At 67.9% G+C, this 55,639-nt stretch carries 48 protein-coding genes and 1 riboswitch (2 of these 49 running past the window's edge); of the genes, 34 read left to right on the top strand and 14 right to left on the bottom strand.

Annotation, left to right across the window (positions count from 1 at the left end; all coding sequences use genetic code 11):
* Together uvrA and L0C60_RS02020 are read left to right on the top strand one after the other, a co-directional pair.
* Positions 1-2,545: the 3' portion of an excinuclease ABC subunit UvrA gene (gene uvrA, locus L0C60_RS02025; RefSeq protein WP_234504563.1), read on the top strand. The gene continues 314 nt to the left of window position 1, outside the view; the window shows 2,545 of its 2,859 coding nt (coding positions 315-2,859); its start codon lies beyond the left edge, outside the window; it ends in the stop codon at positions 2,543-2,545.
* A gap of 66 nt (positions 2,546-2,611) precedes the next feature.
* Positions 2,612-3,544, top strand: a complete 933-nt coding sequence (locus L0C60_RS02020) for an NAD-dependent epimerase/dehydratase family protein (RefSeq protein WP_243092432.1) — start codon at positions 2,612-2,614, stop codon at positions 3,542-3,544.
* Between the two features lie 196 nt (positions 3,545-3,740).
* Here L0C60_RS02020 and L0C60_RS02015 read toward each other — a convergent pair whose 3' ends face one another.
* Positions 3,741-5,177 (bottom strand): lyase family protein, encoded by a 1,437-nt coding sequence (locus L0C60_RS02015; RefSeq protein WP_234504560.1) that lies wholly within the window; start codon positions 5,175-5,177, stop codon positions 3,741-3,743.
* 86 nt (positions 5,178-5,263) lie between these two features.
* Between L0C60_RS02015 and L0C60_RS02010 the strand changes: the two genes are divergently transcribed.
* The 8 genes from L0C60_RS02010 to truD are packed head-to-tail and all read left to right on the top strand — an operon-like array spanning position 5,264 to position 14,632.
* Positions 5,264-6,448 (top strand): ABC transporter substrate-binding protein, encoded by a 1,185-nt coding sequence (locus L0C60_RS02010; protein ID WP_234504557.1) that lies wholly within the window; start codon positions 5,264-5,266, stop codon positions 6,446-6,448.
* Positions 6,449-6,484: 36 nt separating this feature from the next.
* Positions 6,485-7,360, top strand: coding sequence for a branched-chain amino acid ABC transporter permease (locus L0C60_RS02005; RefSeq protein ID WP_234504556.1), 876 nt, complete (start codon positions 6,485-6,487; stop codon positions 7,358-7,360).
* A complete protein-coding gene (locus L0C60_RS02000) occupies positions 7,360-8,136 on the top strand; it encodes an ABC transporter ATP-binding protein (RefSeq protein ID WP_234504554.1) in 777 nt (258 codons plus the stop codon). Before L0C60_RS02005 ends, L0C60_RS02000 begins: the two co-directional genes overlap by 1 nt.
* Positions 8,136-8,885: an ABC transporter ATP-binding protein gene (locus L0C60_RS01995; protein ID WP_234505158.1), complete on the top strand. Its 750-nt coding sequence runs from the start codon at positions 8,136-8,138 to the stop codon at positions 8,883-8,885. Before L0C60_RS02000 ends, L0C60_RS01995 begins: the two co-directional genes overlap by 1 nt.
* A 3-nt stretch (positions 8,886-8,888) precedes the next feature.
* Positions 8,889-10,742 carry an AMP-binding protein gene (locus tag L0C60_RS01990; RefSeq protein ID WP_234504552.1) on the top strand — a complete coding sequence of 618 codons (1,854 nt, stop codon included), beginning with the start codon at positions 8,889-8,891 and terminating at the stop codon, positions 10,740-10,742.
* Position 10,743: 1 nt separating this feature from the next.
* On the top strand, positions 10,744-11,811 hold the full coding sequence (locus L0C60_RS01985; protein ID WP_234504550.1) for a branched-chain amino acid ABC transporter permease: 1,068 nt from the start codon (positions 10,744-10,746) through the stop codon (positions 11,809-11,811).
* 17 nt (positions 11,812-11,828) lie between these two features.
* Positions 11,829-13,541, top strand: a complete 1,713-nt coding sequence (locus L0C60_RS01980; protein ID WP_234504547.1) for a M3 family oligoendopeptidase — start codon at positions 11,829-11,831, stop codon at positions 13,539-13,541.
* A gap of 14 nt (positions 13,542-13,555) precedes the next feature.
* A complete protein-coding gene (gene truD / locus L0C60_RS01975) occupies positions 13,556-14,632 on the top strand; it encodes a tRNA pseudouridine(13) synthase TruD (protein WP_234504544.1) in 1,077 nt (358 codons plus the stop codon).
* On the opposite strand, the gene L0C60_RS01970 is transcribed toward truD, so the two are convergent.
* From L0C60_RS01970 to L0C60_RS01960, 3 genes are read right to left on the bottom strand one after another with little or no spacing between them, the layout of a single operon-like run.
* Positions 14,629-15,045: a hypothetical protein gene (locus tag L0C60_RS01970; protein ID WP_234505154.1), complete on the bottom strand. Its 417-nt coding sequence runs from the start codon at positions 15,043-15,045 to the stop codon at positions 14,629-14,631. The genes truD and L0C60_RS01970 overlap by 4 nt on opposite strands.
* 1 nt (position 15,046) lies before the next feature.
* The gene (locus tag L0C60_RS01965; protein WP_234504541.1) at positions 15,047-15,412 is read right to left on the bottom strand and encodes an alpha/beta fold hydrolase; all 366 of its coding nucleotides are present in this window, start codon (positions 15,410-15,412) and stop codon (positions 15,047-15,049) included.
* Positions 15,409-16,035, bottom strand: coding sequence for an alpha/beta fold hydrolase (locus L0C60_RS01960; RefSeq protein ID WP_234504538.1), 627 nt, complete (start codon positions 16,033-16,035; stop codon positions 15,409-15,411). Before L0C60_RS01960 ends, L0C60_RS01965 begins: the two co-directional genes overlap by 4 nt.
* A 21-nt stretch (positions 16,036-16,056) precedes the next feature.
* On the opposite strand from L0C60_RS01960, the gene L0C60_RS01955 reads away from it, so the two are divergent.
* Positions 16,057-16,461: a PaaI family thioesterase gene (locus tag L0C60_RS01955; RefSeq protein ID WP_234504535.1), complete on the top strand. Its 405-nt coding sequence runs from the start codon at positions 16,057-16,059 to the stop codon at positions 16,459-16,461.
* On the opposite strand, the gene L0C60_RS01950 is transcribed toward L0C60_RS01955, so the two are convergent.
* Positions 16,444-17,406, bottom strand: coding sequence for a dipeptidase (locus tag L0C60_RS01950; RefSeq protein WP_234504532.1), 963 nt, complete (start codon positions 17,404-17,406; stop codon positions 16,444-16,446). The genes L0C60_RS01955 and L0C60_RS01950 overlap by 18 nt on opposite strands.
* A gap of 14 nt (positions 17,407-17,420) precedes the next feature.
* Between L0C60_RS01950 and uvrC the strand changes: the two genes are divergently transcribed.
* From uvrC to L0C60_RS01920, 6 genes are all read left to right on the top strand, one after another.
* Positions 17,421-19,208 (top strand): excinuclease ABC subunit UvrC, encoded by a 1,788-nt coding sequence (uvrC, locus tag L0C60_RS01945; protein WP_234504529.1) that lies wholly within the window; start codon positions 17,421-17,423, stop codon positions 19,206-19,208.
* A gap of 64 nt (positions 19,209-19,272) precedes the next feature.
* Complete coding sequence (locus L0C60_RS01940) at positions 19,273-21,051, top strand: arginine--tRNA ligase (protein ID WP_234504526.1); 1,779 nt, start codon at positions 19,273-19,275, stop codon at positions 21,049-21,051.
* A gap of 4 nt (positions 21,052-21,055) precedes the next feature.
* Positions 21,056-22,099: a S1C family serine protease gene (locus L0C60_RS01935; protein ID WP_234504524.1), complete on the top strand. Its 1,044-nt coding sequence runs from the start codon at positions 21,056-21,058 to the stop codon at positions 22,097-22,099.
* A 3-nt stretch (positions 22,100-22,102) separates the two neighbouring features.
* The gene (locus L0C60_RS01930; protein WP_234504523.1) at positions 22,103-22,702 is read left to right on the top strand and encodes a deoxynucleoside kinase; all 600 of its coding nucleotides are present in this window, start codon (positions 22,103-22,105) and stop codon (positions 22,700-22,702) included.
* Between the two features lies 1 nt (position 22,703).
* On the top strand, positions 22,704-23,312 hold the full coding sequence (locus L0C60_RS01925) for a deoxynucleoside kinase (protein ID WP_234504520.1): 609 nt from the start codon (positions 22,704-22,706) through the stop codon (positions 23,310-23,312).
* Entirely contained in the window at positions 23,309-24,751 is a 1,443-nt protein-coding gene (locus tag L0C60_RS01920) for a Mur ligase family protein (protein ID WP_234504518.1), read from the top strand. Before L0C60_RS01925 ends, L0C60_RS01920 begins: the two co-directional genes overlap by 4 nt.
* Here the strand turns inward: L0C60_RS01920 and trmFO are convergent.
* Positions 24,732-26,060 carry a methylenetetrahydrofolate--tRNA-(uracil(54)-C(5))-methyltransferase (FADH(2)-oxidizing) TrmFO gene (gene trmFO, locus L0C60_RS01915; protein ID WP_234504517.1) on the bottom strand — a complete coding sequence of 443 codons (1,329 nt, stop codon included), beginning with the start codon at positions 26,058-26,060 and terminating at the stop codon, positions 24,732-24,734. The two genes, L0C60_RS01920 and trmFO, sit on opposite strands and share 20 nt — an antisense overlap.
* Before the next feature lie 55 nt (positions 26,061-26,115).
* Here trmFO and hisF point away from each other — a divergent pair, with 55 nt between their 5' ends.
* Genes hisF through L0C60_RS01890 form a run of 5 tightly spaced genes read left to right on the top strand, consistent with a single transcriptional unit; the run spans position 26,116 to position 30,933 of the window.
* Positions 26,116-26,874, top strand: a complete 759-nt coding sequence (hisF, locus tag L0C60_RS01910; protein WP_234504511.1) for an imidazole glycerol phosphate synthase subunit HisF — start codon at positions 26,116-26,118, stop codon at positions 26,872-26,874.
* 4 nt (positions 26,875-26,878) lie between these two features.
* The gene (hisIE, locus tag L0C60_RS01905) at positions 26,879-27,505 is read left to right on the top strand and encodes a bifunctional phosphoribosyl-AMP cyclohydrolase/phosphoribosyl-ATP diphosphatase HisIE (RefSeq protein ID WP_234504507.1); all 627 of its coding nucleotides are present in this window, start codon (positions 26,879-26,881) and stop codon (positions 27,503-27,505) included.
* Between the two features lie 18 nt (positions 27,506-27,523).
* Positions 27,524-28,492 (top strand): class II fructose-bisphosphatase, encoded by a 969-nt coding sequence (gene glpX / locus L0C60_RS01900; protein ID WP_267962558.1) that lies wholly within the window; start codon positions 27,524-27,526, stop codon positions 28,490-28,492.
* 9 nt (positions 28,493-28,501) lie between these two features.
* Entirely contained in the window at positions 28,502-30,262 is a 1,761-nt protein-coding gene (locus tag L0C60_RS01895) for an adenosylcobalamin-dependent ribonucleoside-diphosphate reductase (RefSeq protein ID WP_234504504.1), read from the top strand.
* Entirely contained in the window at positions 30,259-30,933 is a 675-nt protein-coding gene (locus tag L0C60_RS01890) for a DUF58 domain-containing protein (protein ID WP_234504501.1), read from the top strand. The genes L0C60_RS01895 and L0C60_RS01890 overlap by 4 nt, the downstream gene beginning before the upstream one ends.
* On the opposite strand, the gene L0C60_RS01885 is transcribed toward L0C60_RS01890, so the two are convergent.
* From L0C60_RS01885 to L0C60_RS01870, 4 genes are read right to left on the bottom strand one after another with little or no spacing between them, the layout of a single operon-like run.
* Positions 30,904-32,766, bottom strand: coding sequence for an aldehyde ferredoxin oxidoreductase family protein (locus L0C60_RS01885; RefSeq protein ID WP_234504498.1), 1,863 nt, complete (start codon positions 32,764-32,766; stop codon positions 30,904-30,906). The two genes, L0C60_RS01890 and L0C60_RS01885, sit on opposite strands and share 30 nt — an antisense overlap.
* 52 nt (positions 32,767-32,818) lie before the next feature.
* Positions 32,819-34,069 (bottom strand): ABC transporter substrate-binding protein, encoded by a 1,251-nt coding sequence (locus tag L0C60_RS01880; RefSeq protein WP_234504496.1) that lies wholly within the window; start codon positions 34,067-34,069, stop codon positions 32,819-32,821.
* A 53-nt stretch (positions 34,070-34,122) separates the two neighbouring features.
* Positions 34,123-35,256: a carbohydrate ABC transporter permease gene (locus tag L0C60_RS01875; RefSeq protein WP_234505148.1), complete on the bottom strand. Its 1,134-nt coding sequence runs from the start codon at positions 35,254-35,256 to the stop codon at positions 34,123-34,125.
* A gap of 49 nt (positions 35,257-35,305) precedes the next feature.
* Entirely contained in the window at positions 35,306-36,499 is a 1,194-nt protein-coding gene (locus tag L0C60_RS01870; protein WP_243092431.1) for a carbohydrate ABC transporter permease, read from the bottom strand.
* A 31-nt stretch (positions 36,500-36,530) separates the two neighbouring features.
* On the opposite strand from L0C60_RS01870, the gene tsaB reads away from it, so the two are divergent.
* Positions 36,531-37,079, top strand: coding sequence for a tRNA (adenosine(37)-N6)-threonylcarbamoyltransferase complex dimerization subunit type 1 TsaB (tsaB, locus tag L0C60_RS01865; RefSeq protein WP_234504491.1), 549 nt, complete (start codon positions 36,531-36,533; stop codon positions 37,077-37,079).
* Here tsaB and L0C60_RS01860 read toward each other — a convergent pair.
* Positions 37,076-37,729, bottom strand: a complete 654-nt coding sequence (locus L0C60_RS01860) for a flavodoxin family protein (RefSeq protein WP_243092430.1) — start codon at positions 37,727-37,729, stop codon at positions 37,076-37,078. The two genes, tsaB and L0C60_RS01860, sit on opposite strands and share 4 nt — an antisense overlap.
* A 45-nt stretch (positions 37,730-37,774) precedes the next feature.
* A complete protein-coding gene (locus tag L0C60_RS01855) occupies positions 37,775-38,761 on the bottom strand; it encodes a lipocalin family protein (protein WP_234504487.1) in 987 nt (328 codons plus the stop codon).
* A gap of 78 nt (positions 38,762-38,839) precedes the next feature.
* Between L0C60_RS01855 and L0C60_RS01850 the strand changes: the two genes are divergently transcribed.
* The 11 genes from L0C60_RS01850 to L0C60_RS01800 all read left to right on the top strand — a co-directional run bounded on the left by L0C60_RS01850 (position 38,840) and on the right by L0C60_RS01800 (position 55,025).
* Complete coding sequence (locus L0C60_RS01850) at positions 38,840-39,592, top strand: TatD family hydrolase (protein WP_234504485.1); 753 nt, start codon at positions 38,840-38,842, stop codon at positions 39,590-39,592.
* Positions 39,577-40,893 carry a phospholipase D-like domain-containing protein gene (locus L0C60_RS01845; RefSeq protein WP_243092429.1) on the top strand — a complete coding sequence of 439 codons (1,317 nt, stop codon included), beginning with the start codon at positions 39,577-39,579 and terminating at the stop codon, positions 40,891-40,893. Before L0C60_RS01850 ends, L0C60_RS01845 begins: the two co-directional genes overlap by 16 nt.
* On the top strand, positions 40,880-41,179 hold the full coding sequence (locus tag L0C60_RS01840; protein ID WP_234504479.1) for a hypothetical protein: 300 nt from the start codon (positions 40,880-40,882) through the stop codon (positions 41,177-41,179). The genes L0C60_RS01845 and L0C60_RS01840 overlap by 14 nt, the downstream gene beginning before the upstream one ends.
* 111 nt (positions 41,180-41,290) lie before the next feature.
* Positions 41,291-42,559 (top strand): aspartate--tRNA(Asn) ligase, encoded by a 1,269-nt coding sequence (gene aspS, locus L0C60_RS01835; protein WP_234504475.1) that lies wholly within the window; start codon positions 41,291-41,293, stop codon positions 42,557-42,559.
* 192 nt (positions 42,560-42,751) lie between these two features.
* Positions 42,752-46,108: a DNA-directed RNA polymerase subunit beta gene (gene rpoB, locus L0C60_RS01830; RefSeq protein WP_234504472.1), complete on the top strand. Its 3,357-nt coding sequence runs from the start codon at positions 42,752-42,754 to the stop codon at positions 46,106-46,108.
* Between the two features lie 11 nt (positions 46,109-46,119).
* Positions 46,120-50,694, top strand: coding sequence for a DNA-directed RNA polymerase subunit beta' (gene rpoC, locus L0C60_RS01825; RefSeq protein WP_234504470.1), 4,575 nt, complete (start codon positions 46,120-46,122; stop codon positions 50,692-50,694).
* 57 nt (positions 50,695-50,751) lie between these two features.
* Positions 50,752-51,330, top strand: coding sequence for a fuculose-1-phosphate aldolase (locus tag L0C60_RS01820; protein WP_234504467.1), 579 nt, complete (start codon positions 50,752-50,754; stop codon positions 51,328-51,330).
* Positions 51,327-51,566 carry a hypothetical protein gene (locus tag L0C60_RS01815; protein ID WP_234504464.1) on the top strand — a complete coding sequence of 80 codons (240 nt, stop codon included), beginning with the start codon at positions 51,327-51,329 and terminating at the stop codon, positions 51,564-51,566. The genes L0C60_RS01820 and L0C60_RS01815 overlap by 4 nt, the downstream gene beginning before the upstream one ends.
* Positions 51,536-52,384: an alpha/beta fold hydrolase gene (locus L0C60_RS01810; RefSeq protein ID WP_234504462.1), complete on the top strand. Its 849-nt coding sequence runs from the start codon at positions 51,536-51,538 to the stop codon at positions 52,382-52,384. Before L0C60_RS01815 ends, L0C60_RS01810 begins: the two co-directional genes overlap by 31 nt.
* Positions 52,385-52,389: 5 nt before the next feature.
* Positions 52,390-52,483: riboswitch (TPP riboswitch) on the top strand.
* A 19-nt stretch (positions 52,484-52,502) separates the two neighbouring features.
* Entirely contained in the window at positions 52,503-53,537 is a 1,035-nt protein-coding gene (locus L0C60_RS01805; protein ID WP_234504460.1) for a thiamine ABC transporter substrate-binding protein, read from the top strand.
* Between the two features lie 3 nt (positions 53,538-53,540).
* On the top strand, positions 53,541-55,025 hold the full coding sequence (locus L0C60_RS01800; protein WP_234504457.1) for an ABC transporter permease: 1,485 nt from the start codon (positions 53,541-53,543) through the stop codon (positions 55,023-55,025).
* Here L0C60_RS01800 and L0C60_RS01795 read toward each other — a convergent pair.
* Positions 55,022-55,540, bottom strand: coding sequence for a hypothetical protein (locus L0C60_RS01795; protein ID WP_234504455.1), 519 nt, complete (start codon positions 55,538-55,540; stop codon positions 55,022-55,024). The genes L0C60_RS01800 and L0C60_RS01795 overlap by 4 nt on opposite strands.
* Positions 55,527-55,639: the 3' end of an SIR2 family NAD-dependent protein deacylase gene (locus L0C60_RS01790; protein WP_234504452.1), read on the bottom strand. The gene runs 625 nt beyond the window's last position; the window shows 113 of its 738 coding nt (coding positions 626-738); its start codon lies beyond the right edge, outside the window; the stop codon is at positions 55,527-55,529. The genes L0C60_RS01795 and L0C60_RS01790 overlap by 14 nt, the downstream gene beginning before the upstream one ends.

The raw sequence follows: 55,639 nt of genomic DNA, 5'->3' as shown, positions 1-55,639 counted from the left end.
CGACTACCTCCGCCTCCTCTTCGCCCGGGTGGGCCAGGCCTACTGCCCCACCTGCGGCCGCCCCATTGAGAAGCAGTCCGCCAGTGAGATCACCGACCGCCTCCTGCAAAAGCCCCAGGGCACCCGGGCCGTCCTCATGGCCCCCCTGGTGCGGGGGAGAAAGGGGGAGTACCGGAAACTCTTCCAGCAACTCCTGAAGGAGGGGTACGCCCGGGTGCGGGTGGACGGGGTGATCTACCTCCTGGAGGAGGCACAGGGCCTCAACCTGGAGAAGTACGAGAAGCACGACATTGACCTGGTGGTGGACCGGGTGGTCCTCAAGGAGGAGGAACGCCCCCGCATCGCCGAGGCGGTGGAGCTCGCCCTCCTCCGGGGCGAAGGGCTTCTGCGCGTCCTCTACCCCGATCTGGGGGAGGAGGAGCTTTACTCGGAGAAGTTCGCCTGCCCCGAGCACGGAAGCGTCCTGGAGGAACTGGAACCCCGCATCTTCTCCTTCAACGCCCCTTACGGGGCCTGCCCCGCCTGCTCGGGCCTGGGGTACAAGCAGGAGTTTGACCCCGAACTGGTCATAAACCCCGAGCTTTCCCTTGCGGAAGGGGCCATCCTGCCCTGGGCCCGGGGCCGGGACACGGGGCGGAGCTACCTCTGGGACCGCCTCCGGGCCCTTTCCGAGTACCTGGGCTTTGACCTCAAAACCCCCTTCAAGGACCTGCCCGAGGCGGTGCAGCGGGCGGTGCTCTACGGCCTGCCCGAGCCCTTTGAGGTGGTCTTCCGCCGGGGAGGGAAGGAAACCTTCCGGGTGGAGGTGCACTACGAAGGGGTCATCCCCTGGTTGGAAAAGCGCTACCAGGAGGCGGAGTCCGAGGGGGTGCGGGAGGCCCTGGAAAGCTTCATGTCCCTGAAGCCTTGCCCGGCCTGCGGGGGTACCCGGTACAAGAAGGAGGTGCTCTCGGTAAAGGTGGCGGGCAAGAACATCGCCGAGGTCTCCGCCTTGCCCGTGCGGGAGGCTTTGGCCTTCTTCCAGGGGCTTGAGGAGCGCCTATCCCCCTTCCAGGCCCAGATCGCCCGGCCCATCCTCCGGGAGATCGTGGAGCGGCTTGGCTTCCTGGTGGGGGTGGGCCTGGACTACCTGACCCTGGACCGGGCGGCCAACACCCTCTCCGGGGGCGAGGCGCAACGCATCCGCCTGGCCACCCAGGTGGGGAGCGGCCTCACGGGGGTCCTCTACGTCCTGGACGAGCCCTCCATCGGCCTCCACCCCCGGGACAACCAGCGCCTCATCGCCACCCTGAAGCGCCTGCAGGCCCTGGGCAACACCCTCATCGTGGTGGAGCACGACGAGGAAACCATGCGGGCCGCCGACTGGATCGTGGACATGGGCCCAGGGGCGGGCATCCACGGGGGGGAGGTGGTGGCCCAGGGGCCCTTGGAGGAAATCCTAAGAAATCCCCGGAGCCTCACCGGGGCGTACCTGAGGGGCGAAAGGAAGATCCCCGTGCCCAAGGAAAGGCGCAAGGGGAACGGCAAGTGGCTCGTCCTAAGGGGCGCCCGGGAGCACAACCTGAAAAACGTCACCCTCCGGATCCCCTTGGGCCGCTTCGTGGCCGTGACGGGGCCTTCGGGAAGCGGCAAGAGCACCCTGATCCACGACGTCCTCTACGCCGCCCTGGCGCAAAGGCTCATGCGGGCCAAGACCACCCCGGGGGCCTACGAGGCCTTGGAGGGCATAGAGCACCTGGACAAGGTCATTGAGATTGACCAGTCCCCCATCGGCCGCACCCCCCGCTCCAACCCCGCCACCTACACGGGCATCTTTGACGAGATCCGCGACCTCTTCGCCAAGACCCCGGAGGCCAGGAAGCGGGGCTACGGCCCTGGCCGCTTCTCCTTCAACGTCAAGGGCGGGCGGTGCGAGGCCTGCGGGGGGGACGGCACGGTGAGGATTGAGATGCTCTTCCTGCCGGACCTCTACGTGCCCTGCGAGGTGTGCAAGGGGAAGCGGTACAACAAGGAAACCCTCGAGGTCAAGCTAAGGGGCAAGAGCATCGCCGATGTTCTGGACATGACCGCCGAGGAGGCCCTGGAGTTTTTCCAAAACGTTCCCACCATCGCCCGTAAGCTCCAGCTCATGGTGGACGTGGGGCTCGGCTACATGCGGCTTGGCCAACCTTCCCCCACCCTCTCCGGCGGGGAGGCGCAGCGGATCAAGCTGGCCACGGAGCTCGGGCGCAAGGCCACGGGCCGCACCCTGTACATCCTGGACGAGCCCACCACGGGCCTGCACTTTGAGGACGTGGCCAAGCTTTTGGACGTGCTCCACCGCCTGGTGGACGCCGGCAACACCGTGGTGGTCATTGAGCACAACCTGGACGTGGTGAAGACGGCGGACTGGGTCATTGACCTGGGCCCCGAGGGCGGGGACCGGGGTGGGGAGATCGTGGCCGAGGGGACCCCGGAGGAGGTGGCCCTTTCGGGAAGCCCCACCGGGGTCTTCCTGGCCCGCATCCCCGAGATCGCCGAAAGGATTGAGGTGGGAGCCCGGTAAGCCCTTGCCTTGGGGAACCCCCCTCGGTAAAGTAGCCTGGATTAGGGCTTAGGCCCGGGAGGAAGCATGCGGGTACTGGTAACAGGCGGTGCCGGCTTCATCGGCAGCCACATCGTGGAAAGCCTATGGAAAGAAGGGGTGGAGGTGGCGGTCCTGGACAACCTGGCCACGGGCAAGCGGGAAAACGTCCCCCAGGGGATTTATTTCTACAAGGTGGACCTACGGGATAGGGAGGGGCTTGAGCGGGTTTTCCGCGGGTTCCGCCCCACCCACGTGTCCCACCAGGCCGCCCAGGCCTCGGTGAAGGTGAGCGTGGAAAACCCCCTTTTGGACTTTGAGGTGAACCTCATGGGGGGGCTAAACCTCCTCGAGGCCTGCCGCAAGTGGGGGGTGGAGAAGCTGGTCTTCGCCTCCACGGGTGGGGCCATCTACGGGGAGGTGCCGGAAGGGGAAAGCGCCGAGGAAACCTGGCCCCCCAGGCCCAAAAGCCCTTACGCCGCCAGCAAGGCCAGCTTTGAGCACTACCTCTCCGCCTATGGCCAGAACTACGGCCTCAAATGGGTGGCCCTGCGCTACGCCAACGTCTACGGGCCCCGCCAAGACCCCCACGGGGAGGCGGGGGTGGTGGCCATCTTCGCCGAAAGGGTCCTGAAGGGAGAACCCGTCACCCTCTACGCCCGCAAGAACCCAGGGGACGAAGGGTGCGTGCGGGACTACATCTACGTGGAGGATGTGGTGCGGGCCCACAACCTGGCCCTAAAGGGCCTAGAAGGGGTCTACAACGTGGGGACCGGGGAAGGCCACACCACCAAGGAGGTGCTGGAGGCCGTGGCCGAGGCGGCGGGGAAGACGCCCGAGGTAAACCCCGCCCCTCCCCGCCCAGGGGACTTGGAGCGGAGCGTGCTTTCGCCCCTAAAGCTCATGGCCCACGGCTGGCGTCCCGAGGTGGGCTTCAAGGAGGGCATCCGGCGCACGGTGGCGTATTTCCAAGGGCGTTGACATACCCCCCTCCCCCATCCAAAGAGGGGGTATGAGCGTACGGTTCCTCCGCCCGGGATGGTTCGCTGCGGTCCTGGGGGGAGGCCGGGTAGCTTTGGCCCTGGCCCGGTTGGGGGCGCAGGGGCTAGGGGGCCTGGTTTACGTCCTCACGGCCGTTCTCTTCGCCTTAAGCCTGGCCTTCTTCTTGCCCAAGCTTTTAGGGCTTGGACTCCTCCTCCTGGCCTTTTACCTCGCCCCCTTCCCCAAGACCCTCCACGCCTTCCTGACCCTCCGGGTCCTCCGTGAGGAGGCGCCTGCGGGCCAACCGCACCCTAGCCCGCAGGGCGGCTAGGGCCTTCCGGTCCTCCCGGAGGCGCTTCTTGGCCCCGCTTAGCGCCTTCCTTCTGGCCTCCGGCCCCACGCCCCCCAGGACCTCCCGCCGGGCGAAGAAGGCCTCGAGGCTCATCCAGGCCACCAGCTCCTCCCGGTCCACCCCCAAAAGCTCGGGCCGCACCCCCGGCAAAGCCCCCCGCACCCGGCGGTAAGCCTCGGGGAGGGGAACCCCTTTGCGCACCAGCAAGTCCACCGCCTCCGAGGCCAAGACCTCCGGGGAAAGGGCCTCCAGGAGAAGGGCCGGCTCAAAGCGGCTTTCCTCCAGGGCTACCCGGGTGAGCTCTAGGGCTGCCTCCGCCTCGGCCAAAAGGTTGGCCAAGGGCTCCAAAACACCCGTGGAGTGGTCGTTGAGGTCGGTGAAGGGGGTATTGTGGTTGAGGTAGGGCAAAACCCCCGCCCCGCCCAAAAGGTTCCCCGCCCGGATGCGGGCGTGCTCCAGCACCACCGGGTTTCGCTTTTGCGGCATGAAGCTGGACCCTTGGGCGAGGCTTTCCCCCACCACAAAGGCCCCCCGGGCCGCCCAGGCCAGGAGGTCGGTGAGGAGGCGGGAAAGGCTTGTCCCCAACCCCGCCAGGGCGAAGGCGAGCTCTAGGGCGTAATCCCCAGCGGCCACGGCATCCAAGGTGTGCTCTATGGGCCCCTGGAAGCCCAAGAGGTGGGCGAGGCGCACCCGGTCCACGGGGTAGGGGCTGCCCGCCAGGGCGCTTGCCCCCAGGGGCGAGCGGTCCAGGGTGGCAAGGGCATGGACAAGCCTCCGGTAGTCCCGCTCTAGAAGGGCCTCCACCCCAAGGAGGTAGTGGTCCAAGGTGGAGGGCTGGGCCGGCTGGTGGTGGGTAGCGAGGACGAGGGGCACGCCGAACTGGGCCTCCGCCAGGCGCAAGAGGGCACGCCGCAAGCGCAGAAAATCCCCGAGAAGGGCAAGGACCTGGTCCTTCAAGTAGGCGCGGAAGACGGTGAGGTCCAGATCGTTCCGGGAAAGGCCCCGGCGCACGGCCCCCGCCACCTCCTCCCCCCAGTGCTCGGAAAGCTGGAGCTGGATGGAGAAGAAGACGTCCTCCACCTCCCCGGTGAAGCTGGGAAGGGGCAGGGTGCGAAGCTCCCTCAGGGCGAACACCGCCTCCTTGGCCTTGGGGAGGCCCAGGCGGGCAAGCTCTAGGGCATAGGCGGTGAGGGCGTCAAAGAAGTGGGGCACCAGGCGCTCCCGGGCGAAGCGGTAGTGGGGGGCAAGCACGTGCCGACGGTAGACCCCATGCCAGCGCATGCTCCCATCCTAGTCCGCAAGGCCCGTTGACGGGGGAAAAGCCCCCGTGTTATGTTGGCCGCAAGCAAAGCGGGAAGGAGGCAAACATGAAGCGCAGGGAGTTTTTGCGGAAAGTGGGCGTGGGTTCCTTGGCGGCCTTGGGCGTGCCGTACATCGGCTTGGCCCAGGCCAGGCCGGTGAAGCTCGCCACCCTCCTGCCCCTCACGGGGCCCTTCGCCTTCGCCGGGAACGCCGGGCGGGAAGGCTTCGTGGACGGGGTGGACTACGTGAACGAGGTCCTAGGCGGCATCGGCGGCCGTAGGCTTGAGCTCATCGTGGAGGACACGGGCTACGACGTGGCCAAGGGCACCGCCGCCTTCAACCGGGTCCTTTCCCGCGAAAGGCCAGACGAGCTCCTTTTCGTCTACGGGGACTCCACGGGGCTTTCCAAGGCCCTGGCCCCCGAGATCGCCCGCCTGGGCCTCCCCTACTCCGCCACCAGCTTCGCCAACGAGCTCGCCGACCCCAAGACCTACCCCACCATCTTCGTCTTCGGCCCCACCTACAACGACATGATGGAGGCCCTCCTGCGCCAGATCCGCTTGGAGAAGGCCCGGGCCCGCATCGCCCTGGTTTACTCCAACACGGAGTTCGGCCGCGACCCCATCCCCTACGTGAAGGAACGGGCCAAGGCCCTGGGCATGGAGGTGGTGCACGAGGAGGTAACCCCTGCCGCCTTCACCGACGCCACCCCCGTGGTGCTGAACCTCCGTCGGGCCAACCCCGATTACGTGATCCTCCAAGGCTACGCCCTCTCCGCGGAGCCCCTCATCCTCCGCACCGCCCGGGAGCAGGGCTTGCAGGCCCGGTTCATGGGCACGTACTACTCGGCGGAGCTCGCCCTCATCCAGCGGGCGGGCCCGGCGGCGGAGGGCTTCACCGTCACCTACCACAACGCCTACTGGTACGACACCCTGGTGCCCGCCGTGGACGAGATGCGCAGGTTCCGCCAGCGCAAGGGCCGGGACACCTCCTACCGCCCCACCTACTACATGGGTAGCCTGGCCGTGGCCCTGGCCGTGGCCGAGGCCATGCGCCGGGCGGCGGCGGCGGGGAAGCTCACCCGGGCCGGGTTGGTGGAGCACCTGGAAAAGCTCGGGGACTACAACGGCCTGGGCCTGCAACGGAGCTACCAGTTCGTCAATCACCGCCTGCCCTACACCAAGCTCTACCGGGCGAGCGTGCGGGACGGGCGCTTCAACGCCATCACCGACTGGATCAAGCTGGCCTAAAGGCCTCCCCTTTCGGCCTACCCCCTTGGAGGATCCGTGTCCGACCTCCTGCCCTACCTCGTGGGCGGCCTAGCCAACGGAGCCCTTTACGGACTCCTGGCGTTAGGTTTCGTCCTGGTCTACCGGGCCACCAGCGTGGTGAACTTCGCCATCGGGGAGTTCTTGCTGGTGGGGGCCTACCTCACCTACACCTTCGCCCTCTTCCTGCCCCTCCCCTTGGCCATCCTGGGCGCCTTGCCCCTGGCCTTCCTCTTCGGCGTCTTGGTGGAACGGGGTTTCGTAAGGCCCCTATTGGGCCGGAACGTGGTGGCGGTCATCATGGCCACCATCGGCCTGGCGGCGGCCCTGGACGGGGGGGTCCAGCTCCTTTGGGGGCCGGACCTCAAGTATCTGGCAGGAAGCCTGCCGGACCTGGGGTTCCAGGCAGGGGGCGTGTTTGTGTCCTCCCGGGCGGTGTGGAACCTGCTTTTGGCCCTCCCTCTAGGGCTTGGCCTTCTATGGCTTCTAAGGCGGAGCAAATACGGCATCCTGGTACGGGCCATTTCCGAGCGGGAGGTGGCCGCCTTGGCCCTGGGCATCCCCACCGCCCGCATCCTGGCCGGGGTCTGGGGGGTTTCCGCCCTCCTCGCCACCTTGGCGGGGGCGCTTTTGGCGGTGGCGAGCGGGGTGGGGCACAACCTGGTCTTCTTCGGCATGAAGGTCTTCCCCGTGGCCATCCTGGGGGGTTTGGACTCCGTGGGCGGGGCGCTTCTCGCCGGGTTCTTGCTGGGCGTCTTGGAGGCCCTTTCCCAACGCTACCTGGAACCCATTCTCCCGGGCTTCACCGAGGCCTTGCCCTTCTTGGTGGTCCTTCTGGTGCTCTTGGTGAGGCCTTACGGGCTTTTGGGCGAACGGCAGATTGAGAGGGTGTGATGCTTTCCGTGGAGAACCTCAAGGTGGTCTACCGCGGGGTGATCCTGGCCCTGGACGGGGTTTCCCTGGAGGTGGGGGACGGGGAGGCGGTGGCGCTTTTGGGCCCCAACGGGGCGGGGAAAAGCTCTCTGGTGAGGGCCGTGGCCGGGCTTCTTTCCAAGTTTGAGGGGCGGGTTCTGGACGGGCACATCCGCTTCCTCGGCCAGGACACCACCCACCTGGACCCCGTGCGCCTCTCCAGGATGGGCCTCACGGCGGTGTTGGAGGGCAGGCCCCTCTTCCGCTACCTCACGCCCCTAGAGAACCTGGTGGCGGCGGGCCACCGCCTAAGCCCCAGGGAGCTCAAGGAGGGGATAGAGGAGGTCTTCGCCCGCTTCCCCCGCCTCTACGAGCGCCGCCACGAGCAGGCGGGCTACCTCTCGGGAGGGGAGCAGCAGATGCTCCTTTTGGGCATGGCCCTCCTCACCCGCCCTAGGCTTCTCGTGGTGGACGAGCCCTCCTTGGGCCTCGCCCCGAAGCTGGTGGAGGAGGTGATGCGGACCCTGGACGCCCTCCGGCGGGAAAAAGGGCTAAGCCTCCTCCTGGTGGAGCAAAACGCCCGGGCTGCCCTGGCCATCGTGGATCGGGTCTATGTTTTGGAGCGGGGCCGGGTGGTCTTTGAGGGGGACAAAGCGGCTGCCAGAGAGGACCAGGACGTGATGGAGTTTTACCTGGGCAAGGAGGAGGTGGGCTTCCGGCAGGCCCGCCGTTACCGCAGGCGGAAGAGGTGGGTGTGATGGGGGTGATCCTCGAGGCCCAAAACCTGCACCTTTCCTTCAAGGGGGTCAAGGCCCTGGCCGGGGTGGCCTTCGCCGTGACCGAGGGGGAGTTCTTCGCCGTCATCGGACCCAACGGGGCGGGCAAGACCACCCTCCTCAACGTCCTTTCCGGGGTGTACGAGCCGGAAAAGGGAGAGGTGGTCTTCCTGGGGCAAAGCCTCAAGGGGAAAAGCCCCCAGGAAAGGGCCCGCATGGGCCTTGGCCGCACCTTCCAGGGCTTAGAGATCTTCCGGGGCATGAGCGTGTTGGACAACGTGAAGCTGGGAGCGGAGCTCGCCCTCCCCAGCTACCCCTTGGGCCTCCCCAAGGCGGAAAGGGAGTGGCGGCTTAGGGCCTGGGCCGAGGAGGTGCTGGACTACCTCCACCTCTCCCCCTACCGCCACGCCCCGGCAGGAATGCTCCCCTATGGCCTGCAAAAACGGGTGGAGGTGGCCCGGGCCCTGGCGGGCCGCCCCAAACTCCTCCTCCTGGACGAGCCCATGGCGGGCCTCGCCCTAGAGGAGAAGCAGGACCTGGCCCGCTTCCTCCTGGACGCCCGGGAGGAATGGGGGGTCACCCTCCTTTGGGTGGAGCACGACCTAAGGGCCGTGCTGGAGCTTTCCGACAGGGTCCTGGTCCTCTCCTATGGGGAGGTGCTTTACTACGGGCCCCCGGAAGGGGTACGAAAGGATCCCAAGGTGGTGGAAGCCTACCTGGGCCATGCCTAAGCCATGAAAGGGACCCTCTTAGAACACCTTTACCGCCACGCCAAGGAGGCCCCAGAGGCCCCGGCTCTCAGGGTGAAGCGGCTTGGGGTTTGGCAGAAGACCTCCTGGCGGGAGCTTTGGGAGAAGGTCTTGCGCCTGGCGGGAGGGCTAGAGGCCCTGGGCCTGAAGGAAGGCGAGGTCCTCGCCATCCTGGGGCACAACGCCCCCGAGTGGGTGGAGGCGGAGCTCGCCGCCCAGGCCCTGGGCGCCCTCCCCATGGGCATCTACGCCGACGCCATGCCCGAGGAGGTGGGCTACTTCCTGGAGTTCACGGGGGCCAGGGGCATCGTGGTGGCCGACGAGGAACAGCTGGACAAGGTCTACCCCCACCTCCACCTGGTGGATTTCGTCCTGGTCTGGGAGGAGGCGGGGATGAGCCGCCACTTCCGGGGCAAGGTGCGGCGGTTCAGCCAGGCTTTTGGCGATGCGCGCTTGGGGGAAGAGGCGGTGCGAAGGCGCCACCCGGAGGAGGTGGCTCTCCTCGCCCCCACCTCGGGCACCACGGGGCGGAGCAAGCTGGCCATGCTCTCCCACCAAAACCTCCTGGCCGGCCACGAGGCCTTGCGCCAAGCTTTGGGCTTCCAGAAGGGGGCCTGGGTCTTTAGCTACCTTCCCTTGCCCTGGATCGGCGAGCAGATGCTCACCGTGGTTCAAAGCCTCGTGGAAGGCTCCACGGTCCACTTCCCCGAGGACCCCACCACCTTGCGGGAGGACCTCAAGGAGGTGCAGCCCGACTTCTTCCTGGCCCCCCCGAGGCTTTGGGAGGACATGGCGAGCCTCATCCAAAGCCGCATGCAGGACGCCGACTTCCTCAAGGCCTTCGTTTACCGGGTGGGGATGGGCGCCCTCCTGGAAGGGGCAAGCCGGGAGTTCAGGGGCGAGCCCGTGGGGCTTTGGCTAAACCTCAAGCGGGCCCTCTTCTACCCCCTGGTGGCCAGGCCCCTAAGGGCCAGGCTAGGCCTCGCTGCCTGCCGCATCGCCGTCACCGGGGGGGCGCCTTTGGGGAACGAGGTCTTCACCTTCTTCCGCGCCCTCGGCCTGGACATCCGGCAGGTCTACGGCCAATCGGAAACCGCCGCCGCCACCACCGCCCACGCCACCGGGGACGCCCCACCCGAAACCGTGGGGCCTCCTTTGCCGGGGACGGAGGTGCGCATAAGCCCGGAGGGCGAGATCCAGGTAAAGGGCCCCCAGGTCTTCCTGGGCTACTTCCAGCAGGAGGAGGCCACCCGGGAAAGCTTCACGGAGGACGGCTACTTCCGCACCGGGGATGCGGGCTTCTTTGACGAGCGGGGGCACCTGGTGATCCTGGGCCGGGTGAAGGAGGTGGGGGCGTTGGCGGACGGCACCCGCTTCGCCCCGCAGTTTTTGGAAAACCGCCTGAAGTACTCCCCTTACATCCGGGAAGCCGTGGTCCTGGGCCACGGGAAGCCCTTCGTGACCGCCTTGGTGGAGCTAGACCCCGAGAACGTGCAGAACTGGGCCCGAAGGCGGGGCATCCCCTTCACCACCTACCTCTCCCTCACGGAGCGCCCCGAGGTGCGGGCCTTGATCGCCGAGGAGATCCGCATGGTGAATCGGACCCTGCCGGAAAAGCTCCGCATCCAGCGCTTCGCCATCCTGCCCAAGGAACTCCACCCCGACGACGAGGAGATCACCCGCACCCGCAAGGTGCGCCGCCAGGTGGTGGAGCACCGCTACGCCCCCGTGATCCAGGCCCTTTACGGGGAGGGGGGCCGGGTAGAGGTGAGCCTGCCCATCCGCTACCTCGAGGGGGAAGGGCGGCTGGAAGCGGTCCTCGAGGTCCAGGAGGTGTAAGGTGTACGCCCTTTCTAAAAGCCTCACCGACGCCTTTAGCCGCCGCTTCGCCCGGGCGGTGCGGGAAACCTACCGGGAGGACGAGGCCTACGCCTCCACCCCCTTGGGGCGGCTCGCCCTCTGGGTTTTTCTCCTTCTCCTCCTTCTTCTCCCCTTCCTCCTTGGGCCCTACCCCATGTACGTGGCCACCCTGGTGGCCATCGGCGCCCTCTCCGCCCTGGGGCTCCACCTCCTGGTGGGCGGAGCGGGGCAGATCTCCTTGGGCCACGCCGCCTTCATGGGCGTGGGGGCCTATGCGGCAAGCCACCTCTTCGGGCCCCTCGCCCCCTTGGGCATCCTCCTGGGCGGGGGCATCGCCGCCCTTTTGGGCCTGGTGCTCGCCCTCCCCTCCCTGCGCATTAAAGGGGTTTACCTCGCCATCGCCACCTTGGCCTTCCAGTTCCTGGCGGACTACGTCTTCAAGAACTGGGAGGCGGTGACGGGGGGGATCAGGGGGCGCACCCTGCCCCCGGCGGAGCTCTTGGGCGTCAAGCTGGACACGCCGGAAAGGCTTTGGTACCTGGTCCTCCTCTTCGCCCTGCCCCTCTTCTTCTACGGCAAGCGCCTCCTCATGACCCGGGCCGGGCGGGCCTTCAACGCCGTGCGGGACAACGACCTCTCCGCCCGGGTGGCAGGGGTAGACCTGACCCGGGTGAAGCTTTTCGCCTTCGCCCTTTCCGCCTTCTACGCCGGGGTGGCAGGGGGGCTTTTGGCCCAGCTCTACAAGGCGGTGACCCCGGAGTACTTCCCCTTGAGCGTGAGCATCCAGTACCTGGCCATGGTCATCGTGGGCGGGGCGGGGACGGTCCTGGGGGCGGTCTTGGGGGCTTTTTTCGTCCTCCTCATCCCGGAGGTCTTGAATAGCTTCGTGGGGGCCTTAGGCCCCGAGTACGCCGCCACCCTGGCCGCCTGGCGCAACGTGGCCTTCGGCCTTCTTATCCTCCTCTTCCTCATCCTGGAGCCCTTGGGCCTCGTGGGCCTCTGGGGCAGGATACGGAATTACTTCCGCACCTGGCCCTTGCCCTACTAAGGGCTATACTGGCTCCCGTGGAATGGGACCTTTCCGACCTCTATAGCGGCCCCGAGGATCCGGGGATCATGGCGGACCTCGAGGCCGCCCTCGCCCTGGCGGCAGGCCTAAACCCCGAGGACCTCTCCTTTCCCGAAAAGGCCCCAAGCCTCTTCCGCCGCTACGAGGAGGCCCTGGAGAAGGCCTACAAGCCCCTCAACTTCGCTAGCCTCTACTTCGCCACCCGGACCCAGGACCCCGCGGCCAAGGCCCTCCTGGACCGGGTGCGGAACCGCTTCACCGAGGTGCGAAACCGCCTCGTGCCCCTGGAGGTGGCCCTGAGGCGGCTTCCGGAGGAGGCCTTTGAGGCCCTGCTAGACCACCCAGGGCTCGCCGACCTCCGCCACTTCCTCCTGAGGCAGCGGGCCTACGCCCCCCACACCCTTTCGGAGAGGGAGGAGGAGCTTTTGAACCTGAAGGCCCTGGTGGGCAGGAGCGCCTGGAGCCAGTTCTACACGGAGTACACGGGCCGCTTCCGCTTCTCCCTAAGGGGCAAGGAGCTCACGGAGATGGAGGTGCGCGCCCTCCGCCGCGACCCCGACCCCGAGGTGCGGCGGGAGGCCCACCGGGCGCTTTACGGGAAGCTCTTGGCCGAGGCCCCCACCCTGAGCGCCGTCTTTAACGCGGTTTATCTGGACTATCTCCAGGAGCTAAGGCTAAGGGGCTACCGCCACCCCTTGGAGCCCGTGGCCCTAAGGGACGAGGTGGAGGTTAAGGACATTGAGGCCCTCCTCGCCGCCACGGAGGCTCACTACCCCTTGGTGGAGGCCTACTACCGCTTCAAGGCCAAAAGGCTCGGCCTGGAGAGGACGCCAAGCCAAGACCTCCTCGCCCCCCTGGGGGAGAAGCCCAAGGTGCCCTTCGGGGAGGCGAAGGAGCTGGTCCTCGAGGCCTTCCGCCGCTTCTCCCCGGAGATGGAGGCCATCGCCCGGGAGTTCTTTGAAAAGCGCTGGATTGACGTCTACCCCAGGCCCGGCAAGCGGGGCGGGGCCTTCTGCTCCGGGGGGCTTCCCTCCACCCACCCCTACGTCCTCCTCAACCACACGGACGACCTGGATAGCGCCCACACCCTAGCCCACGAGCTCGGGCACGGGGTGCACTTCTACCTGGCCCGGGGGCAACGCCTCCTCAACTTCGGGGCCTCCACCCCCCTGGCGGAAACCGCCAGCGTCTTCGCCGAGCTCCTCCTGGACGACCTCCTCATGGAAAGGCTTTCCGGGGAGGAAAAAACCCTCCTCCTGGCCGAGCGGCTGGAGGACGCCATCAACACCCTCTTCCGCCAGGTGATGTACACCTTCTTTGAAAGGAAGAGCCTCGAGGCCCGCCAAGAAGCCGCCCTCTCCCCGGAGGCCTTCCACGAGGTCTGGCAACGGGAGCAGGAAAGGCTTTACGGGGACGCCGTGGCCTGGACGGAGCTGGACCGGGCGGCCTGGGCGGGCATCCCCCACTTCGTCCACTACCGCTTCTACACCTACAGCTACGCCCTCGGGTACCTGGTGGTCCTCGCCCTGTACGGGCGCTACCTGGAGGAGGGGAAGGCCTTCGTGCCCAAGTACCTGGAGGTCCTCAAGGCCGGGGAGAGCCAAAGCCCCAAGGAGATCCTCCGGCAAGCGGGGGTAGAGCTCGCCTCGGAGGAGTTCTTCCGCTACGGCTTCGGGGTCCTGGAGGCTTGGCTAAAGGCCCTCTCCTAGGCGAGAATGGGGGGATGGACCTCGTTTATCGGCCCGAGCGCTACCCTTTCCTCACCCAGGACCTCCCCGGGGTAGGGGGGGCCATCCGGGTGGAGCCCCAGGACTTCCAGGTGGAGGAGGTGCCCGCCTACCTGCCCCAAGGGGAAGGGGAGCACCTCTACCTCTTTCTGGAAAAGGAAGGCCGCACCACCCGGGAGGTCTTGGAGTTTCTGCGGGACGAGGTGGGGGTGCCAGAGAAGGAGATCGGGGTGGCGGGGCTAAAGGACAAGCGCGCCCGCACCCGGCAGTGGTTCTCCATCCCCAGGAAGTACGAGGACGCCCTCTGCCTCCTGGAAAACCTCGAGGGGGTGAGGCTCCTCGCCGCCGACCTCCACACCAACAAGCTCCGCACGGGCCACCTCAAGGGCAACCGCTTCCGGATCCTCATCCGGGGGGCCAAGGAGCGGGAAAGGGCCGAGGCCATCCTGCGCCTCTTGGAGGAAAAGGGGGTCCCCAACTACTACGGGCCCCAGCGCTTCGGCCTCGGCGGGCTTAATCCGGTGAGGGGCTACGAGCTCGTGAAAAAGGGCAAGGGGCGGGGAAGCCCCTGGCTTAAGCGCTTCCTCATCGGCAGCCTGCAAAGCCTCCTCTTCAACGAGTGGGTGGCCCTGAGGATGGAGCGGGGGCTTTACGACCGGGTCATCCCCGGGGACTGGGCCAAGAAGCACGCCACGGGGGGGGAGTTTTTGGTGGAAAGGCCGGAGGAGGCGGAAAGGGCCCTGAGGCTAGAGATCAGCGCCACGGGGCCCCTCTTCGGCAAGAAGTACCCGGAGGCCCAAGGGGAAGCCCGGGCCTTGGAGGACGAGATCCTGGCCCGCTTTGACCTGAGGCGGGAGGAGTTCAGGGCCCGCCGGGGGGCCAGGCGGCCCATCCGGGTACCCCTTGCGGACTGGCGCCTCGAGGAAAGCCCGGAAGGCCTTTGGCTCGCCTTCTTCCTCCCCAAGGGGAGCTACGCCACAAGCCTCCTAAGGGAGGTGATGAAGGTGGAGGTGGACGCCCCAGAAGAGAACGAGGGGGAGGAACTCCCTCCCCCTCAGGACCTTCCCGCCTAGAAGCGGTAGCCGAGCTTCATCTGGGCGGCCAAGACCCCGCCGGCAAGCCCCACGTCCCCGCCCAGGAAGAGGGGAGCCCCCAGGGCCGCCTTCAGGTCGTACTCGGCGTCGGCGCGGAAGTAGAACTTGGCTTCGCTAAACCCGGGAAAGACCGCCCCCAGGCCCACGCCAGCCTTGAGCCCCTCCGCCACGGGGTAAAGGTAGCGGAAGAGGAGAGCGCCGTTCCAGGCACCGCCCACGGTATACGCCACGTCCAGGGCGAGCCGGACCTCCCCCACCGGGGGCTGGAAGAGGAGGCAGTGCCAGGAAAGCTCCGCCCCAAAGCCCTGGGTACCGCCCACAAGGGCCAAGGAGGGCTTTCGGTTCTCCAAGGAAAACTGGACCGAGGCCAAGCCCAGGGCCACCGCCAAAATCCTACAAAACGCTAAACGCTTTTGACAAGGTTGTTGTGAGATTACCCCCAGGGAACACCCGATAGCCCCGCTCGGCGAGCACCCTCCCCACCGCCTCCCCCAAGCCCCGGGTGAGGATGGGGGGCGAGCCCAGGTTGAGCATGACCAGGAAGCCCACCACGTACTCGGCGAGCTCCTCCGGAGCCATGGGGGGGCCTCCCGTGCGCCCGTGGCCCGGGAGGTCCAGGAGGTAGAAGGTGTACCCCTCGGGGAGGTCCTCGGGCCAGCGGGAGGCCTCCTCGGCGAGGAGGAGGACGGGCGGACCCTTCCCCACCCGCTCAAAGACCAGGGGAAGCCCGTAAAGGTGCAGGTAGCCCCTCCGCCTCATAGGGCAAGCCCCCCGGGAAGCCGGAAGCTTTCCCCAAGGAGGAAGTCCGCCACCAAGGAGCGCACCTCCTCCAGGGCCTCCCAAGGCACCAGGTGGCCCGCTTCCTCCACGCTGAAGCGCAAAGCCTCCCCCTTGGCGAAGTCCGCCACCTCCTGGCCGTGGTGGGGCGGGGTGAAGGCGTCCAGGGCGCCTTGGACCACCAGGACCCGGGCCTTCGTGCCCCTGAGCCAGCGCCTTTCGTCCCCAAGGCCCTCCAGCCGCTCCAGCCAGGCCCGCACCCCCTCCTCGCTCAGGCCCTCCCGCCACACCTGGAAGACCTCCTCGCTTCCCGCCGCCAGGGGGCCAAAGAAAAGAGCCCGCCCGATGGTGGCAAACCCCTCCACCCCGCCCCTTTCCAGGCCGAAGCGAAGGGCCTTCAGCTTGGCGGTGAGAAGGGCATCCCGCCGGAGGATGGGGGAAAGGAGCACGAGGCTCTTGGCCTCCTCCTGGAAGGCCACCCGCAAGGCCTCGAGGGCCCCCTCCCCGAAGGCCACCAGGTGAAGCCCCTCCTCCGCCGGAAGCCTGAGGAAGTCCAGCCCCGCCGGGGGGGAGAGAAGGCCGGGAAAGAGCCGCACCTCGCCCACCCCCCCTTTATACTCCAGGCCATGGAGCTTCCCGCCTTCTTGCAGAGGGAAACCCTGGACCAAACCCTCGGGGTGCGCTACCTGAAGCTCACCCCCGAGGAGGTGGTGGCGGAGCTGGCGGTGACCCCCAAGGTCCACCAGCCCTTTGGCTTCCTCCACGGGGGAGCCACGGTGGCCCTGGCGGAAAGCGTGGCCAGCGTGGGGGGGTTCCTCAACTGCCCCCCAGGGCACGCCGCCTTCGGCCTGGAGATCAACTGCAACCACATCCGCAAGAAGCAAAGCGGGGTGATCCGGGCCGTGGGCCGGCCCCTGCACGTGGGCCGCACCACCCAGGTCTGGGAGGTGAAGGTTTACGACGAGGAGGAGCGCTTAGTCGCCGCAAGCCGGTGCACCCTGGCGGTGGTGCCCCTAGAACCAGGTAGCTAGCCAGGCCAGCCAGTTCCCGCCCAAGAAGCCCGCATCCCCTAAGGCCCTGAGGTCCCGGTGGCGCTCCAGGCCGAGGGGGGTGGCCTGAAGGCCAAACCCTCCGTCCCAGTCCGTGCCGAGGCCCACGCCCTTGGGCCCGAGGAGGCTTTCCGCATGGGCCTTGTGGCGGAGGAAGGCCTCCAGGGGAAGCCTTGCCATCCCCCGCCGCCAGCCCGGGTCCAGGAAGGCGTTGAAGGGCACGAGGCCCAAGACCCCGCCCCTTTCCCCTAAGGCCCGAAGAAGGGCATCGGAGAGGTGCCGGGGGCTTGGGCAGAGGGCGCGGCAGTTGGCGTGGGTGGCGCAGACCGGCCCCCCATAGGCCCCAAGGGCCTCCCAGGCCGCCTCCTCCGCCAGGTGGGAGAGGTCCAGGGCCACCCCAAGCCGCTCCATCTCCCGGAGGAGGGCCCTCCCCTGCTCCGTGAGGGGCCCCTCCTCGGCGTTCCCCCCGGCGTAGGGGTTCTGCGTGGCCCAGGTGAGGGAAAGGAGCCTTAGGCCCCTTTCCCTAAGGGGAAGGAGGTCCTCGGGGGTTTCCAGGGCGTGGGCTCCCTCCAGGAGGAGGACGAGCCCCAGGACGCCGTCTTCCGGGTAGCGGGCGAGGTGAAGGGCGAGGTCTTTCCCCTCCCGCAGGAGGCGCACCAGGCCCCGCTCCTCCCAAGCCTCGTAGAGGGCGAGCTGGGCGTAGACCTCTTCCAGCCAGTCCTCCCTTCCCCCTTCCCGAGGGTCAGTGAAGAGGGTGGCAAAGGCCACCGCCACCCCCGCTTCCTTCAGGCTCGGGAGGGTGACCAGGGGGGTGTCGGGGTGGGGGTCTTCCGCCCGAAGGGCCTCGAGGGGAAGGGTCAGGTCCCGGCCCAGGGCCCGAACGTTGTAGGCCAGGTCCAGGTGGGCGTCCACCATGACGGGCTCCATGGGGAAACTCTACAATGGGATTTGTGCGGCCCGAGGAACTTCCCCCCCTTCCCGAAGCCCCCGGGGTCTACCTCTGGAAGCGGGGGGACGAGGTGCTCTATGTGGGCAAGGCCAAGAGCTTGAGGGGCCGGGTCAGAAGCTACTTCCACGCCGAGGGCAAGGCCCAGCGCATCGCCCAGGAGGCCACGGCCCTGGAGTTCATCGCCACCCGGGACGAGGTGGAGGCCCTTCTCCTCGAGGCCAACCTCATCAAGGCCCACCGCCCCCCCTACAACGTCCTCCTCAAGGACGACAAGCACTACCCCTTCCTCAAGCTCACCCGCGAGCCCTTCCCCACCCTCCTGGTGGTGCGGCGGGTGGAGGAGGACGGGGCCAAGTACTTTGGGCCCTTCCCCGAGGCGGGGGCCCTAAGGCGCATCAAGACCCTCATTGACCGCCTCTTCCCCTTGCGCAAGAACTCGGGCTACCCCATGCGGCGGAGGCGCTACCCCTGCTTGAACCACAGCATGGGGCGTTGCCTCGCCCCTTGCGTGGGCAAGGCGGACCTCGAGGCCTACCGGGAGGTGGTGCGCCAGGTGGAGGCGGTTTTAGAGGGGAAGGTGGACTGGCTTTTGGCCCGCCTCGAGGCCCAGATGCGGGAGGCGGCCCAAAAGCTAGAGTTTGAGCGGGCGGCGGAGATCCGGGACCAGATAGAGGCCCTAAGGGCCTTCTTCGCCACGAGCCAGCAGGCCTTTGACCCGGAGCTTGGGGATTTGGACTTCCTGGGCCTGGCCCGGGCGGGGGCCCTGGCCGTGGTACAGCTTTTCCAGGTGAGGGGGGGGAGGGTCTTGGGCCGCATCAGCCGGGTGGTGGAGAAGGAGGAGGCCACGGACGAGGAGATCCTCTGGGCCTTCCTCCGGGACCACTACCTCACCGCTTCCCCCCTCCCCCCCCTCGTCCTCCTCCCCTTTCCCTTGGAGGACCTCTCCGGGCTGGAAGCCCTCCTCCGCCGCCGGGCCGGCCGGAAGGTGGAGGTCCGGGTGCCCCAGCGGGGGGAGAAGGCGAGGCTGTTGGAGTTCGCCGAAAGGAACGCCCGCCTCACCCTGGAAACCGAGCTCAAGGCCCGGGAGCGCCGGGGAGACCACCCCGCCCTGAAGGCCCTCCAGGACCTCCTCGCCCTGCCCACCCGCCCCTTCCGCATAGAGGCCTACGACGTGAGCCACCTCCAGGGCCAGGCCCGCATCTTCTCCCTGGCGGTCTTTGAAGGGGGCAAGCCCAAGCGCCAGGAGTACCGCCGCATGCGCCTAAGGGCGGGGAACGACGACTACCAGGCCATGGAGGAAGGCGTCTACCGCCGCTACACGGGAAGCCTGAAGGAGATGCCCCTCCCCGACCTCCTCCTCATAGACGGGGGCCTGGGCCAGGTGCGGGCGGCAGAGCGGGCCTTGGAAAGGGCGGGGCTCAGCCTCCCCCTGGTGGGGCTTGCCAAGAGGGAGGAGGTCCTCGTGACCCCTGAAGGGCGGGAGATCCGCCTCCCCCTCACCCACCCCGCCCTCAGGCTCCTCATCCACCTACGGGACGAGGCCCACCAAAACGGCCTTAAGCAGCACCAGAAGGAGCGGAGCCGGGAGCTTCTTAGGGTGCTGGAGGGGATCCCCGGCATCGGGGAGGCGAGGCGGCGGGCGCTCTTGGAGCGCTACGGGGGGCTTAGGGCCCTACGGGAAGCCCCCCTAGAGGAGCTCGCCCGCCTGCCGGGGATGAACCGGAAGGCGGCGGAGGCCCTCAAGGCCGCCCTAGGGGAAGCGCACCCGGACCGGGCGTAGCCGCCCCCTTCTCGTTGGCCCCAAAGGCCCCACCCCGGGGAGAAACCCTTATGATGGGGCCCTGATGGTGCGCCGCGCCCTGGAAGAGGCCATTCACGAAGCCCTGAAGGAGATGGGCCTGGACCTGAGGCTCAAGGTGGCCCGGGCCCCCAAGGACAAGCCCGGGGACTACGGGGTCCCCCTCTTCGCCCTGGCCAAGGAGCTCAAGAAGCCCCCCCAGGCCATCGCCGAGGAGCTCCAAGGACGCCTGAAGCTTCCCCCCTTCGTGGAGGAGGCCATCCCCGTGGGGGGGTACCTGAACTTCCGCCTGCGCACGGAGGACCTCCTGAAGGAAGCCCTAAAGGAGAAACGGCCCTTCCCCAAGAGGGAGGGCCTGGTGCTCATTGAGCACACCTCCGTGAACCCCAACAAGGAGCTCCACGTGGGCCACCTGAGGAACATCGCCCTAGGGGACGCCTTGGCCCGCATCCTGGCCTTCGCCGGGCGGGAGGTCCTGGTCCTCAACTACATTGACGACACCGGGCGCCAAGCGGCGGAAACCCTCTTCGCCCTCAGGCACTACGGCCTCACCTGGGACGGGAAGGAGAAGTACGACCACTTCGCCGGCAGGGCCTACGTGCGCCTCCACCAAGACCCCGAGTACGAAAAGCTCCAGCCCGGCATAGAAGAGGTCCTCCACGCCCTGGAGCGGGGGGAACTGAGGGAAGAGGTGAACCGCATCCTCCTGGCCCAGCTCGCCACCATGCGCGCCCTGAACGCCCACTACGACCTCCTGGTCTGGGAGTCGGACATCGTGCGGGCGGGGCTTTTGGGCAAGGCCTTGGCCCTTTTGGAAGGGAGCCCTTACGTTTTCCGCCCCCAGGAGGGGAAGTACGCCGGGGCCCTGGTCATGGACGCCAGCCCCTTCATCCCGGGCCTCGAGGACCCCTACTTCGTCCTGGTGCGCTCCGGGGGCGCCGCCACCTACTACGCCAAGGACATCGCCTTCCAGTTTTGGAAGATGGGGCTTCTGGAGGGCCTTCGCTTCCGCCCCTACGAGAACCCCTTCTACCCCGGCCTGAGGACGAGCGCCCCCGAGGGGGAGGCCTACACCCCCAGGGCCCGGGAGACCATCAACGTCATTGACGTCCGCCAAAGCCACCCCCAGGCCCTGGTGCGGGCCGCCTTGGCCCTGGTGGGCCACCCCGAGCTCGCCCAAGGGGCTTTCCACCTGGCGTATGAAACGGTGCTCCTGGAGGGCAAGCAGATGTCGGGAAGGAAGGGCGTGGCGGTGAGCGTGGACGAGGTGCTGGAGGAGGCGAAGCGCAGGGCCTTAGCCATCATTGAGGAGAAAAACCCCGAGCACCCCGCCAAGGAGGAGGCGGCGGGAATGGTGGCCCTCGGGGCCATCCGCTTCGCCATGGTGAAGACGGAGCCCAAGAAGCAGATTGACTTCCGCTACAGCGAAGCCCTCTCCTTTGACGGGGACACGGGGCCCTACATCCAGTACGCCCACGCCCGGGCCCACAGCATCCTGCGCAAGGCGGAGGCGTGGGGCGAGCCGGACCTCGCCCAGGCCACCCCCTACGAACGGGCCCTGGCCCTAAGCCTTTTGGACTTTGAGGAGGCGGTCTTGGAGGCGGCGGAGGAGAAGACCCCCCACGTCCTCGCCCAGTACCTCCTGGACCTCTCGGCGGCCTGGAACGCCTACTACAACGCCAAGGAAGGGGGCAAGGCCGCCACCCCCGTCCTCACCGCCCCCAAGGGCCTGAGGGAGCTCCGCCTCGGCCTGGTCCTCCGCCTCCAGGAAACCCTAAGGGCGGGCCTGGGCCTCCTCGGCATCCCCGCCCCCGAGGTAATGTAAGGCCATGCGCCTCGCCCTCCTGGCCCTCCTCCTCTTCACCGCCTTCGGCCAACGCCTCACCTCCCCCGAGGAGGTGGCGCGAAGCCAGGTGATCAAGAAGGCCCTGCCGGCCGTGGTCCGCATCCAGGGCACCCCCACCGCCCCCGGGGAGGACCAGGTGGTGGGCACGGGCTTCTTCGTGAGCCCCTTCCGGGTGGTGACCAACTACCACGTGGTCCAGGACCTCCAAGACCTCACCGTGCGCCTCACGGACGGGCGCACCTTCCCGGCGGAGCGCTTCGCCGTGGACCCGGGGATTGACCTGGCCCTCCTCACGGTGAAAGGGGTCCAGGCCCCAGGGGTCCTCTCCTTTAGCAAAACGCCCACGGCGAGCCTTCCCTTGGGGATGGGGGTGGTGTTGGTGGGCTTCCCCTATGGCCAGGGGCCCCTGGCCTCCTACGGGATCCTCTCGGGAATTGGCCCCCTCGAGGTCCCCACCCCCGACCCGAGCCTCGGGGCCGAGGTGGGGGAGTACCTCTTCACGGACGCCCCCCTCACCGTGGGCAACTCGGGAAGCCCCCTTCTGAACCTCCAGGGGGAGGTGGTGGGGGTGGTGGCGGACGTGGTGGGGGGGCCATCCGGGGTGGGGGGGATCGGGGTGGCCATCCCGGCGGAGCTCGCCGCCCAGAGCGTCCAGGACCTGGAGCGCTTCGGCATCCCGCAAAGGGGGTGGCTCGGGGCGAGCCTGGTGAGCCTGGACGAGCTTCCCCCCGTGCTCCTTAGGGCGGTGGGCCTCACCACCACCCAAGGGGCCATGGTGGACCGGGTGGAGCCGGGAAGCCCCGCCGCCCGGGCGGGCCTCCGGGGAGCCCAGCGGGACGCCCAAGGAAGGCTTTTGGCCCTGGGGGACGTGATCCTGGCGGTGAACGGCAAGGCGGTGAAGGACAAGGCGGAGGTGGTGCGGCTCATCGCCCGCTTCCGCCCCGGGGACCGGGTGCGCCTCACCCTTTGGCGGGAGGGGCGGCGCCTCGAGGCCACCCTCACCATGGTGGCCCGGCCCAGGAGGTGAAGCGTGTACGTGGCCATTGAGGGCCCCATCGGGGTGGGCAAGACCACCCTGGCCCGCCTCCTCGCCGAGGCCCTGGGGGCGGAGCCTCTTTTGGAGGTGGTGGAGGAAAACCCCTTCCTGCCCCTCTTCTACCAGGACAGGAAGCGCTACGCCTTTAAAGCGCAGGTCTTCTTCCTCCTCTCCCGCTACCGGCAGCTTTCCCGCCTGAGGGAAAGGCCCCTCTTCGGCGGGGTGGTGGCGGACTACCTCTTTGACAAGGACGCCATCTTCGCCAGCCTCACCCTGGAAGGCCCCGAGTGGGACCTCTACCTGGAGCTTTACCGGGAGCTTTCCCCCAGGCTTCCCGCCCCCGACCTGACCCTCTACCTAAGGGCCCCGGTTCCCGTGCTCCTGGAGCGCATCCGCAAGCGGGGAAGGCCCTTTGAGGCGGACATGGACCCCGCCTACCTGGAGGCCCTGTCCGAGGCCTACGAGCGCCACTTCGCCCGCTATCCCCATCCCCTCCTGGTCCTCGAGGCGGACCAATGGGACTATTCCCAGGAAGGCCCCGACCGGGAGCGGGTGGTGGCCCTGGTGAAGGCCCATCTTTCCCTTGGGGTATAGCATGTACGTGGCCATCGCCGGCAACATCGGAAGCGGCAAGAGCTCCCTCACCGCCCTCCTCGCCGAAACCTTCGGGCTCAAGCCCGTGTACGAGGCGGTGAGCGAAAACCCCTACCTGGAGGACTTCTACCGGGACATGGGGGCCTACGCCTTCCCCTCCCAGGTCTTCTTCCTGGCGAGAAGGGTGCGGCAACACCTCCTGGAGGTGAACGGAAGCCCCCGCGTGGTCCAGGACCGCACCCTCTACGAGGACGCCTTCGTCTTCGCCCAAAACCTCTACCGGGAGGGGTACCTCTCCGAGCGGGACTGGCGGACCTACCTGGAGCTCTTCCACAGCGTGGCCCCCGCCCTGCGCAAGCCCGACCTCCTCATCTACCTCCGGGCAAGCCTCCCCACCCTAAGAAGGCGCATTGCGAAGCGGGGCCGCCCCTATGAGCGGGGCATCCCCGATGCCTACCTCCTCGCCCTGAACCGGCTATACGAGGACCTTTTGGCCTCCTGGGAGCTCTCCCCCGTCCACGTGGTGGACGGGGACCAGGTGGACTTCGTGGAGGACGAAAGGGCCAAGGAGGCCCTCCTGGACGCCCTCCGCCCCCTCTTGAGGCCATGACCCTAAAGGAGCTCTTCGCCCCCTTCGGCCTAGAGGCCCCGCCCCAGACGGTGCGGGGGATCACCCTGGACTCGAGGCGGGTGGCCCCCGGCTTCGTCTTCGTGGCCGTCCCCGGGGTACCCCTTCCCCACCGCAAGCCCCTGGACGGGCACGCCTTCATCCCCGAGGCCCTGGCCCGGGGGGCCATCGCCGTGGTGGGGGAAAAGGACCTCTCCCTGCCCGTGCCCTACCTCAAGGTGGAGGACGCCCGCCTGGCCCTCGCCCGCCTCGCCCGCCGCTTCTATGGGGCGCCCGACCAGGCCCTCACCCTCCTCGGGGTCACGGGCTCCAAGGGGAAGAGCACCACGGCAAGCCTCCTCCACCACCTCCTCCAGACGGGGGGCGTGGAGGCCGCCCTCCTCTCCACCGTGGGCCTGAAGCTTGGGGGCGAGGCGAGGCCCCCCGTGGGCCACTTCACCACCCCCGAGGCCCCCGAGGTCTACGCCTTCCTGCGGGAGGCCGCCGACCTGGGCCTGAAAGCGGCGGTCCTGGAGGTTTCCAGCCACGCCCTGGCCCTGAAGCGGGTGGAGGGGCTTTTCTACCGGGTAGGGCTTTTCGTGAGCTTTTACCCCGACGACCACCTGGACCTCCACGGCACGGCGGAGAACTACTTCCGGGCCAAGGCCCTCCTGGTGGAGCGCTCGGAGGTGGCGGTACTCCACACCGCCCTCCCCCACCTGGAAGCCCTGAAGAAGCGGCCCCACCTCCTGGTGGGGCCCGGGGGGGAGGTGCGGGCGGAAGGGGTAAGGGAGGAGGAGGAAGGCCTCCGCTTCCGCCTCCAAAGCCCCTGGGGGAAAGGGGAGGCCTTCCTGCCCCTCCTCGGGGCCTACAACGTGGAAAACGCCCTCATGGCGGCGGGAGGAGCCCTTCTTTTGGGGCTTCCCCTGGAAGCGGTCCTCTCGGGGCTTGCCACCTTCCCCGGGGTGCCGGGGCGGATGGAGGTGGTGCGGGCACACCCTTTTCGGGTGGTGATTGACTTCGCCCACACCGGGAAAAGCCTGGAGGAGGCGCTAAAGACCCTGCGGCGCACCACCCGGGGAAGGCTTCTCCTGGTGGTGGGGGCGGCGGGGGAGCGGGACAGGCAAAGGCGGGAGGACATCGGCCGGGTGGCGGCCCGCCTCGCCGACCTCACCTTCTTCACCGAGGAGGACCACCGCACGGAGCCCCTGGAGGAGATCCTAGGGGCCCTGGCGGAGGCGGCCCGGCGGGAAGGGGGGAGGTTCCTCTTGGTGCCAGACCGAAAGGAGGCCATCTTCCAGGCGGTCCTCGAGGCCCAGGAAGGGGACACGGTCCTCCTCGCCGGCAAAGGGCACGAGCGCACCCTGGAAAGGGGCCTAGAGGCCCTCCCCTGGAACGAGCGGGAGGTGGCGGAGGAGGCCCTTAGGGCGCGGGGGCTTTAGCGGGCAAAGGGGGGTTTAGGGCGGCGAGCCAGTCCTCAAAGGCCTTGAGGCCCCGCCGGAACATGGCCTCCCGCTTTTCCTTCTTCCCCATGCGGCCCTCGAGGGGAGGCACCAGGCCCCAGTTGGCGTACATGGGCTGGAAGCCCTCGGGGTTGGCCGTGGCCAGGTAGCGGACCAACCCCCCGAGCAGGCTCTCCTCGGGCGGGGCCACGGGGGATAGGCCCAGGGCGCGCCTTGCGGCGTTGAGCCCCGCCAAAAAGCCCGTGGCGGCGCTCTCCAGGTACCCTTCCACCCCGGCGAGCACCCCGGCGGCGAAAAGCCCCTCCGCCCCCTTGAACTCCAGGGTCTCCTTGAGAAGCCGCGGGGCGTTCAGGTAGGTGTTGCGGTGCATCACCCCGTAGCGGACGATCTCGGCGTTCTCCAGGCCCGGAATCATCTGGATGAGGCGCTTCTGCTCGGGCCACTTGAGCCCCGTCTGGAAGCCCACCAGGCTCCAAAGCCGCCCCGCCTTGTCCTCCTGGCGGAGTTGCACCACGGCGAAAGGCTCCTTCCCCGTGCGGGGGTCCTTGAGCCCCACGGGCTTCATGGGCCCAAAGAGCAGGGTCTGGTAGCCCCTCCGGGCGAGCTCCTCCACGGGCACGCAGGCCTCAAAGAACTGGAGGTTTTCCCAGTCGTGGGGCTGGTGCTTCTCCGCCGCCACCAGGGCCTCGTAGAAGCGGCGGTACTCCTCCTCCGTCATGGGGCAATTGAGGTAGTCGGCGCTCTGCCCATAGCGCCCGGCGCGGAAGCACTTGCTGAGGTCAATGCTCTCGTAAAGCACCACGGGGCTTGCGGCGTCGTAGTAGGAGAGGAAGTGGTCGCCGAAGCGGCGCTTTAGCGCCTCGGCCAAAGGCTCGGCGGTGAGGGGCCCCGTGGCCAAGACGGTGAGGCCCTCTGGGATCTCTACCACCTCCTCCCGCACGAGCTCCAACAAGGGGTGGCGGGAAAGCCTTTCCGTGATGAAGCCGCCAAACTCCTCCCGGTCCACGGCCAAGGCCCCCCCGGCGGGGACCCGGGCCCTTTCCGCCGCCTCCATGACGAGGCTTCCCGCAAGGCGCATCTCCGCCTGCAAAAGCCCCTTGGCGTTGGCCATGCCCTCCCCGCCCAGGGAGTTGGAGCAGACGAGCTCGGCGAGAAGCCCCGTGCTGTGGGCCGGGGTCATGCGCTTCGGGCGCATCTCAAAAAGCCGCACGGGGATCCCTAAGCGCAAAAGGGTCCAGGCGGCCTCGCTTCCCGCAAGGCCCCCGCCCACCACGTTCACCCGTTCCATCCTTTAGATGCTACCATCCAGGCGAGGAAGGGAAAAGTGGCCTATACTGGCCCCGATGGGCCTCGCCAAGCGCATCGTCCCCTGCCTGGACGTCCACGCCGGCCGGGTGGTCAAAGGGGTGAACTTCGTGAACCTGAAGGACGCCGGAGACCCCCTGGAGGCGGCCCAGGCCTACGACCAGGCGGGGGCGGACGAACTCGTCTTTTTGGACATCTCCGCCACCCACGAGGAGCGGGCCATCCTCCTGGACGTGGTGGCCCAGGTGGCGGAAAGGGTCTTCATCCCCCTCACCGTGGGCGGGGGGGTGCGTTCCTTGGAGGACGCCCGGAGGCTTCTCCTGGCCGGGGCGGACAAGGTGAGCGTGAACTCCGCCGCCGTGAAGCGGCCCGAGCTCATCCAGGAGCTCGCCGACCACTTCGGCGCCCAGGCGGTGGTCCTGGCCATTGACGCCCGGTGGCGGGGGGATTTCCCCGAGGTCTACATCGCGGGGGGGAGGGTGCCCACGGGCCTCCACGCCGTGGAGTGGGCGGTGCGGGGGGCCGAGCTGGGGGCCGGGGAGATCCTCCTCACCAGCATGGACCGGGACGGGACCAAGGAGGGGTACGACCTAAGGCTCACCCGCCAGGTGGCGGAGGCGGTGAACGTGCCCGTGATTGCGAGCGGGGGGGCGGGGAAGGAGGAGCACTTCCTCGAGGCCTTCCAGGCGGGGGCGGAGGCCGCTTTAGCCGCCAGCGTCTTCCACTTCGGCGAGATCCAAATCCCCGAGCTCAAACGCTTCCTGGCGGAAAGGGGCGTGCGGGTGCGGCTAGACTAGGGGCATGGACCTGGAGGCGGTGCGCTTTGACGAAAGGGGCCTGGTCCCGGTGGTGGTCCAGGACGCCCGCACGGGGGAGGTCCTCACCCTGGCCTACGCCAACCGGGAAGCCCTGGAGGAAACCCTAAGGACCAGGCGGAGCACCTTCTATAGCCGAAGCCGCCAAGCCCTCTGGCGCAAGGGGGAGACCTCGGGGCATTACCAGGAGGTGGTGGAGGTCCTCTTGGACTGCGACGGGGACGCCGTGGTCTACAAGGTCCTCCCCCAGGGCCCCGCCTGCCACACGGGGGAAAGGAGTTGCTTCCACCGCCCTCTCCTCCGGGAAAGCGCCGCCCCCGGCCTCGGGGAGGTGCTGGAAAGGGTCTACGCCACCATAGAGGAAAGGCTAAGGACGCTTCCCGAGGGGAGTTACGTGGCGAGGCTCCACCGGGCGGGCCTAGACCGCATCCTGAAGAAGATCGGGGAGGAGGCGGGAGAGGTGATCCTGGCCGCCAAGAACCACGACAAGGAGGAACTGCGCCACGAGGCGGCGGACCTCCTTTTCCACCTCCTCCTCACCCTGGCGGAGGAGGGGGTGGGGTTAGAGGACCTGGCGGAAACCCTCTGGGCCCGGCACCGGCCCCAGGGCTAGGCCCTTTATGATGGAACCATGGAAATTGAGCGCAGGCTCGTCCTGGAAGTGGTGCGGGTGACGGAACAGGCGGCCTTGGCGGCAAGCCGCTTCGCCGGCAAGGGGGACAAGGAGGCGGTGGACGAAGCGGGCACCGAGGCCATGCGCCGGGTGCTCAACGAGCTCCCCATCCGGGGCACCGTGGTCATCGGCGAGGGGGAGATGGACGAGGCCCCCATGCTCTACATCGGGGAGGTCCTGGGGCAGGGGGGTTTGGAGGTGGACATCGCCGTGGACCCCGTGGAGGGCACCACCACCGCCGCCAAGGGCCTGCCCAACGCCGTGACCGTCATCGCCCTAAGCGAAAAGGGGGGGCTTTTCCACGCCCCGGATATGTACATGGAAAAGCTCATCGTTCCCCCGCCCGCCGCCGGGCTCGTGGACCTCACCTGGCCCGTTTCCGCCAACCTGAAGGCCTTGGCCCTGGCCCTGCAACGCTCAGTGGAGGACCTGGTCATCGTGGTCCTGGACCGGCCCCGGCACGAAAGGCTCATCCGGGAGATCCGGGAAGCGGGGGCCCGGGTCAAGCTCATCTCCGACGGGGACGTGATCGCCGCCCTGGCCGCCGCCATCCGGGGCACGGGGGTCCACGCCGTCATGGGCATCGGCGGGGCCCCGGAAGGGGTCCTGGCCGCCGCCGCCCTCAAGTGCTTAGGCGGGGAGATCCAGGCCCGCTTCGTGCCCCAGAACGAGGAGGAGCGGGCGCGGCTTAGGGCCATGGGCGGGGACGAGCACCGGGTTTACCGCACGGAGGACCTGGCCCCGGGCAAGGAGATCGTCTTCGCCGCCACGGGCATCACCGACGGGGACATCCTGGAAGGGGTGCGCTTCTTCGGCGGGGGGGCCAGGACCCACTCCATCGTCATGGGCCACGCCACCCGGGTGGTGCGCTTTATTGACTCCATCCACCTCTTTGAAACCGGGGCCCGGGTCACCATCAGGGTCTAAACTAAGGGCGTGCCCAAGCCCTACCGGGAAGAGGAAGCCTACCGGCTCGCCCTGGAGTTCTTTGAAGGGGACGACCTTCGGGCGAGCGTCTTCCTCAAGCGCTACGCCCTGAGGGACAGGGAGGGGCGGCCCCTCGAGGCCACCCCCCCGGAGCTATGGCGCCGCCTCGCCCGCCACGCCGCCCGGGTGGACCGGGGGATGGAGGAAGCCTACCTTTGGCTCTTCCAGGACTTCCGCTTCGTTCCCGGGGGGAGGATCCTTTTCGGCCTCGGCAACTGGCGGAAAAGCACCCTTTTCAACTGCTACTTCCTCCCCATCCGGGAAGACTCCGTGCAGGGCATCGCCCGCTTCCTGGACGAGGCCATGCGCACCTTCGCCTACGGGGGCGGGGTGGGCACCAACGCCGACGTCCTCCGCCCCAAGGGGGCCAAGGTAGGCAACGCCGGGGTGGAAAGCTCGGGGGCGGTGAGCTTCATGGAGCTCTTCTCCACCCTGGCCGGGGTCATGGGGGCAAGCGGGGGGCGAAGGGGTGCCCTCATGCTCACCTTCTCCGACACCCACCCCGAGCTTCTGGACTTCCTCAGGGCCAAAACCGACCCCGAGCGCACGAGGATCCGCCACGCCAACCTCTCCCTAAGGGCCACGGACGCCTTCCTGGAAGCCGCCCTGGCCGACGAGCCCTGGCGGCTTTCCTTCACCACGCCCAGGGAAGAAATCCGGGCGGAAATCCGGGCCAAGGAGGCCTGGGAAGCCCTGGTGGAGGCCGCCTGGAATAGCGCCGAGCCCGGCCTCCTCTTCTGGGACCGGGTGCGCACCTGGGCCACGGCCCAGTACGGGGGGACGGAGGTGCAAGGCGTCAACGTCTGCGGCGAGGTGCCCATGGAGCCCTACGGGGCCTGCAACCTAGGGAGCCTAAACCTGGCCGCCTTCGTAAAGGCTCCCTTCACCCCCCAAGCCTCCTTGAACTACGCCGCCCTCGAGGAGGCCACCCGGCTTGCGGTGCGCTTTTTGGACTTGGTGGTGGACCTGGGCAAGAACCGCCACCCGCTAGCGGCCCAGAAGGAAGCCTCCCTAAGAAGCCGCCGCATCGGGCTTGGGGTCATGGGCCTCGCCGACCTGCTGGCCATGCTGGGCCTCCCCTACGGCGGGGACGAAGCCCTCCGCCTTGCCGAGGAGGTCATGCGCCGCATCAAGGAGGCGGCCTACGAGGAAAGCGCCCGGCTGGCCCAGGAGAAGGGCCCCTTCCCCGCCTTTGACGCCCGGGAACACCTCAAAAGCCCCTTCATCCAGGCCCTCCCCGAAGCCCTCATCCAGAAGGTGGAAAAGGGCTTAAGGAACGCCGCCCTCCTCTCCATCGCCCCCACGGGCTCCATCTCCATCCTGGCCGGGGTGACGGGCGGCATTGAGCCCATCTTCGCCCTCACCTACCTCCGCCACGCCGGGGGAGAGGTCTTCCTGGCAGAGCACCCCCTCCTTAAACGCTACCGCAAGGCCACAAAAGGCGGCATCCCCGACTGGCCCACGGCGCACACCGTGGACCCTTTCCAAAGGGTGCGCCTCCAGGCCGCCTTGCAACGCCACGTGGACCAAAGCATCTCCTCCACGGTGAACCTGCCCAAGGAAACCCCCAAGGAGGTGGTGGAAAGGCTTTTCCTCACCGCTTGGAAGGAGGGGTGCAAGGGGATCACCGTTTTCCGGGAGGGAAGCCGGGAGGAGGTCATGGAACCCTTGCCCCCCGTGGGGGTCTGCACCTTCTGCCAGCCGGCATGACCCGCTACCGCCTCGCCACCAAGCCCTACCTCCCCTACCCCGGGGAGCGGCTTGCCCGGAGGAAGGGCTTTGGAGGGGAGTTCTTTGAGCTTCGCCCCTACGCCCCCGGGGACGAGGTGCGCCGGGTCCACTGGCGGGCCTACGCCAAGACGGGAAGGCTCTACACCCGCCTGGAAACCGCCCCCGAAAGGGCCCGGTTCCGCCTCTACTTGGACGAAAGCGAGAGCATGCGCCTTCACGGGAAGCTGGCCTACGCCGAGGAGGTGGCCTCCCTCCTCCTCCGGATCGCCCGGCAGGAGGACCCTCTGGCCCGCCTAAAGCGGGGGATGCCCGGGGCCTGGGGGGCGGGGAGGGGGACCTTGGTCCTCCTCACGGACGGCCTGGACCCCTTGCCCTGGGCGAGGCTCCTCCCCCGGCGGGTGGTCCTGGTCCAGGTCCTCTCCCCCGAGGAACTCCAGCCGCCCTTCGGGGAAGCCTTCCTAAGGGACGTGGAAACGGGGGAGGCCCTTCTGGTGGGGAAGAAGGAGGTGGAGGCCTACCGGGAAGCCCTGGCGAAGCACCTCCAGGCCCTCCGCCTCCTCGCCCTCCTCCGGGGCAGGTACGCCCTTCTCAGGGTGGGGGAACCGCCCCTGCCCGCCCTCCTACGCCAAGGCGTTTTGGAACTCCTCTAGGCCCAAGGCGGCAAGCCGCTTGGGGTCCACGCCCTCCTCCCACCCTGCAAGCCGGCGGTAGGCCAAAACCCCTTCCCGGAAGGCCACCGGGTCCAGCCGGGCCTCGAGGTTCCCTTTCCGGAAGGGTTGGAAGAAGCGCTCGGGAAGCCGGTCCTCCTCCGGGGAGATCCCCTCCCGCAGGTTGAAGAGGCGCGTGAGCTGCAAGGTCCTCTCCCCCACCGCCAGCATCTCCTCGGGGGTAAGGCGCCAGCCCGTGGCGGCGTAAACCGCCTCCTGCCACTCCTCGGGGGTCCAGGGCACGAAGTCGCAAAGCACTAGGCTATTCACGAAGCCCCGCTCCCGGGTCTTGGTCCAGAGCATGCGGATCTTGGTCTCGGAAAGGTCCTCTATGGGCAAGGGCGGGAACTCCTCCCCGTAGAAGCGGAGCTCCTTTAGGGCCTTCCCCTCCTTGGCGAAGGCGGTGTCGTGGAGGTTGTGGTTGTGGTCCGCCCCCGTGGGGCTAAGGGCATAGCCCACCCCCAGGGCCCGCTTGTACCGGGGGTCGTGCATGGGCACCTCCTGCCCCTTCACGTGCATGGCGAGCTCGGGGTGGCCAAGGGCCTCCGCCAAGCGCTTCGCCCCTAGGGCCAAAAGGGCCCCAAGCCGCCCCTCCTTGCGGGCGAGCTTTTCAATGGCGGCGATGAGGGCATCCCCGTTGCCGAAGCGGAGGCCCAGGCCCTCATCGTCCAAATAGCCCTTCTCCACCGCCTCCATGGCGCAGGCGATGGTCACCCCCACCCCGATCACGTCCAGGCCGTACTGGTTGCAGAGGGTGTTGGCCTTGGTCACGGCGTAGGGGTCGGTGACCCCGCAGGTGGAGCCCAGGGCCCCAAGCCCCTCGTACTCCGGCCCCCCGTATTCCGGGCGCACGTCGTACTTGCCCGTGCCCTCAATCTTCACCACCTGTTTGCAGCGGATGGCGCAGGCGTAGCAGGTGTCCCGGCCGATGCGGATGCCCAGGGCGTCCAGGCTGGTGCCGTCCAGGGCTTCGGCGCCCTCCAAGAAGCCATCCAGGAAGTTGTGGCTCGGAAGGACCCCACGGAGGTTAAAGGGCTTCACCGTGCCCACGGTGCCCATGGTGACCAGGCCCGCCGCCCGCTCCATGCGCTCCTTGGCCATGCGCCGGGCAAGCTCCTTGAGGAGGGCGGGGTCGTGGTAGGGGGGAAGGGTTTCCTTCCTTGCCCGGGCGGAAACCGCTTTGAGGCGCTTCGCCCCCATCACCGCCCCCAAGCCTCCCCGGCCGGCGAAGTGGGCCAGGTCGTGGATCACGTTGGCGGTGAGGACCCCGTTCTCCCCCGCCAGGCCGATCTGGGCGATGCGGGTATTCCCCCCGTGCGCCTCCTTGAGGAGGGCCTCCACCTCCAAGGGGTCCTTGCCCCAAAGGTGGGGGGCAGGGTGGATGGCCACCTCCCCCCCTTCCACGTGCAGGTAGACGGGGCTTTCCGCCTGGCCCAAGACCACCAGGGCGTCCAGCCCGGCGTTCTTCAGCTCAGCCCCGAAGAAGCCGCCCCCCTCGGCGTCCCCGTACCCGCCGGTCAAGGGGCTCTTGGCGGCCACGGTGTTCCGCCCCGAGCCGGAGATGGGGGTGCCGGTGAGGACCCCGGGGGCGAAGACGAGGGCGTTTTCCGGTCCCAGGGGGTCCGCCCCCTTGGGCACGTGCTTGAGGAGGAGGTAGGCGGCAAGGGCCCTACCCCCCAGGCACCGGCGCCAAAAGCCCTCACCGTAGCTTTCGTACCAGATGCGCCCCGTGGTGAGGTCCACGAAGGCCACGCGGTCATGGTATCCCTTGGGCATGCCCTAAGTTTAAACCGCCCGCCTTGGGGCGGGCGGCCTAAGCGCTTTTGGCCTAGCGGGTCTTTCCGGAAAGGAGGTCTTCGGCGAGCTTCTGCGCCTTGTCCAGGGCCGCCTTGGGGTCCACCTTGTTCAGGATGGCCTCCTTGATGGCCTGGCCCAGGATGTCAAAGCGGATCTGCTCCCACTCGGCCAAGGCGGGCTCAAACTTGGCGTAGCGGCTTTGCCGGACGATGGTGGCGTAGTCCGGGTTCTCGGCCACGTAGCTCTGGTAGACGGGGTCCTTGAGGGCGGCCTCGGTCACGGGCACGTACCCCGTGGCCGTGGCGAAGACCGCCTGGGCCCTGGGGCTTAGGACGAACTGCAGGAAGTCCTTGGCCACCGCCTGCTCCTCCTTGGAGGCCTGGCGGAAGACCACCAGGTTGGTGCCCTGGACCAGGCCAAAGCCCGCCTGCCCCTTGCTCCCCGGAAGCGTGGCCACCCCCAGGTCAAACTTGGCCCCTTGGCGGTAGTAGGTGTAGCCGGCGGAGGTGTCCACGCTGAAGGCGTAAGGGCCGGAGCCCAGGTTCTGGTTGATGTAGCCGGAGGTGATGGCCTTGGCCCAGCCCTCCTTCACCCCGTTCTGCAGGAGGGTGAGGGCCTCCACCGCCTCTTTGGAGTTCAGGACGAGCTTGCCGTCTTTTAGGTAACTGCCCCCCAGGTTGAAGAAAAAGTAGGCGAAGGTGGAGGCGTCGGGCTGGAACCAGTACACGGGGCCCCCTTCCGCTTGGGAAAGCCGCTTGCTCAGGGAGACGAAGGCCTCGAGGGTGGTGGGCACCTTGGCCCCGTGCTTCCTCAGGAGGTCCTTGTTGTAGTAGAGGACCTGGATGCTCTTGTTGAAGGGCACCCCGTAGACCACGCCCCCGAAGCGCACGGCGTTCAGGAAGGTGAGGTTCACCCCTTGGAGCTTCACCCCCAAGGACTCAATGGGCAAGAGGGCCTTGGCCTCCAGGTAGAGGGCGATGTTGTTCTCGTAGGCCTGGGCCATGGCCGGCACCTTCCCGGCGGCGAAGGCGGCCTTGATCTTGGTGGAGAGGTCCCGGTACCCCCCCTGGGGCACGGGGCGGACGCAACGGCCCTGCTGGGTCTTGTTGAACTCCACCACCAGGTTCTCCAAGGCGAGCTTCGGGGCCCCGCCGGTAAAGCCGTGCCAGAGCTCGGCCACCACCCTGGCCTTGGCGCACTGCTCCTTGATGACGTCCTCCGGTTTGGCCTGCTGGGCCAGGGCGAGCCCTAGAAGGGCTACAAGCGGTAATACCTTCTTCATACGCCTCTACACCTCCCATAGGAGTATACCGCCCGGCGTCAGAACAGGGTCAGCTACTTGAGCCCCGAGCGGGCAATGCCCTGGATGAACTGCCTTTGGGCCACGAAGTAGCCCAGGATGACCGGGAGGATGACGAAGGTGCTTGCGGCCATCAAGGCCCCGTAGTCCGAGCCCGCCTCGGAAACGAAGGCCTGGAGGCCGAGCTGCACCGTGCGCATCTCTGGGCTTTGCGTGACGATGAGGGGCCAGAGGAGGGCGTTGTAGGCCCCCAGGAAGGTGAAGATGCCGTAGGACACAAGCCCCGGCAAAGAAAGGGGCAAGGCGATGCGGAAAAGCTGGGTGAGGTACCCGGCCCCGTCTATGCGGGCGGCGTCAAAGAGGTCCTGGGGCAAGGAGAGGTAAAACTGCCTAAGGAGGAAGATGCCGAAGACGGAGGCCAGCCAGGGCACGATCAGGGCGTAGTAGGTGTCCAGCCAGCCGAGCCGGGCCAAGAGGACGTAGTTGGGGATGAGGAGGACCTCCCCCGGCACCATCATGGTGGCCAGGATGAGGACGAAGACCCCCTCCTTGCCCGGGAAGGGCACCCGGGCCAGGGCGAAGGCGGCCAAGGCCGCCAGGAAAAGGCCCACCGCCACCTGGGTCAGGGCGGTGAAGAAGCTATTGAAGAAGTACCGGCCCCAAGGGGCGGCCCGCCAGGCCTCGAGGTAGTTGTGGAACACGTACCCCAAGGCCCCGGGCACGGCGTTCACCCACTCCAGCCGCCACGCCTCCCCCTGGGAGCGGAGGGCGTCGGGGGGCAAGGGCGGGGAAAGGGGCACCTCCTTGGGCCAAAGGACCACCAAGGGCAGGACCCGGAAGGCCCCTTCCGTGGCGTTGGTGAGGCGGATCCGCCAAGCCCCTTCCCGGTAGGCCACCTCCACCCGGGTCCCGTCCGCCACCGGGTCAAAAAAGGCCCCCGGGGTTCGGGGCACGAAGGCCCTGGGGGGCTTTTCCTCCTCCCCCGGGAAGGCAAGCTCCACGCTCCGCCCAGGGCCCAAGCCCCCCCACAAGGGGCTATCCCCAAGCCTTGCCGCCTTCACCCAGTTCTGCGGCCTCATCCTCTCCGGCACCCAGATGGGCTTGGCCTGGAGGGCCTCCTGGGGGCTTTTGAGGCTCGTGGCCAGCATCCAGTAGAAGGGGAAGGCCATCAAGAGCCCCCCTGCCAGGAGAAGAACGTGGACCAAGAAGGTGGAAATCCTAAACCTCATAGTTCACCCGCTGCTCCAAGACCCGCCGCTGCACCAGGGTAAGGACCAGGATGATCAGGAAGGTCACCATGGCGATGGCGCTGGCGTAGGAGAAGTCGGAATCGCGGAAGCCCTTGTTGTAGAGGTAAAAGGCCAGGGTCAGGGTGTCCTGCAAGACCCCCCCCGTGGGGGTGAGGACGTAGACCTGGGTGAAGACCTGGAAGGCCCCGATCACCCCCAGGGTGAAGAGGAAGAAGGTGGTGGGGGAAAGGAGGGGCCAGGTGATGAGGCGGTGTTGCTGGAAGAAGTTGGCCCCGTCCAGCGCCGCCGCCTCGTAGTACTCCTTGGGGATGGCCTGAAGCCCCGCCAAAAGGATCACCACCTGGTACCCCAGGAAGTGCCAGACGCTCATGGCCATCACCGCCACGAAGGCCAGGCTCGGCCCCGCCCAAAAGCCCTGGGGCTCGAGGCCCAGGGGCCTAAGGAGAAGGGCAAAGACCCCCGTGGGGGTGTTGAGCCAGTCCAGGCCCGGGGTGCCGAGAAGCCAGTTGAGAAAACCGAACTCCGGGTGGTAGATCCACCGCCACACCGCCGCCGCCGCCGTGAGGGCGGTGATGTAGGGGAGGAAGTAAAGCGTGCGGTAAAACCCCTGGAAGGCCACCCCCGTGTTCAAGAGGATGGCGATGGCGGTGGCCAGGAGAAGCCCTGTGGGCACGGTGAAGAGCACGTACCAGAAGGTGTTGCCCAAAGCCCGCCAAAAGAGCGGGTCCCTAAGGAGGATCTGGTAGTTCTCAAGCCCAGCGAACGCCGCCGGGCGCAGGAAGTTCACCTTCTCAAAAAGGCTCAGGTAAAAGGCGTAAAAGGTGGGAAAGACCTGCCAGACCAAGAGAAGGGCCAGGGCGGGCCAGACCAAAGCCCACCCGTAAAAGGCCGCCTGCTCCTTCTCCCCCATGCGCCGGCCAAAGAGGAGGGCGAAGGCGAGGGGGACGAGGACGGAAGCCCAGGGAAACCAGGGGGCGAGAAGCCCCAAAAGCAAAAGCGCATGGCGGAGGCCAAAGCGGAGGCCGTAAAGGGCCAAACCGCCATAGGCCAAAGCCCCAAGGGGAACCAAAAAGGCCGGCGCAAAGCCGAGCCTTTCCGCCAGCACCGCCAAGGCCCAAAGGACCCCAAAGGAGAGGAGAAGGTGCAACGGGTACCCCCGCATCCCGTGCCGGAGTATACCAACCCCCTTTAGGATGGGGCTTGTGTGGACCCTGACCCTGGACACCGCCACCCCCTACCTGGCCCTGGGCGCCTTCCGGGGGGAAGAGGGGGTGGGCCGGGTGGTGCGCCTGGGAAGGCGGCACGAGGAGGCGCTTTTTGGCCTCCTGGACGAGGTATTGGCCGAAGCGGGGGCGAAAAAGGAGGAGATCGGCGCCCTGGTCTTGGGCACGGGCCCAGGCTCCTACACGGGCCTCCGCATCGCCCTGGCGGCGGGGCTTGGCATCGCCTTGGCCCAAGGGGCCCGGGTCTATGGGGTTAGCTCCCTCCTCGCCGCCTCTTGGCCCTTCTTGGCGGAAGGAGGGCCGCCCCTCACCCCCCTCTTCACCGCCAGGAACCGGCTCTACTACGGGGCCACCTACGCCAAGCGGGAGGGGAAGCCCTTGGAGCTAGCCCCGCCCCGAAAGCTCAAGGCGGAGGAGCTTCCCCAAGCGGGCCTCCTCCTGGACCCGCCCCCTGACCCCCGGGCCCTTTACGAGCTCCTCCCCTTCGCCCAGGAAGGGGTGGAGCCCCTTTACCTCTAGTCGGCGGCCACCCCCGGGAGGCGGGGAACCCGGTAGGTGTAGCTGGGAGGGGGCTCCTGGAAGGGGGCCCCCCTAAGCCTTTCCGCCAGGAGGACCAGGTTCTCCCCGGCGATGCGGGCGTCCTCCACCAGTTCCGGGTTCTCCTTAAAGGTGGCAAGCCCCCGCCGGTGGGCATAGACGAGGCCCAGGGGCGCAAGGACGAAGCCCATGTAGGAAAGGGGCAGGAGCATCTGGGCCAAGGCTTGGCTCGCCCCCTCCTCCTCGGCCACCGCCAGGAGGGCCATGGGCTTGCCCAGGTTCAAGAGCCCCTGGTTCTCCATGGAGGTCATCCGCTCCAGGAGGGCCTTCATCCGGGCGGAAACGCTAAACCAGTACACGGGGGTGGCGAAGACCACGGCGTCGGCGTTCAGGATCCGCTCCGCCACCTTGCCAAACCCGTCCCAAGGCCCCTGCACGCAGGTTTCGGGGCCGCAGGAGGAAGGGTCTTGGGAGTAGTTCCCCACGCATAAGGGAAAGGGGTGCTTCACCAAGTCCAGGCGCTCCGTGGTGGCGCCCTTGCGCCTGGCCGCCTCCAAAACCTCGTCCAAAAGCTCCGTCGTAAACCCGTCCGTCCGTGCCGATGCGTTGACGCCGAGCACGCGTAAGCCCATAAATATCACCCACGCACTAAACCTCTTTTAGTATAGCACGCGCATTTACGGGCGGAAGGCCCCGGCCACGAACTCCCCCATCCCCCGGGCCCGCACGGGGTAGCCCCTAAGCCTCCCCTCCCCCGCCACGGGGCCTTCCCAGTAGGCCACCCGGGTGGTGCGGGAGAGGATCTCCCCTTCCCGGAAGAGGGGCCTGAGGGTTAGGGAAACCGCCGGGCCCTCGAGGCGCCAGGAAAGGGTGTAAGTCCGGCCCGAGGGGCTTCGCCAAGCCTCCAAGGGGACGAAGGCGAGGTCCAGGGCCTCAACCCGCCCCAAGGGGTCCACAAGGCTTCCCAGGACCTGGACCACCCGGCCCCGGGCGTCCTTCACCTGGTAGGCCATGAGCTCGGAGCCGTCCGAAAGGTGGAGGCCGAACCAGTCCCAGGTGGCCTGGACCCCGGAAAGCTGCTCCCCCCATTGGTGGTCCAGCCAGGCCTCCCCTTCGGCCTTTTCCCCGAGAATCCTGCCCGCGGCCCGGGCCCGGGTGTAGGACTGGTAGTACATCCGCCCCGTTTCCGCCGTGCCCGAGTAGCCGGGCGGGTGGACCACGGGGGGCTTCTCCGGGAGGAGAAGGAGCTCGAGGGGGCCCGCCAAGAGGCGGAAGCCTTCCCCTTCCCGCTCCAGGCGCCACCCCCCCACCTCCAGCCTGGGCCCCGGCTCCGCCCGGCCCCGGGGGGCCAGGAGGTCCTGGTCGGAAACCTCCAAAAAGCGCCTTTCCCCCGTGCGCAGGTCCGTGAGGGCCAGGTGGGCGGCGTGGAAGGCGCCAAAGAGGCTTCCCGGCAAGCCCAGGATGCGGTAGGAGGGAGGGGCGTAGGCCTTGAAGAAGGCGAAGTGGAAGGCGTAGGGCTCGGCATGGCCCGAGGCGTACCACCACTCCAGGGGAGCGGGCCTCGGGTCCCAGTCCTTGGGGTCGGGAAGCCTTTCGGGGTCCACCCCCAAAAGGGCGGGGGCGCAGGCGGGAAGGAGAAGGGCGAGAAAGGCCAACCGCTTCATAGCCTCTCCTTAGCCTACCGGGACGGGAAGGGGCGGGCGTGGCCCCGGCAACAGGGCCCTTGGGCTAAGCTTATCCCCGTGACCGATACCCACGCCCACCTGGACTTCCTGGAGCCCGAGGAGCTAGCGGAGGTGAAGGCCCACCTCCCGGAACTCCGGGCCGTCCTCACCCTCGGGGTGGACCCGGGCCGCTGGGAGAAAACCCTGGCCCTGGCCCAAGGGAACGTGTACGCCGCCCTCGGCCTCCACCCCACGAGCGCCCAGCTCCTCTCCCCCGAGGTGGAGGAGGCCCTCCGCCACTACGCCCGCCACGAACGGGTGCGGGCCATCGGGGAAACGGGCCTGGACTACTACTGGACGCCGGAAACCAAGGCCGCCCAGGGAAGGGCCCTGGACTTCCAGGCGACCTTGGCGGAGGAAAGGGGGCTTCCCCTGGTCCTCCACGTGCGGAGCAAGGACGGGAGCGCCGAGGAGGACCTCGCCGCCTGGCTCCTCCTCCACCGCCCCAAGCGGGTGGTCCTCCACGCCTTCGGGGGCCACCCCGCCTTGGAGCGGGCGGGCCTCGAGGTGGGGGCCTACTTCAGCCTGGCAGGCCCCCTCACCTACAAGAAGAACGAGGCCCTAAGGGAGGTGGCGAAGCGCCTCCCCTTAGACCGCCTCCTGGTGGAAACCGACACCCCCTTCCTCCCCCCCGAGCCCCACCGGGGCAAGCGCAACCGCCCCCACTACGTCCGCTTCACCCTGGCGCGGCTTGCGGAGGTGCGGGGGCTTAGCTTCGCCGAGGCGGAGGCCCTCACGGACCATAACGCCCAGGTATGCTTTGGGTGGTGATGCGCAGGCTTCTTTTTGCCCTAGCGTTTTTCCTCCTCGCCGCCCTGGCGGCCCCCCGGCTCGTGGTGGAGCCCGAGGACGGGGTAAAGCCCCTTCTGGACCTCATCCGTTCGGCCAGGGAGGAGATCCTGGTCAAGGTCTACCTCTGGACCCCAAGCCGCATGGACCTGGTGGAGGCCTTGGGCGAGGCGGCGGCCCGGGGGGTTAGGGTACGGGTCCTCCTGGAGCGGGAGCCCGCGGGCGGGCGGGTGGACCTCGCCGTCTACCAGGCCCTGAAGGACCGGGGGGTGGAGGTGCGCCTCACCACCCCCTTCCGCTTCGTCTTCGTCCACGAGAAGAGCGTGGTGGTGGACCGGTGGTGGGCCTGGGTGGGGACGATGAACTTCACGGGAAGCTCCTTCGGCGCCAACCGGGAATACGCCCTCATCCTGGACGACCCCAAGCAGGTGGCCGAGGTGGCCCGGGTCTTTGAGGCGGACTGGAAGGGGGAGCGCTTAGACCTCTCCCGCTCCCTCCTCGTCTGGGCCCCAAGCCGCACCCTGGGCGGGGTCAAGGAGGGCAACGCCCGCGAGGTCCTCCTCTCCCTCATCCAGGGGGCCAAGAAGGAGCTTTTCCTGGAACACCAGGCCATGGCGGACCCCGAGGTGGTGGCGGCCCTGAAGGAGGCCCTGGCCCGGGGGGTAAAGGTGCGCCTGGTGGGAAGCCCCGCCGAGCCCGGGGACACCTACTTCCTGGCGGGGGCGGAGGCGCTCAAGGCGGCGGGGGCCGAGGTGCGCTTCCTCCCCGACCCCTATGTCCACGCCAAGGTCCTGGTCAAGGACGGGGAGGTGGCCCTTTTGGGAAGCCTGAACCTGAGCGCCAACTCCCTGAACGCCAACCGGGAGCTCGCCGTGCTCCTTGCCCGCAAGGAGGCCCCCGAGGCCTTCGCCCGCCTCCTCGCCACCCTGGAGAAGGACTTCCAGGCGGGACTAGAGGAAAACCCCTTCGCCCTCCCCGAGGTGGAAGGCGTCATCCCCTGGCAGGAGGCCCCGAAGCATTTCGGCCGGGTGGCCCGGGTGGAAGGGGTCATCCAGCGGGTGGAGGACCGGGGCACCGTGGCCTTCCTCCACTTCGGCACGGGGGAAAGCGACCTGCGCCTGGTGGCCTTCCCCCGTAACTATGGGCTTTTCCAGCAACCCTTCCCCCAAAGCTACCTGGGCAAGCGGGTGCGGGCCAAGGGGCGCATCGTCCTCTACGCCGGGTATTACGAGATCGTCCTGGAAAGCCCCGAGGCCCTGGAGGTCCTGGATGGAAGCCCTTAAAGCCCTGGGCTACGAGGTGAGCCCCATTGAGGGGGGGTGGTATGCGGAAAAGCGCCGGGGCGGGGTGGTCTACCAGGTCTTCTACGGGGAAGGAGGGGATTTACGGCTTCGGAGGCGCCGCTTCCTCCGGGAGGAGGCGGGCCCCAGGACCCTGGCCGGGGTGGCAGGGGAGTGGGCGGCCCGGCTGGAGCTGGAGGAGAACTTCTTCGCCGTGGCCGAACCCGAGCGGCTTCCCGAGCTCGTCTTGGCCTTTGAGCAACTTGACCTCCCAAGGGAAACCTCCTAAACTTAGGCCCAACATGCGCCCGCGCCTTCTTAACAACGGCTAGCTGGGGGGCGGTGCACCTGGCCCCCCCGGTCCCCCATGGCCGGGGGGGCAAACGCTTAGGAGGGAAGGATGCGCGTACTGGTGAAGGACCTGAAGCGGCACGTGGGCGAGGAGGTGGAGCTTTTGGGCTTTCTCCACTGGCGGCGGGACCTGGGCAAGGTGCAGTTCCTCCTCCTCCGGGACCGAAGCGGGGTGGTGCAGGTGGTTACGGGGGGAAGAAAGCTTCCCCTGCCCGAGTCTTCCTTGCGGGTGCGGGGGGTGGTGGTGGAAAACCCCAAGGCCCCGGGGGGCCTCGAGGTCCAGGCCCAGGACCTTGAGGTCCTCTCCCCCGCCCTGGAACCCACCCCGGTGGAGATCCCCAAGGAGGAGTGGCGGGCCCACCCCGACACCCTCCTGGAATACCGCTACGTGACCCTTAGGGGGGAAAAGGCCCGCGCCCCCCTCAAGGTGCAGGCCGCCTTGGTGCGGGGCTTCCGCCGCTATCTGGACCGGCAGGACTTCACCGAGATCTTCACCCCCAAGGTGGTGCGGGCCGGGGCCGAGGGAGGGTCGGGGCTCTTCGGCGTGGACTACTTTGAGCAAAGGGCCTACCTGGCCCAGTCCCCCCAGCTCTACAAGCAGATCATGGTGGGGGTGTTTGAGCGGGTCTACGAGGTGGCCCCGGTGTGGCGCATGGAGGAGCACAACACGAGCCGCCACCTGAACGAGTACCTTTCCTTGGACGTGGAGATGGGCTTCATTGAGGGCGAGGAAGACCTCATGCGCCTGGAGGAAGCGCTCCTCCAGGAGATGCTGGAAGAAGCCCTCACCGCTGCCGGGAACGAGATCCGGCTCCTTGGGGCCGAGTGGCCCTCCTTCCCCAAGGACATCCCCCGCCTGACCCTGGCCGAGGCCCGGCGCATCCTGAAGGAGGAGCTGGGCTACCCCGCCGGCCAGGACCTCTCCGAGGAGGCGGAAAGGCTCCTTGGCCAGTACGCCAAGGAGCGTTGGGGCACGGACTGGCTCTTCCTCACCCGCTACCCAAGGGCGGTGCGCCCCTTCTACACCTACCCCGAGCCCGACGGCACCACCCGGAGCTTTGACCTCCTCTTTCGCGGCCTGGAGATCACCTCAGGGGGCCAGCGCATCCACCTGTACGAGGAGCTCTTGCAAAGCCTTAAGGCCAAGGGCATGGACCCCGAGGGCTTCAAGGGGTACCTGGAGGTCTTCAAGTACGGCATGCCCCCCCACGGGGGCTTCGCCATCGGGGCGGAGCGGCTCACGCAAAAGCTCCTCGGCCTGCCCAACGTGCGCTACGCCCGGGCCTTCCCCCGGGACCGGCACCGGCTTACCCCTTAGCCCAACGGCTTGCTAAGGGAAAGCACCCGTCCTAAGTTGACGGGAAAGTGCTTTTGGGGTAAGGTAGAGTTTGTGCTCTTTGGTCGGGCCAAGGGAGCACGGTAAGAACCAGCCACCGCAAGGGGCGCTCCCCTTGCGGAAGAACCCTGTTAGCTTACCTCGGGCGGCCCGCTTACCCCTTTGAGGTGACGCATGGAGATTAAGCGGTTCGGTCGCATCCGAGAGGTCATTCCCCTTCCTCCCCTTACGGAAATCCAGGTGGCTTCCTACAAAAAGGCCCTTCAGGCCGACGTGCCCCCGGAAAAGCGGGAGAACGTGGGCATCCAGGCGGCCTTCAAGGAGACCTTCCCCATTGAGGAAGGAGACAAGGGCAAGGGCGGCCTGGTCCTGGACTTCCTGGAGTACCGCATCGGCGAGCCGCCTTTCCCACCCGATGAGTGCCGGCAGAAGGACCTCACCTACCAGGCCCCCCTTTACGCCCGGCTCCAGCTCATCCACAAGGACACGGGGCTTATCAAGGAGGACGAGGTCTTCTTGGGCCACATCCCCCTGATGACCGAGGACGGCTCCTTCATCATCAACGGGGCTGACCGGGTCATCGTTTCCCAGATCCACCGCTCCCCCGGGGTGTACTTCACCCCAGACCCCGCCCGCCCCGGGCGGTACATCGCCAGCATCATCCCCTTGCCCAAGCGGGGGCCTTGGATTGACCTAGAGTTGGAACCAAACGGCACCGTCTCCATGAAGGTCAACAAGCGCAAGTTCCCCCTGGTCCTGCTCCTCCGGGTCTTGGGGTACGATGCCGAAACCCTGAACCGGGAGCTTGGGGCCTACGGGGACCTGGTGCAAGGCCTTCTGGACGAGGCGGTGCTCTCCATGCGCCCCGAGGAAGCCCTGGTGCGCCTCTTCACCCTGCTCCGCCCCGGGGACCCGCCCAAGAAGGACAAGGCCTTGGCCTACCTCTACGGCCTCCTGGCCGACCCCCGGCGCTACGACCTGGGGGAGGCGGGGCGGTACAAGGCCGAGGAGAAGCTTGGCATCCGCCTTTCGGGCCGCACCCTGGCCCGCTTTGAGGACGGGGAGTTCAAGGACGAGGTCTTCCTGCCCACCCTCCGCTACCTCTTCGCCCTCACCGCAGGGGCGCCGGGCCACGAGGTGGACGACATTGACCACCTGGGCAACCGGCGCATCCGCACCGTGGGGGAGCTCATGGCCGACCAGTTCCGGGTGGGCCTAAGCCGCCTGGCCCGCGGGGTGCGGGAGCGCATGGTCATGGGTGGGGACACCTTGACCCCGGCCAAGCTGGTGAACAACCGGCCCCTCGAGGCCGCCATCCGGGAGTTCTTCAGCCGCAGCCAGCTCTCCCAGTTTAAGGACGAAACGAACCCCCTCTCCTCCCTGCGCCACAAGCGGAGGATCTCCGCCTTGGGGCCTGGCGGCCTCACCCGGGAGCGGGCGGGCTTTGATGTGCGCGACGTCCACCGCACCCACTACGGCCGCATCTGCCCGGTGGAGACCCCGGAAGGGGCCAACATCGGCCTCATCACCTCCTTGGCCGCCTACGCCCGGGTGGACGAGCTCGGGTTCATCCGCACCCCCTACCGCCGGGTGGTGAACGGGGTGGTGACGGACGAGGTGGTCTACATGACCGCCACGGAGGAGGACCGCTACACCATCGCCCAGGCCAACACCCCCGTGGAGGAAGGCCGCATCGCCACGGACCGGGTGGTGGCGCGGAGGCGGGGGGAGCCCGTCATCGTGAGCCCGGAGGAGGTGGAGTTCATGGACGTCTCCCCCAAGCAGGTCTTCTCCGTGAACACCAACCTCATCCCCTTCCTGGAGCACGACGACGCCAACCGGGCCCTGATGGGTTCCAACATGCAGACCCAGGCGGTGCCCCTGATCCGCGCCCAGGCCCCCGTGGTGATGACGGGCCTCGAGGAGCGGGTGGTGCGGGACTCCTTGGCCGCCCTCTACGCCGAGGAGGACGGCGAGGTGGTGGCGGTGGATGGGCGCCGCATCACCGTGCGCTACGCCGATGGCCGCCTGGTGGAGCACCCCTTGCGCCGCTTCGTGCGCTCCAACCAGGGCACCGCCCTGGACCAACGCCCCCGGGTGGTGGTGGGGCAAAGGGTAAAGAAGGGAGACCTCCTAGCGGACGGCCCCGCCTCGGAGGGGGGCTTCCTGGCCCTAGGGCAGAACGTCCTGGTGGCCATCATGCCCTTTGACGGCTACAACTTTGAGGACGCCATCGTCATCAGCGAGGAGCTCCTGAAGCGGGACTTCTACACCTCCATCCACATTGAGCGCTACGAGATAGAGGCCCGGGACACCAAGCTGGGCCCCGAGCGCATCACCCGGGACATCCCGCACCTCTCCGAGGCCGCCTTGCGCGACCTGGACGAGGAAGGCGTGGTGCGCATCGGCGCCGAGGTCAAACCCGGCGATATCCTGGTGGGCCGCACCAGCTTCAAAGGCGAGCAGGAGCCTTCGCCCGAAGAGCGCCTCCTCCGCTCCATCTTCGGCGAGAAAGCCCGGGACGTGAAGGACACCTCCTTGCGGGTGCCCCCCGGGGAAGGGGGCATCGTGGTGGGCACCCTGCGCCTCAGGCGGGGGGATCCAGGGGTGGAGCTCAAGCCCGGGGTGCGGGAGGTGGTGCGGGTCTTCGTGGCGCAAAAGCGCAAGCTCCAGGTGGGGGATAAGCTGGCCAACCGCCACGGCAACAAGGGCGTGGTGGCCAAGATCCTCCCGGTGGAGGACATGCCCCACCTGCCGGACGGCACCCCCGTGGACGTGATCCTGAACCCCTTGGGCGTGCCCAGCCGGATGAACCTGGGGCAGATCCTGGAAACCCACCTGGGCTTGGCGGGCTACTTCCTGGGCCAGCGCTACATCTCCCCGGTGTTTGACGGGGCCACGGAGCCGGAGATCAAAGCCCTCTTGGCCGAGGCCTTTGACCTTTACTTCGGCAAGCGGAAGGCCGAGGGCTTCGGGGTAGACAAGCGGGAGCGGGAGGTCCTGGCCCGGGCGGAAAAACTTGGCCTGGTGAGCCCTGGCCTAAGCCCCGAGGAGCAACTCAAGGAACTCTTCATGCAGGGCAAGGTGGTCCTCTACGATGGCCGCTCCGGCGAGCCCATTGAGGGGCCCATCGTGGTGGGGCAGATGTTCATCATGAAGCTCTACCACATGGTGGAGGACAAGATGCACGCCCGCTCCACCGGCCCCTACTCCCTCATCACCCAGCAGCCCCTGGGCGGCAAGGCCCAGTTCGGCGGCCAGCGCTTCGGCGAGATGGAGGTGTGGGCCCTCGAGGCCTACGGGGCCGCCCACACCCTGCAGGAGATGCTCACCATCAAGTCCGACGACATTGAAGGCAGGAACGCCGCCTACGAGGCCATCATCAAGGGTGAGGACGTGCCCGAGCCCAGCGTGCCCGAGTCCTTCCGCGTCCTGGTGAAGGAGCTGCAAGCCCTGGCCCTGGACGTACAGACCCTGGACGAGAAGGACAACCCCGTGGACATCTTTGAGGGGCTGGCATCCAAGCGCTAACTGGAGGAAAGATGAAAAAGGAAGTCCGCAAGGTCCGCATTGCCCTGGCCTCCCCGGAGAAGATCCGCTCCTGGAGCTACGGGGAGGTGGAGAAGCCGGAAACCATCAACTACCGCACGCTCAAACCCGAGCGGGACGGCCTCTTTGACGAGCGCATCTTCGGCCCCATCAAGGACTACGAGTGCGCCTGCGGCAAGTACAAGCGCCAGCGCTTTGAGGGCAAGGTCTGCGAGCGCTGCGGCGTGGAGGTGACCAAGAGCATCGTGCGCCGCTACCGCATGGGGCACATTGAGCTCGCCACCCCCGCCGCCCACATCTGGTTCGTCAAGGACGTACCCTCCAAGATCGGCACCCTCTTGGACCTCTCCGCCACCGAGCTGGAGCAGGTGCTTTACTTCAGCAAGTACATCGTCCTAGACCCCAAGGGGGCCATCCTGAACGGCGTCCCCGTGGAGAAGCGCCAGCTCCTCAGCGACGAGGAGTACCGGGAGCTCCGCTACGGCAAGCAGGAAACCTACCCCTTGCCCGCGGGGGTGGACGCCCTGGTGAAGGACGGGGAGGAGGTGGTGAAGGGCCAAGAACTCGCCCCCGGGGTGGTGAGCCGGATGGACGGGGTGGCCCTTTACCGCTTCCCCCGCCGGGTGGTGGTGGACTACCTGAAGAAGGAACGGGCCGCCCTGCGCCTGCCCCTCGCCGCCTGGGTGGAGAAGGAGGCCTACAAGCCCGGGGAGATCCTGGCGGAGCTCCCCGAGCCCTACCTCCTCCGGGCCGAGGAAGAGGGGGTGGTGGAGCTTAAGGAACTCCAGGAAGGCTACCTCCTCACCCTCCTGCAAGACGAGGAGCCCGTGGCCCGCTACTTCCTCCCCGTGGGGCTTGCCCCCCAGGTGGTGCACGGGGAGATCGTGGAGGTGGGCCAGCCCCTGGCGGAAGGCAAGGGCCTTTTGCGCCTACCCCGCCACATGCACGCCAAGGTGGTGGGGGCGGAAGAGGAAGGGGACCAGGTCTACCTCACCCTCTCCCTGGAGTGGACCGAGCCCAAGGAGTACCGGGTGGCCCCCCACATGAACGTGGTGGTGCCGGAGGGGGCCAAGGTGGAGGCGGGGGACAAGATCGTGGCCGCCATTGACCCCGAGGAGGAGGTCATCGCCGAGGCCGAAGGCGTGGTCCACCTGCACGAGCCCGCCAGCATCGTGGTGATGAAGGCCAAGCTCTACCCCTTTGAGGACGACGTGGAGGTTTCCACCGGGGACCGGGTAGCCCCCGGGGACGTGCTGGCGGACGGGGGCAAGGTCAAGAGCGAGATCTATGGCCGGGTGGAGGTGGACCTGGTCCGCAACGTGGTGCGGGTGGTGGAGTCCTACGACATTGACGCCCGGATGGGGGCCGAGGCCATCCAGGCCCTCCTCAAGGAGCTGGACCTGGAGAAGCTGGAGAAGGAACTCCTGGAGGAGATGAAGCACCCCTCCCGGGCCCGCCGGGCCAAGGCTCGGAAGCGCCTCGAGGTGGTGCGGGCCTTCCTGGACTCCGGCAACCGCCCCGAGTGGATGATCCTCGAGGCCGTCCCCGTCCTGCCCCCGGACCTCCGCCCCATGGTCCAGGTGGACGGGGGCCGCTTCGCCACCAGCGACCTCAACGATCTCTACCGCCGCCTCATCAACCGCAACAACCGCCTGAAGAAGCTCCTCGCCCAAGGGGCTCCGGAGATCATCATCCGCAACGAGAAGCGCATGCTCCAGGAGGCGGTGGACGCCGTGATCGATAACGGCCGCCGCGGGGCCCCTGTGACCAACCCCGGCTCCGACCGCCCCTTGCGGAGCCTCACCGACATCCTCTCCGGCAAGCAGGGCCGCTTCCGGCAGAACCTCTTGGGCAAGCGGGTGGACTACTCGGGCCGCTCGGTGATCGTGGTGGGCCCCCAGCTCAAGCTTCACCAGTGCGGCCTGCCCAAGCGCATGGCCCTGGAGCTCTTCAAGCCCTTCCTCCTCAAGAAGATGGAGGAAAAGGGCATCGCCCCCAACGTCAAAGCGGCGAGGCGCATGCTGGAGCGGCAACGGGACATCAAGGACGAGGTGTGGGACGCCCTGGAGGAGGTGATCCACGGGAAGGTGGTCCTCCTGAACCGGGCCCCCACCCTGCACCGCTTGGGCATCCAGGCCTTCCAGCCCGTCTTGGTGGAAGGGCAGTCCATCCAGCTCCACCCCCTGGTTTGCGAGGCCTTCAACGCCGACTTTGACGGGGACCAGATGGCGGTGCACGTGCCCCTTTCCTCCTTCGCCCAGGCGGAGGCCCGCATCCAGATGCTCTCCGCCCACAACCTCCTCTCCCCCGCCTCCGGCGAGCCCCTGGCCAAGCCCAGCCGGGACATCATCCTGGGGCTTTACTACATCACCCAGGTGCGGCGGGAGAAGAAGGGGGCGGGCCTAGAGTTCGCCACCCCCGAGGAGGCCCTGGCCGCCTACGAACGGGGCGAGGTGGCTCTGAACGCCCCCATCAAGGTGGCGGGCAAGGAAACCAGCGTGGGCCGGCTCAAGTTCATCTTCGCCAACCCCGACGAGGCCCTTTTGGCCGTGGCCCACGGGCTTTTGGACCTCCAGGACGTGGTCACGGTGCGCTACCTGGGCAAGCGGCTGGAGACGAGCCCGGGCCGCATCCTCTTCGCCCGCATCGTGGGCGAGGCGGTGGGGGACGAGAAGGTGGCCCAGGAGCTCCTGCAGATGGACGTCCCCCAGGAAAAGAACTCCCTCAAGGACCTGGTCTACCAGTCCTTCCTGCGCCTGGGCATTGAGAAAACGGCCCGGCTTCTGGACGCCCTCAAGTACTACGGCTTCACCCTTTCCACCACGAGCGGCATCACCATCGGCATTGACGACGCCGTGATCCCGCCAGAGAAGCAGAAGTACCTGGAGGAGGCCGACCGCAAGCTCCGCCAGATTGAGCAGGCCTACGAGATGGGCTTCCTCACGGACCGGGAGCGGTACGACCAGGTGATCCAGCTCTGGACGGAAACCACGGAAAAGGTCACCCAGGCGGTCTTCAAGAACTTTGAGGAGAACTACCCCTTCAACCCCCTCTACGTGATGGCCCAGTCCGGGGCCCGGGGTAACCCGCAGCAGATCCGCCAGCTTTGCGGCATGCGGGGCCTCATGCAAAAGCCCTCGGGGGAAACCTTTGAGGTGCCCGTGCGCTCCTCCTTCCGCGAGGGCCTCACGGTTTTGGAGTACTTCATCTCTAGCCACGGGGCGCGGAAGGGCGGGGCGGACACCGCCCTTAGGACCGCCGACTCCGGGTACCTCACCCGCAAGCTGGTGGACGTGGCCCACGAAATCGTGGTGCGGGAGGCGGACTGCGGCACCACCAACTACATCTCCGTCCCCCTCTTCCAGCCCGACGAGGTGACCCGCTCCCTGCGCCTGAGGAAGCGCTCGGACATTGAGGCGGGGCTTTATGGCCGGGTCCTGGCCCGGGAGGTGGAGGTGCAGGGGGTACGGCTGGAAGAGGGGCGTTACCTCTCCATGGAGGACGTGAACCTCCTCATCAAGGGGGCGGAAGCCGGGGAGATCAAGGAGGTGCCGGTGCGGAGCCCCCTCACCTGCCAGACCCGCTACGGGGTCTGCCAGAAGTGCTACGGCTACGACCTCTCCATGGCCCGGCCCGTGTCCATCGGCGAGGCGGTGGGCGTGGTGGCGGCGGAGTCCATCGGGGAGCCCGGCACCCAGCTCACCATGCGCACCTTCCACACGGGCGGCGTGGCCACGGGCACGGACATCACCCAGGGTCTGCCCCGGGTCATTGAGCTCTTTGAGGCCCGCAGGCCCAAGGCCAAGGCGGTCATCTCCGAGATTGACGGGGTGGTGCGCATTGAGGAAACCGAGGACAAGCTCTCCGTCTTCGTGGAGTCCGAAGGCTTCGCCAAGGAGTACAAGCTCCCCAAGGACGCCCGCTTGGTGGTGAAGGACGGGGACTACGTGGAGGCGGGCCAGCCCCTCACCCGCGGGGCCATTGACCCCCACCAGCTCCTCGAGGCCAAGGGTCCCGAGGCGGTGGAGCGCTACCTGGTGGACGAGATCCAGAAGGTCTACCGGGCCCAGGGCGTGAAGCTCCACGACAAGCACATTGAGATCGTGGTGCGGCAGATGCTCAAGTACGTGGAGGTGACCGACCCCGGGGATAGCCGCCTCCTGGAAGGCCAGGTCCTGGAGAAGTGGGACGTGGAGGCCCTGAACGAAAGGCTCATCGCCGAGGGCAAGACCCCGGTGGCCTGGAAGCCCCTCCTCATGGGGGTGACCAAGAGCGCCCTCTCCACCAAGAGCTGGCTTTCCGCCGCCAGCTTCCAGAACACCACCCACGTCCTCACCGAGGCGGCCATCGCCGGGAAGAAGGACGAGCTCATCGGCCTCAAGGAAAACGTCATCCTGGGCCGCCTGATCCCCGCCGGCACCGGTTCGGACTTCGTGCGCTTCACCCAGGTGGTGGACCAAAAGACGCTGAAGGCCCTGGAGGAGGCCCGCAAAGAAGCGGTGGAGGCCACCAAGGAGGCCCCTGCCCGCCGCATCCCCCGCCGGGAGCAGCCGGGCAAGCAGGCTTAAGGACGGGCTTATGGGGCGGCGGGGCTTTCCCGCCGCCTTTTCCCGCATAATGGGGCCATGCTGGCTAGGCTCTACACCGCCTTCCGCCAAGTGGGGGAAGACCTCTTCGCCCAGCGCCTCATCTCCGCCACCGCCGGCAACTTTTCCGCCCGCACCAAGGAGGGCTTCCTCATCACCAAAAGCGGGGTGCAGAAGGCGCGGCTTACCCCGGAGGACCTCGTGGAGGTGCCCCTGGAGGGCCCCTTTCCCCCGGGCGCCAGCGTGGAGAGCATCATCCACCGCGAGGTCTACCGGCGCACGGACGCCGTGGCCCTGGCCCACGCCCACCCTCGGGTGGCGGTGGCCCTTTCCTTAAGCTTGGAAAGACTTGTGCCCCTGGACCTCGAGGGCCAGATCTACCTCAAGGAGGTCCCCGTCCTCTCCCCCAAGACCACCTCCGCCACGGAAGAGGCGGCCCTAGCGGTGGCCGAGGCCCTGCGGGACCACCCCGTCTGCCTCCTCAAGGGGCACGGGGCCTTCGCCAAGGGAACCAAGGAGAAGCCGGAAGAGGCCCTTCTAGAGGCCTATAGCCTCCTCACCACCCTGGAGGAAAGCGCCGAGGTCCTCCTTTACCATCGGCTTTGGGGGAAGGGATGAGGGTGCTTTTCGTGGAGGCCAAGGACCGGAAGGCCCTGGAGGCCCTGGCCCAGAAGCTTCCCCACCCTTACTGGCTCCTGGCGGGGGAAGGGGTCTTTCTCCTGGAGGTCTTCGGGGCCTCGGAGGAGGCCCAGGCCCTGGCGGAAGGCCTCCCGGGGGCTCGGGTCTGGGCCTTTACCCTGGAGGATGGGGTAGTCTATAGGGGATGCGGGAAGAAATCGGCTACATCCCCGTAGGGGAGGCGGAGCTTTACGTGGAGGACGTGGGGGACGAGCACGCCCCCGCCCTCTTGGTCCTCCACGGGGGCCCCGGGGGCAACGCCTACGTCCTCCGGGAAGGGCTCCAGGACTACCTGGAAGGCTTCCGCGTGGTCTACTTTGACCAGCGGGGCTCGGGGCGGAGCCTGGAGCTTCCCCAAGACCCCAGGCTCTTCACCGTTGACGCCTTGGTGGAGGACACCCTGGCCCTGGCCGAGGCTTTGGGGATTGAGCGGTTCGGCCTCCTGGCCCACGGCTTCGGGGCGGTGGTGGCCCTGGAGGTCCTCCGCCGCTACCCCGAGGCGGAAGGCGCCCTGCTCCTTGGGCCTTGGGTGAGCTTCCCTTGGCTTGCCGCCCGCCTGGCGGAGGCGGCGGGCCTCACCCCAGGGGAAGACCCCGAGGAAAACCTCAAGGCCGCCCTGGAAAAGGCCGAGCCCAAGCTCCTCTTTGACCGGCTCATGTTCCCAAGCCCCAGGGGGCGCATGGAGTACGAGTGGCTGGCGGAGGGCTCGGGGATCCTCGGGCCCGACACCCCCGCCCTGGCCTTCCTGCGGAACGGGCTTTGGCGCCTGGACTACACCCCCTACCTCACCCCCTCCTCCAAAGCCCTGGCGGTGGTGGTGGGGGAGCGGGACGGCACCAGCTACCCCTACGCCGAGGAGGTGGCGGAGCGCCTTAGGGCGCCCATCCGCGTGGTGCCGGGAGCCGGGCACTACCCCTGGATAGACGCCCCCGAGGCCTTCGGCGAGGCCTTCCGCGCCGCCCTCGCCCAGGTCCTCGCCCCCCAAGGGTGGTAGACTAAGGGCGTCACCGGGGGTGCCCCAAAAGGGGCTGAGAAATACCCTTGGAACCTGATCCGGGTAATGCCGGCGTAGGGAAGGTGACGGGCCCCTCCCGGTGACAAGGAGGGGTTTTATGCGGAAAGCCTTGGCGCTCCTTCTGCTTTTGGCCTTCGGCCTGGCCCAAGAGGTCACGCTCCTCACCCACCAAAGCTTCTCCCTGGACAAGGGCCTCGTCGCCCAGTTTGAGCGGGAAACGGGCCTCAAGCTTCGCATCCTCAAGGCGGGGGATGCCGGGGAGACCCTGAACCGGGCCATCCTCACCAAGAACGCCCCCATCGCCGACGTGCTCTACGGCTTTGACAACACGTTTCTTTCCCGGGCCCTCGAGGCGGACATCCTCCTCCCCTACCGGAGCCCGGAGATTAGGAACCTCAAGGCCACCCTGCTCCTGGACCCCACCTTCCGGGCCCTCCCCGTGGACTACGGCTGGGTGAGCCTGAACTACGACAAGGCCTACTTCCAGAATAGGCCCCTGCCCAAGGGGCCCGAGGACCTGGCAAGGCCCGAGTACGCCCGGCTCCTCGCCGTGCAGAACCCCGCCACCAGCTCCCCGGGCCTGGCCTTCCTCATGGCCACCGTGGCCCGCTTCGGCGAGGACGGCTACCTGGACTTCTGGGCCAGGCTTAGGGACGGCGGGGTGCGGGTGGCCAAGGGCTGGAGCGAGGCCTACTACACCCACTTCACCCTGTACAAGGGGGACAGGCCCATCGTGGTCTCCTACACCACAAGCCCCGCCGCCGAGGTCTATTACTCCGAGGGCAAGTACCAAGAGCCCCCCACGGGGAACCTCTTCCCCGAGCTCGCCTTCTTCCAGGTGGAGTTCGTGGGCATCCTGAAGGGCACCAGGAACCTGGAGGGGGCCAAAAAGCTTGTGGACTGGCTCCTCTCCCGCCCCGTACAGGAGAACATCCCCACGGAGATGTGGATGTACCCCGCCCGGCGGGACGCCAGGCTCCCCGAGGTCTTCCGCTTCGCCCCGGAACCTGTAGGCAGCGTCCGGTTAGATCCCAAGCGCATGGCGGAGAACCGGGAGCGCTGGATTGAGGAGTGGACCAAGGTGGTCCTCCAGGGGCAAAGCCCGGAGGCGGTGCGCCGGGGGCGGCGCTAAGGGATGGCGCGGCTCCCCGGGGGGGTGGTCCTCCTTTTCCTGGGCTTCGCCCTCCTCTACCCCCTCTTCCGGGTCCTCCTTCTGGGCCTGGGGGAGGGGTTTTGGAGCGCCTGGACCAACCCCTATTACTGGGAACGCTACCGGTTTAGCCTGGGGTACGGCCTGGCCTCGGCCCTCCTCACCCTCACCCTCGCCCTCCCCTTGGCCTTCCTTTTCCGGCGGCGCTTTCCCCTAAGGGCCTTTTTCCTTTCCCTTTCCACCCTCCCCTTCGTCCTCCCCACCCCGGTGGTGGCCCTGGGGTTTTTGGCCCTCCTAGGCCCCCGGGGGGTCTTGGGGGTGGACCTCTACGGCACCTTCGCCCTCCTCCTCCTGGCGGCGGTCTTCTACAACCTGGGGCTTGCCCTAAGGGTCTTGCTGCCGGTGGCCTTGGGCCTCGAGGGGCCCCTGGCGGCGGCGAGGACGTTGGGGGCCACTCCTTTTCGCGCCTTCCTAAGGGTGGGGCTTCCCCTCCTCCTCCCCGCCCTGGGGGGAGCGGGGCTCCTCGTCTTCCTCTACACCTTCTCCGCCTTCGGGGTGCCCCTCCTCCTGGGGGGGCCTCGGCACGCCACCCTCGAGGTGGAGGTCTACACCCTCCTGGCCCACCGCCTGGCCTTCCCCGAGGCGGCCGCCCTCATGGCCTGGCAGCTTTTCACCCTGGCCCTGGCGGTCTTCCTCTACCTGCGCCTGCGGGCCTACCCCCTCGCCCCAGGCCCCCTCCTCCCCACCGCCTCCTGGGCTTATCCCGTGGGGCTTGGGGCCTTCTTCCTCCTCCTCTACGCCCCCCTTCTCGCCCTTTTCCTCCAGGCAAGCCCCCTGGCCCTCCGTGCCGCCTGGGCCTCGGAGGACTTCACCCCCCTTTCCCTGGCCCTGGAGAACACCCTGCGCTTTAGCCTCCTCGCCCTCCTCCTGGCCTTGCCCCTAGGGGTGGCCTACGGGGTGGCGGCGAGGCGGAGCGGGTTTTGGGACCTCCTGGGCCTCCTTCCCCTCATGGTGAGCCCGGTGGCGGTGGGGCTTGGCTACCTGGTGGCCTACCCGGGCCTTCGGGGCTCTTTGGCCCTCCTCCTCACCGCTTACGCCCTCCTCGCCTACCCCCTCCTGGCCCGGGCCCTCCTCCCTGCCCTACGAAGCCTCCCCCCAAGCCTTCTGGAGGCGGCGAGGACGCTAGGGGCCACCCCCTTCCGCGCCTTTCTAAGGGTGGAGCTTCCCCTCCTCCGCCCCGCCCTGGCCTCCGGGGTAGCCCTGGCCCTCGCCGCCATCCTGGGGGAGTTCGGGGCGAGCCTGGTGCTTTGGCGGCCCGAGTGGACCACCCTTACCCTCGCCATCTACGAGCGCCTGGGCCGGCCTGGGGAAGGGCCTTTCCGGGAGGCCCTGGCCATGGCGGCCCTCCTCGCCCTCCTCTCCGGGCTTCTCTTCTACCTCCTGGACCGGGGGCGGGGCAGGGTGGGCTAGGCGGCCCTAGCGCCGAACCCCTCCAGGAACTCCCGCACCACCCCAAGGAAGCGCCGCCCGTCCAGAAGGAGGGCCAAAAGGCCCCAGAGCAAGGCCATGCGGAAGGCCTCGGGGGCGAGGGAGGCGGCGAAGTAAAAGGGGGCGAAGGTGGCGGGCACCTGGAGGAGCATGGAGAGGCTCTTGTGGGGGTAACGGAGGAGAAGGGTGAGGGCCAGGACCATCCAGGAAAGGCCCAGGCCCACGGGCACCAGGCCCGCCCCCACCAGGTAGGCGAAGCCCGCCCAGGCGAGGCCGGCGTCCAGGGGGTAGTCCCAGAGGGCAAGGGGGGAAGGCCGCCTCGAGGCCCGGGCCAAAACCCCGTCCAGAACGTCCAGGGTCCAGCCCAGAAGGAGGAGGTACACCACCCCCTCCAAGGCCTCCGGCCCCTCCCCCACCCTTCCCAAGAGGAGGAGGACCACCCCACCCCGGCCCAGGGTGCAGAGGTCGGCGAGGAGGCGCAGGCTAGCCTTCCCCATAGACCAAGGCCCCAAGCCCCTCCACCGCCCCCTGGCGCAAGGAGAGGTGGGCCAAGGGGGTGAGGGGGGTGGGCTCGGGGTTCACCTCCACCAGGTAGG

Origin of the sequence: Thermus hydrothermalis (assembly GCF_022760925.1) — a bacterium.
Lineage (GTDB): Bacteria > Deinococcota > Deinococci > Deinococcales > Thermaceae > Thermus > Thermus hydrothermalis.
The sequence above is the reverse complement of the archived record's forward strand: the minus strand, read 5'-3'. Positions and strand labels throughout refer to the sequence as shown.

Excerpts from the sequence above, each read along its gene's own strand:
- L0C60_RS02020 (WP_243092432.1), top strand. The coding sequence starts at position 2,612 with ATGCGGGTACTGGTAACAGGCGGTGCCGGCTTCATCGGCAGCCACATC.
- L0C60_RS02015 (WP_234504560.1), bottom strand. The coding sequence starts at position 5,177 with ATGCGCTGGCATGGGGTCTACCGTCGGCACGTGCTTGCCCCCCACTAC.
- L0C60_RS02010 (WP_234504557.1), top strand. The coding sequence starts at position 5,264 with ATGAAGCGCAGGGAGTTTTTGCGGAAAGTGGGCGTGGGTTCCTTGGCG.
- L0C60_RS02000 (WP_234504554.1), top strand. The coding sequence starts at position 7,360 with ATGCTTTCCGTGGAGAACCTCAAGGTGGTCTACCGCGGGGTGATCCTG.
- L0C60_RS01995 (WP_234505158.1), top strand. The coding sequence starts at position 8,136 with ATGGGGGTGATCCTCGAGGCCCAAAACCTGCACCTTTCCTTCAAGGGG.
- L0C60_RS01990 (WP_234504552.1), top strand. The coding sequence starts at position 8,889 with ATGAAAGGGACCCTCTTAGAACACCTTTACCGCCACGCCAAGGAGGCC.
- truD (WP_234504544.1), top strand. The coding sequence starts at position 13,556 with ATGGACCTCGTTTATCGGCCCGAGCGCTACCCTTTCCTCACCCAGGAC.
- L0C60_RS01965 (WP_234504541.1), bottom strand. The coding sequence starts at position 15,412 with ATGAGGCGGAGGGGCTACCTGCACCTTTACGGGCTTCCCCTGGTCTTT.
- L0C60_RS01955 (WP_234504535.1), top strand. The coding sequence starts at position 16,057 with ATGGAGCTTCCCGCCTTCTTGCAGAGGGAAACCCTGGACCAAACCCTC.
- L0C60_RS01950 (WP_234504532.1), bottom strand. The coding sequence starts at position 17,406 with ATGGAGCCCGTCATGGTGGACGCCCACCTGGACCTGGCCTACAACGTT.
- uvrC (WP_234504529.1), top strand. The coding sequence starts at position 17,421 with ATGGGATTTGTGCGGCCCGAGGAACTTCCCCCCCTTCCCGAAGCCCCC.
- L0C60_RS01940 (WP_234504526.1), top strand. The coding sequence starts at position 19,273 with ATGGTGCGCCGCGCCCTGGAAGAGGCCATTCACGAAGCCCTGAAGGAG.
- L0C60_RS01935 (WP_234504524.1), top strand. The coding sequence starts at position 21,056 with ATGCGCCTCGCCCTCCTGGCCCTCCTCCTCTTCACCGCCTTCGGCCAA.
- L0C60_RS01925 (WP_234504520.1), top strand. The coding sequence starts at position 22,704 with ATGTACGTGGCCATCGCCGGCAACATCGGAAGCGGCAAGAGCTCCCTC.
- L0C60_RS01920 (WP_234504518.1), top strand. The coding sequence starts at position 23,309 with ATGACCCTAAAGGAGCTCTTCGCCCCCTTCGGCCTAGAGGCCCCGCCC.
- trmFO (WP_234504517.1), bottom strand. The coding sequence starts at position 26,060 with ATGGAACGGGTGAACGTGGTGGGCGGGGGCCTTGCGGGAAGCGAGGCC.
- hisF (WP_234504511.1), top strand. The coding sequence starts at position 26,116 with ATGGGCCTCGCCAAGCGCATCGTCCCCTGCCTGGACGTCCACGCCGGC.
- hisIE (WP_234504507.1), top strand. The coding sequence starts at position 26,879 with ATGGACCTGGAGGCGGTGCGCTTTGACGAAAGGGGCCTGGTCCCGGTG.
- glpX (WP_267962558.1), top strand. The coding sequence starts at position 27,524 with ATGGAAATTGAGCGCAGGCTCGTCCTGGAAGTGGTGCGGGTGACGGAA.
- L0C60_RS01890 (WP_234504501.1), top strand. The coding sequence starts at position 30,259 with ATGACCCGCTACCGCCTCGCCACCAAGCCCTACCTCCCCTACCCCGGG.
- L0C60_RS01885 (WP_234504498.1), bottom strand. The coding sequence starts at position 32,766 with ATGCCCAAGGGATACCATGACCGCGTGGCCTTCGTGGACCTCACCACG.
- L0C60_RS01880 (WP_234504496.1), bottom strand. The coding sequence starts at position 34,069 with ATGAAGAAGGTATTACCGCTTGTAGCCCTTCTAGGGCTCGCCCTGGCC.
- L0C60_RS01875 (WP_234505148.1), bottom strand. The coding sequence starts at position 35,256 with ATGGCCTTCCCCTTCTACTGGATGCTGGCCACGAGCCTCAAAAGCCCC.
- L0C60_RS01870 (WP_243092431.1), bottom strand. The coding sequence starts at position 36,499 with ATGCGGGGGTACCCGTTGCACCTTCTCCTCTCCTTTGGGGTCCTTTGG.
- tsaB (WP_234504491.1), top strand. The coding sequence starts at position 36,531 with ATGGGGCTTGTGTGGACCCTGACCCTGGACACCGCCACCCCCTACCTG.
- L0C60_RS01860 (WP_243092430.1), bottom strand. The coding sequence starts at position 37,729 with ATGGGCTTACGCGTGCTCGGCGTCAACGCATCGGCACGGACGGACGGG.
- L0C60_RS01855 (WP_234504487.1), bottom strand. The coding sequence starts at position 38,761 with ATGAAGCGGTTGGCCTTTCTCGCCCTTCTCCTTCCCGCCTGCGCCCCC.
- L0C60_RS01845 (WP_243092429.1), top strand. The coding sequence starts at position 39,577 with ATGCTTTGGGTGGTGATGCGCAGGCTTCTTTTTGCCCTAGCGTTTTTC.
- L0C60_RS01840 (WP_234504479.1), top strand. The coding sequence starts at position 40,880 with ATGGAAGCCCTTAAAGCCCTGGGCTACGAGGTGAGCCCCATTGAGGGG.
- aspS (WP_234504475.1), top strand. The coding sequence starts at position 41,291 with ATGCGCGTACTGGTGAAGGACCTGAAGCGGCACGTGGGCGAGGAGGTG.
- rpoB (WP_234504472.1), top strand. The coding sequence starts at position 42,752 with ATGGAGATTAAGCGGTTCGGTCGCATCCGAGAGGTCATTCCCCTTCCT.
- rpoC (WP_234504470.1), top strand. The coding sequence starts at position 46,120 with ATGAAAAAGGAAGTCCGCAAGGTCCGCATTGCCCTGGCCTCCCCGGAG.
- L0C60_RS01820 (WP_234504467.1), top strand. The coding sequence starts at position 50,752 with ATGCTGGCTAGGCTCTACACCGCCTTCCGCCAAGTGGGGGAAGACCTC.
- L0C60_RS01815 (WP_234504464.1), top strand. The coding sequence starts at position 51,327 with ATGAGGGTGCTTTTCGTGGAGGCCAAGGACCGGAAGGCCCTGGAGGCC.
- L0C60_RS01810 (WP_234504462.1), top strand. The coding sequence starts at position 51,536 with ATGCGGGAAGAAATCGGCTACATCCCCGTAGGGGAGGCGGAGCTTTAC.
- L0C60_RS01805 (WP_234504460.1), top strand. The coding sequence starts at position 52,503 with ATGCGGAAAGCCTTGGCGCTCCTTCTGCTTTTGGCCTTCGGCCTGGCC.
- L0C60_RS01800 (WP_234504457.1), top strand. The coding sequence starts at position 53,541 with ATGGCGCGGCTCCCCGGGGGGGTGGTCCTCCTTTTCCTGGGCTTCGCC.
- L0C60_RS01795 (WP_234504455.1), bottom strand. The coding sequence starts at position 55,540 with ATGGGGAAGGCTAGCCTGCGCCTCCTCGCCGACCTCTGCACCCTGGGC.